This is a genomic window from Paraburkholderia diazotrophica (genome assembly GCF_900108945.1).
Lineage (GTDB): Bacteria > Pseudomonadota > Gammaproteobacteria > Burkholderiales > Burkholderiaceae > Paraburkholderia > Paraburkholderia diazotrophica.
Window position 1 is genome coordinate 57,672 of the sequence record NZ_FNYE01000021.1, and the last position, 57,671, is coordinate 115,342.

The following is a 57,671-nucleotide window of genomic DNA, read 5'->3' on the forward strand; positions in this document are numbered from 1 at the left end:
CGAGAACGCCGACATCGTCAGCGTGAACACGGCGAAGGCGACGGTCATCCAGAGCGCCGCCGACTCGGGCAGCATGCTCAACGCAATCAGCGACACGCACGTGAGCGCGAACGAGCCGATCAGAAAGCGGCGGCGCGACAACGCGATCGTCAGCCAGATGCCGAGCAGCGCGCCGAGCACGAGAAAGCCGTTGAGCAGGAAATCCGCGCCCGAGCCGTTGTCGAGATGAATCGCCTTGAGGATGGACGGCAGGAACGTGTAGATCGCGAAGTACGGGATCACGAGGCACACGAAAAACGCGCAGTTGAAAACCGTGCGGCGAATCAGGTCGGCCTTGAACAGCCGCGCGAAGCCGCCGCTCGCATGTGCATGATCGTCGTGCGCGCCGTCGAGCGTCACGTTCGGGCCGAAGTATTTCAGCACGACGGCCTGCGCCTCCGCGATACGCCCCTTGCCATGCAGCCAGCGCGGCGATTCCGGCGTGCCGATGCGCGCGACGAGCACGGCCAGCGCCGGCACGCCCGCCGAGGCCAGCAGCCAGCGCCACGCATCGGGCGACGCATCCGCGTAGTACATGGCGAGCACGTTCGCGACCACGTAACCGATCGTCCAGATCACGCTGAACGAGCCGAGCAGCGTGCCGCGATGCTTGCGCGGCGAAAACTCCGCGAGGATCGCGTGACCGACGGCGAAATCGCCGCCCATGCCGAAGCCGATCAGCACACGCAACGCGCACAGCATCGCCGGCGACGTGACGTAGAACTGCGCAAACGCGGCGAGCGTGATGATCAGAAAGCTCAACAGGAAGATGCGCTGCCGGCCCATGCGGTCCGACAGCCAGCCGAACACGAGACTGCCGACGAAGATGCCCATCAGCGCGGAACTGCCGATCATGCCTTGCCAGAACGCGTCGAGCGGCATCTGCCTGTTGAGCATCGCGAGCGCATAGCCGATCGTGCCGAGCGCGTAGCCTTCCGTGAAGTGCGCGCCGAACGTCAGCCCCGCGATCTTGACGTGGAACGCGTTGAGCGGCACGTCGTCGAGCGGGATCGCATCGCCGGCCGCATGTGGATGGTGGGAATGCTCGCGCGCCGCAGCGCGCGAAGAATCGGAAGCGAGGCCGGTCGGCCGCGCAAGCAGGTCCTGGTCGGTCAAGATGATGTCTCCTTTGTTATCGCTTGATCGCGTAATCTTGTATTCGCGCGTCCCGCAGTTCGCGCCGGGACGCGTACCCCCTGGCTCTCCGCCGCGCGTGGCGGACACAGCTTCGACGGCTAGCGCGCGAGGCCGCCCATCATCATGTACTTCAGCTCGACGTACTCATCCATGCCGTACTTCGAGCCTTCGCGGCCGAGCCCCGATTGCTTGACGCCGCCGAATGGCGCGACTTCCGTCGAGATGATCCCTTCGTTGATGCCGACCATGCCGCTTTCCAGCGCCTCGGCGACGCGCCACGCGCGCCCGAGATCGCGCGTATAGAAGTACGCGGAGAGACCGAACGGCGTATCGTTCGCGGCCTCGATCACTTCGTCTTCCGTCTCGAAGCGGAAGCACGCGGCGACGGGGCCGAAGGTCTCTTCTTCTGCAATCCGCATCGATTGCGTTGCATCGACGAGCACGGTCGGCTCGTAGAACGTGCCGCCCAGCGCGTGACGCTTGCCGCCCGTCAGCGCCTTCGCGCCATGCTCGAGCGCGTCGGCGACGTGCGCTTCGACTTTCGCGAGCGCGGCCTCGTTGATCAGCGGACCTTGCTCGACGTCGCCCTTCAGCGCATCGCCGACGCACATCTTCTTCACGGCTTCCGTCAGCGCTTGCGTGAACGCGTCGTAGATGCCGTCCTGCACGTAGAAGCGGTTGACGCACACGCAGGTCTGCCCGGTGTTGCGGAACTTCGACGCGATTGCGCCTTGCACGGCGGCATCGATGTCGGCATCGTCGAACACGATGAACGGCGCGTTGCCGCCCAGTTCCAGCGACAGCTTCTTCAACGTATCCGCCGACTGCTTCGCGAGCAGCTTGCCGACGCGCGTCGAGCCCGTGAACGATAGCTTGCGCACGACGGGCGACGCCGTCAGCACGCCGCCGATCGCGACGGCATCGCCCGACACGATGTTGAACACACCCGCCGGAATGCCCGCGCGCGCGGCGAGCACGGCGAGCGCGAACGCCGACAGCGGCGTTTCTTCCGAAGGCTTCAACACCATCGTGCAACCGGCCGCGATCGCGGGGCCCGCCTTGCGCGTGATCATCGCGAGCGGAAAATTCCACGGCGTGATCGCAGCGACCACGCCGACGGGCTCGCGCGTCACGATGATCTTCGCGTCGGGCTTCGGGCTCGGAATCACGTCGCCGTAACTGCGCTTCGCTTCTTCCGCGAACCATTCGAAGAAGCTCGCCGCATAGCCGACTTCGCCCTTCGCCTCGGCGAGCGGCTTGCCCTGCTCGCGCGTCAAAAGCTCGGCGAGCGCGTCGCGATGCTCGAGCATCAGCTCGCCCCAGCGCTTCACGCGCGCGCCGCGTTCCTTCGCGGTCAGCGCGCGCCAGGCGGGGAAAGCGCGCCCGGCGGCATCGATCGCGTGCGCCGTTTCATGCGCGCCGCCCTTCGCGACGTTCGCGATTACCTCGCCCGTCGCCGGATTGCGCACCGCGTATGTGTTCGCGCTTTCGTACCACTCGCCGTCGATGTAGTGGCCCGTGCGGAGAAATTCGCTCATGCTGCTTTCCCCACTGCTTGACTCAGGTCCGAGACCGTATCGGCGAATACGCCTTGCGCGGGACGCGCTTCGCGCGCGATGCGCCTGCCGGCCGTGTAGTCGTTGATCAGATCACAAGGCGTGTAGTTGCGCTCCAGCTCGTGCAGCTCTTCGGCATCGAGCTTCGTGCTCAACGCGGCGAGCGCGCCGTCGAACTGCGCCGGCGAATCAGCGCCGACCAGCATGCTCGCGATGCCTTCGCGCTGGAGCACCCAGGCCTGCGCAATCTGCGCCGCCGATACGCCGCGCTTCGCCGCGACGCGCGCAGCGGACGCCGCGATCTCGCGCGATGCCGTGTCGCCATACATTTGCGCGGTGAAGAAGTCGGTCTGATTGCGCGTCGATTGCAGATCGCTCGTCAAAAGACCGCGCGCGAGCGGGCTGAACACCGAGACGCCGACGCCCTGATCCTGGCAGTACGGAATCATCTCGCGCTCTTCCTCGCGATACGCGAGGTTCAGTTGCAGCTGCATGTTGATCGGCTTGTGCCAGCCGTTGCGCTCGCAGACCTGCATGATCTTCGCGAACTGCCACGTGTACATCGTCGATACGCCGATGTAGCGCGCCTTGCCCGCGCGCACGATGTCGTTCAGCGCGGCCATCGTTTCTTCGACGGGCGTGTTCACGTCGAAGAAATGCAGCATGTAGATGTCGACGTAGTCCATGCCCAGACGCGTGAGCGATCCGTCGATGCCATCCATGATGTGCTTGCGCGAGTGGCCGCCGGCGTTCTGATACGCGCCCATGTCGTAGCCAACCTTGGTCGTCACGACTATTTCCTCGCGGCGCGCGAGGCGCTTCAGAATGCGGCCAACTACTTCTTCGCCGACGCCCGTCGAATAGAAGTCCGCGAGGTCGATAAAGTTGACGCCGGCTTCGAGCGCGTGACGCACGATCGGCTCGCTTTGCGCTTCATCGAAAATCCACGGCTTCCATTGCGGCGTGCCCATGTTCATCGTGCCGAGGCACAGACGCGAAACCTTCAGGCCCGACTGGCCCAGGCGTATGTATTCCATTGCGTTGTCTCCCTTGTGCCGTCGGCCGGCTTAGCGCTGCTTCGGCGTGTAGAACGGGTTCGACACGTCGCGCGCGGCGGCGAATACTTCTTCCTTGTGCGGCAGTCCCTTCATCGCGGCGACGATCGCATTCCTGCACGCGCGGTAGTTGTTTTCGAAGACGGCGTCGAGATCGTCGGTCTTCGGGTTGACCCAGTTCGCCGATACGACGACCCAGTCGTTCTCCGCTTCGGGCGGCAGCGTGCCGTTCTCCAGCGATTCGGCCACCGCCTTCGCGATGCCCGCCTGCGATGCGCCCCACGTCGCGTTGCCATGGAAGTCGCCGTCGATCTGCGCCTTGTTGACGTACAGCGTCAGCGGCTTGGTCGGCACGCCCGGACGCGCGATCACGACGAACGGTGCGTGGCCCGCGGACGGCGTCGACAGCGCCGTCGCGAATGCCTGGCCGGCGGGACCATTGCGCGGGCCGACGAGCACGTTGATGTGCGCGAGGTTCACGCCCGGACCTTCGAATCCTTCGCCGATAAACAGTTGCTTTTCAGTGGTAGCGCTCATGGTTCCCGTTCCGTCAGATTTGAGTGGATGCGCGGATTGTGCTGTCCGGAACGCGCGACGATGAATCGATGTTTTTTGATCCGGGGTATGAGGCGGACTCAACTCCGGGTTTCCACTGAGCGAGCGTTATCGGCGACGGAAAGGGTTGAGGTGAGCGTTTTCGGGAGATGCGAAAAGCGGTGGCCAATGTGGCCTGGCGCGAAGCCGACGCGCGATCGACGGGCACTGTTCGCGTCAACGAATCCGAAAGAAGAAGCGTGCGGCCGCGTTTTCGATGGCACGCGCAAACGCTTGTCGCACAAGGCTTTTCGGAGAGTCGAGCGGACTGGCTGAAGAATGTGCGTGGCCGCTTCGACGGGTCGTTCGCACGCCGCTCGAATGCCAGCCCCGCGAGCCTCGACGCACATCACGTCGGGCAAAGGTGAGGAATTTCGGGACGTCCGCAACGGTGCGCGCGGCACCGATGCATTCGCTCACTGCACGTCCGGCTCAGACAACGAACGATGCCGCTTCGGGACAGGAAGGAATGAGAGGAAAGACATCGACGCGCCTATGTGAGCGCGTCATGCATCAGCAAATAACCAGGCACAACTCATTCGCCGATCAGAAACTTTTCGCGATTCTTACCCGCAAGCCAGGCTGGCGCGCGGCCACGGCCGCTCCAGGTCTCGCCCGTCTTCGGATTGCGATACTTCGGCGGCAACGCAGCCTTGTGCGGCGCGCGTGCCTTTGTCGAGAACCCGAGTTCTTCGGCGGTGATGCCGTACTCGGCGATCTTCTGCTTGATCTCGGCGATCGTCTGCGTGACTTCCTGCTCGCGCGCCTGTTCCATCTCCTTCTGGAGCTTTTCGAGTTGCGCGGTCAACTGTTTGTATGTGGCCATCTGGCAAGGTCTCCATGCATGTCCGTACGGCAACTGTGACCGCATCGGACGTAAAAAGTGCCGGGTAGGAGTGTAGTGCCGTCAGAAAGGCATCGGTAGTGCGCGTTGTCAAAACATGACGAATTTAGTCGTCGATCGCATCGTACAGACGACGCTCGAACTCGACGACCATATCGAACGGTTCGACGGAACGTCGCTGTATCAGCATCTGGCCGATCATGTTCTCGACAGGATCGGCGAACCAGCTGGTGCCGAATGCGCCTGGCCATCCGAACGATCCCGTCGACCGATAGCCGAGCGGCAACTGCTGCGCCGGATCGTCGACGATGGAAAGGCCGAGGCCGAAGCCCTGCCCCGACCACTGCACGTGTCCGATCGACGGCATCCGGCGCTGGTCGCGCGCGAGAAAATTCGTGCGCATCAGATCGACGGAGCGATGCGACAGCAGACGCACGTCGCCGACGCGGCCGCGTCCGAGCAGCAGGCGTGCGAACTGCAGATAGTCTTCCGCCGTCGACACGAGCCCGCCGCCGCCGCTCTGAAAGCGGCGCGGGTTGGCCCAGCGGCTCGCTTGCGGCCGGTCTTCGACGACGCGCCGGCGCGAGTCGGGGTCGATCGCATAGGCGGTGGCGAGACGCGAAAGCTGCGCGTCGGGCACGCAGAACACTGTGTCGCGCATGCCGAGCGGCTCGAAGATGCGCGTGCGGAAGAAGTCGCCGAGCGACAGGCCGCTGATCCGGTGGATCAGCACGCCAAGCACATCCGTTGCGATGCCGTAGTGCCAGCGCGAACCGGGATGAAACATCAGCGGCAGCGTCGCGATGCGCGCGAGCCATGCATCCGGCCTGTGGCCCGAATCGAATCCATTGAACACGGAAGCGTAGGCATCGGCGAGCGGCCCCGTCGACGTGAAGTGATACGCGAAACCCGCGCGATGCGTAAGCAGATCGAGCACCGTGATCGGTGCGCGCGCCGGTTCCGTTTGATCGAGCGCGCCGCCGGGATCGCGCAGCACGCACGGCGCCGACAGTTCCGGCAGCCACTGCGCGACGGGCGCATCGAGCGTAAGGCGGTCTTCTTCGACGAGCATCATGATCGCGGCGCTCGTCACCGGCTTCGTCATCGACGCGATGCGAAACAGCGTATCGCGCTGCATCGGCAGGCGCTCGGCTTCGTCGCGCCAGCCGCGCGCGTCGAAGAGCCCCGTCTCGCCGTTTCGCCACGCCAGCGTGACGACGCCGGCCACTTCGCCGCGATCGACATAGCCTTGCATTGCATCGGTCAACCGGGCAAGACGCGCGGCCGAGAATCCTGCTCTGTGCATCGACAGTCCTCGTGGACAGTTGGCAAGGCGCGCATCGCGCGCGATAACGCGAATGGCGCAGCGCGCTCAGCGCTTGTGACGAATTTCGAGTGCGTGCAGTGCGTCGCTGAGCTTTTGAACACGTCTGACCTGCGACGGCACCAGCGGCGCCAGCGACACCGAATCGATCCGGCTGCGCCAGTATGACAGCGGAATGCCGTCGGCAGCCGAGATGCGCGATATCACGTGTTCGAGGTGTTCGATATCCTTTTCGATCTGTTCGTGATTCATTGCCTTCCCCGTGGTCCCTCGCAAGGCGTTATTGGCCAGCACGAAATATGCCGTGGAAATCTCGTGCGATCTGGTCTCTATGTCGTCGTGCTGCTGCACGCTTTCCGAAAACCGGATGAGCCGCGTGTCTGGTGTTTGGCGCCCGTTAGCGCCGCAGAACTTTGCTGCGTTCTTTACCAGGCAATTTATACGAGGAGATCGTTGCGTTCAGTTGGGCGCCGCACGGAAGTGTCTCGCGCGGCGTGCCGGTGCAACGGTTCGGAGGTGTGCTACGAGGAGATGACGGGCTGCGCGCGCAGCCCAGCGCCGCGGATGAATCCGGCTACGGTTCTGGAAAGTGGACAGGAAAAACGCGCCGCTCACTTGCCTCGGCACGCGTACAACAGGCTGCGTACGCCGTTGTTGGTCGTGGTGCGCATCGTATCGAACGCGCCGCCGCACATCGCCTGCGCCTGCTGCTCGCAGTTGTCCGAGCCGGCCGGGCACTGGACGAGCGTAGTCGGCCGGCCGTCCGGTGAGAACAGCGGCGGCGCGCTGCTGCACGCGGCGAGCGCACCCGTCATCGCCAGCGCGGCGGCAAGCGACGCGCCGCGGACCCAATGCGCCGGGCGCGCCGCGGATGTTTGACTGCGTTTCATGGAAGACCCCGTTGGCTACTTGTTTTTCGACGAACGCGATTGTGCCATGGCCGCCTTGCGTTGCGTCGTCAGGCTACTGCGGCTGTGCATCGGGCTTTATGTCGGGCTGTGCAAGCGTCTTGTAGGGCATCGCCCCATGCGCGCCCGTCGCGATGCGCACGAAAACCTGTTCGACGTCGGGGATCGCTTCCAGTTGCTGTTGCAACGCATGCCTGTCGAACGATGCGGGCGCGCAACCTTCCGCATAGACGAAGCGGCGCTGCACCGTGATCCACAGGCTCGTGCCGTCGAACGCATGCGGATTCGTCAAGCGCGCGTGAATGGAATCGGCGATCTCCGGGTCGTACATGTACGAGTTCGGCTTCGTGCACTTATGCGCGAGCCAGCACGTCGTGCCGCGTTCCGCGCGATAGTGCGCGTCGTCCTCCATCTGCGCGCGCGTCATCATCGGACCCAGCGGGACGGGGCAATCGGCGATTGCATGCGAGAGCGCGAAGAACGGATCGTTGTACCAGTTGCGCCGTTCCGTCGATGCCGCAGCGGAGGCAGCCGGACCGGCCGTCGGCGCCTGCTGCGCATGCAGCACACTGCAAGTCGCGCTCGCGATGAACAGCATGATGCCCGCACTGATGCCTGCGCCCCGGCGTGTCATGGCCTTGTCTCCTTGTCGCGCTTTCCGTGTCGAATGACGATCGTACTGCGCAGCGCCGCTCGCGGCGAGCCTCACACGTCGATGCCGTAAGCCGCGATCTTCTTGTAAAGCGTCGCGCGCCCCATGCCGATGCGCGTGGCCGCTTCCGTCACGCGTCCGTTGCAGGCGCGCAGCGCATCGCAGATAAAGCGCTTTTCGAACGCGGCCATTGCATCGGCCCACTGCTGCGGCGGCGCATCGTTCGACGCTGCCGTCGCGGCCGTTGCTTCTGCCGATACCGATGCGGGCGGCTCGAACGCGGCCTTTCCACGCAGCGGCCCGATGAATGGCGCGAGCGCGCGCGCGTCGATGCGTTCGCTGTCCGACAGCATCACCGCACGTTCCAGCGTATTGCGCAACTCGCGCACGTTGCCGGGCCAGTCATACGCGCAGAGAAGGCGCAACGCGTCGTCCTGCAATTCGAAGTGACCGCCGCGCACCTGCGTCGACAGATCTTCGAGGATCGTATAGGCGAGCGCTTCGATATCCGTTTGCCGCTCGCGCAACGGCGGCGCGTGGATGGTCAGCACGTTGAGGCGGTAGAAAAGATCTGGGCGGAAACGGCCCTCGGCGACGAGCGCGGGCAGATCGGCCGATGTCGCCGCGATGATCCGCACGTCCGCGCGCACGATGCGGTTCGAGCCGAGCGGCTCGAACTCGCGGTCCTGCAACACGCGCAAGAGCTTGCCTTGCAGCGGCAACGGCATATCGCCGATTTCGTCCAGAAAGAGCGTGCCGCCGTCGGCCAGCTCGAACTTGCCGACGCGGCCCTTGCGATCCGCGCCCGTATAGGCGCCCGCCGCCGCACCGAAGAATTCGACTTCGAGCAGCGCGTCGGGAATGGCCGCGACGTTGACGGTGACGAGCGGCTTCGTGGCGCGCGCGGACGCGCCGTGTATCGCATGCGCGAGCAGCTCCTTGCCGGTGCCCGTTTCGCCGAGCAGCAGTACAGGCGAATCGACTTGCGACGCGCGCCGCGCCTGGCGCTTCACTTCGAGGCTCGCCGCGCTCGTGCCGACGAAGCTTGCGAACGTGTACTTCGCGCGCCGCGCTTGGGCAAGCGACTGGCGCGTCGCGATCAGCTCCTGCTGCACGCGCGAGTAGTGCGAGAAAAGCGGCGTCAGCGCTTTCATTTCGTCGAAAAGCGCGAAGCCGACGGCGCCGACCGTCTTGCCCACGTCGTCCTTCAACGGCAGGCGCGTGACGACGAGCGGCTCGCGATCCGTTTCGAGAATGTCGAGCAGGATGGGCTTGCCCGTCATCACGACTTCGCGCATCAGGCTGTTCGGTATCACCGCTTCGCAGTCGCGGCCGATCGCCTGCTGCGGATCGGAAAAGCCGAAGCGCGCCGCGTAGCGCTTGTTGATCCACACGACGCGCGCGTCGGCATCGACGATGAACGTGCCTTCGCTGAAGTTTTCGAATGTGCGGAAAAGCGAGTCCATCGCGCGGCGCAGGACGTCGCTGTAGGTCGCGGGCAAGCCCGACCAGTCGTTCATCATGTTGACGCTGTCTCCGTGTAGTCTTTTTTGTAATTGTCTCAATTTGTGGACGGATTATCTCACGATTGAGACCTGCAAGAACCCCGCTGGATAGGGTATGCTTCGCCGCGTCGAATCCGACGGACGGAAATTTCGTCTCGAATTTGAGACGCTTCTGTTATTCGTTCGAATCGCCGTGCTGCAAATGCGCCCGGTGGTGCGCCTGTCGATAACCCGTCATGCCGTCGAGCCACGTCTGGCGGGCATGGCACGGAACCTGCGTCGACGGGCGCCGGCCGTCGCACCGACCTTCGCGCGCGTCCACGTAGAACAACCAAGCTTTGGAGACTCAATTGGCTTTTGTCATCGTCCTCGCCGCCCTGGCGTTTCTGATGTTTGCCGCTTATCGCGGCTATAGCGTGATTCTCGTCGCGCCCATCGCCGCGCTCGGCGCAGTGCTATTCGTCGATCCCGCTGCCGTCGCGCCCGTGTTCACGGGCATCTTCATGGAGAAGATGGTCGTCTTCGTGAAGCTGTACTTCCCCGTGTTCCTGCTCGGCGCCGTGTTCGGCAAGGTGATCGAACTGTCGGGATTCGCCGCGTCGATCGTGCATTCGGCAATCCGCTATATCGGCCGCTCGCGCGCGAATGCGGTGATCGTCGCGGTCTGCGCGCTGCTGACTTACGGCGGCGTGTCGCTCTTCGTCGTCGTGTTCGCGGTGTATCCGTTCGCGGCCGAACTGTATCGCCAGAGCAATATTCCGAAACGCCTGATGCCGGGCGCGATCGCACTGGGCGCGTTCTCGTTCACGATGGATTCGCTGCCGGGCACGCCGCAGATCCAGAACATCATTCCGTCGACGTTCTTCAAGACGACCGCGTGGGCCGCGCCGGCGCTCGGCATCGCGGGGTCGCTGTTCATCATCGTCGTCGGACTGACGTTCCTCGAATGGCGCCGCCGCTCGGCGATGGCGAAGGGCGAAGGCTACGGCACGTCGCTCGTCAACGAGCCGGAGCGCGTCGAAACCGACCGTCTGCCGAATCCGCTGCTGGCGATTGCCCCGCTGATTCTCGTCGGCGTCGCGAACTTTGGGCTCACGCGCATGATTCCCGACTGGTACGGCGCGAGCTACACCGTTGCACCCGAAGTGCTGCCGGGCAACCACGGCGCGGCCGTGACGGCGACGATCAAGTCGGTCGTCGCGATCTGGTCGGTGGAAGGCGCGCTGCTGCTCGGCATTCTGCTCGTCGTCATCACCGCGTTTGGCCGCGTGCAGGAACGTTTCGCATCGGGCACGAAAGCGGCTGTCGGCGGCGCGTTGCTGGCTTCGCTGAACACCGCATCGGAGTACGGCTTCGGCGGCGTGGTCGCGGCGCTGCCCGGCTTCCTCGTGGTCAGCGATGCGCTCAAGAGTATTCCGAATCCGCTCGTGAATGCGGCTGTGTCGGTGAGCTCGCTGGCGGGCATCACGGGATCGGCGTCGGGCGGCATGAGCATCGCGCTCGCGGCGATGTCGGATCTGTTCATCAAGGGCGCGGAGGCCGCGCATATTCCGATGGAAGTGCTGCATCGCGTGGTCGCGATGGCGAGCGGCGGCATGGACACGCTGCCGCACAACGGCGCCGTGATTACGCTGCTGGCTGTCACGGGGCTGACGCATCGCGAGTCGTACCGCGACATCTTCGCCGTCACGGTGATCAAGACACTCGCTGTGTTCTTCGTGATCGCGCTTTACTACGCGACGGGGCTGGTTTAGGGATTGACGGCGTAGGGCGCGTGGCTCGCGCGCCCTTCCCGTTGCAATCGAGGCGACCCATTGGGTCGCCTTTTGTTTTTTTGCGGCCGATAACGACACTGCGCTCAACACCGCGAGCGATCGGGCGATCAGGCGCTTCCGGGGCGCTGCCGCTCGCGGCGCGTCCTCGCATTCGTCACACTGCCGCGTTCGCGCGAAGGCGAAAAAGTCGCTGCCGCTAATGACGCATCGACTCCGGCAACGACAACAGCAACGCGGTCACGTCCATGTCTTCGTCGAGCTCGGGCCAGAAAAGCTGCTGCTTGTCGAGCGAAATGGCGAAGTGCTCGCGCTCCGTGTCGGTGGCCGCGGCGAGTGTCGGAAACCAGTTGAGGGGAAATTCGACGGCACGGCCGTCGGCCAGGTCGAGAAACAGGTGTGCACTGTCGAAATGCACATCGACGGCATCAGCGCGCATGATCGTCTCCGGCAAGATCCAATCAAACGATAGTCGGGCGATGCGCGCGCTTCAAGCGCATTGCGCGGGGCCCGAACAGAATTTCGCCGGCGCCCGCGCGCTCACATTTCGGGCCGCGCGAGATCGCCTTCGACGATATGCTCGCCGTACACCTGAGCCGCCGCGAGCGCTTCCTCTTTGGTTGGAAAAGGGCCGAGATCGGGTGCGCCGTCGAACGGAAACAGCAGACGTCCGTCCGTCTTGCGCACGACGCGCAGCACGCCGAAAAAGCGCCGGTAGCCGGCAAGCTTCGAGCCCGCGCTGACTTCGAAATCGCTCTCGCTCTTGCCGGGGACACTGGGAATGAAACCGCTCATGATGACTTCTTGAATGCGTGAACTGTCGTGCAGAAAGCGCTATTTTCGCATGGTCATCGTGAGTGATTCATGTCGGCGTGCACGCGCGTTCATCGATGAGTCGGCGTGTCGCCCGGACGTTCGTTGATATATGGCGCGACGTCGCGCTCCTCCAGCGCGTCGCCGAGCTTCATGCGCAGGAAGCTGCTCGTCGTGTAGCGCGTCACGCCCGAATAGAACGTGTTGACGAGCTTCGTCACCATCGCCGAATAGCTGGGGATCAGCTCGGGATTGATCGAGAAGTTGTCGTAGTTGATGATCGCCTGCGGCTTGATCCGCACGCCCGACAAGCGCGACTCGACCTCCTGCCGGATCGCGTCCACCTGTTCCGCCGACGTCACCTGCAAGCCCTCGAAGTTCACGAAGAACATATTCTTCTCGGCGTCGTAATTGAAGCGCTCTTCGAGCGGCAGGCATAAGAGCATCGTGCGCAAGCCCATCGGCCCGGCGCGAAAGATACGCTCGTCCATCAGACGCGGCGGCCGCTCGATGATCGGCGTAAAGCCCATCTGCGCAACGATGTCGTTCTGCACGTCGATGCCGGGCGCGACTTCCGTCAGTTCGAGACCGTGCGGCGTCAGCGCGAACACGCAGCGCTCGGTGATGTACAGCACCGGCTGTCCGCGCTTTGCCGCATATTCGCCGCTGAACGTGCGGTGCTCGACTTCGTCGACGAACTTCTGGCTCGCGCCCTCGCGATTGATCCGCAGGCGGCCGTCTGCAATCGTCACATCGAGATTGCCCGCGTTGAACGTGCCGACGAACACGACGCGCTTCGCGCTCTGGCTGATGTTGATGAAGCCGCCCGCGCCCGCGAGCTTCGGCCCGAACTTGCTGACGTTCAGATTGCCCTGGCGATCGGCCTGCGCGAGCCCTAGAAAGGCGACATCGAGACCGCCGCCATCATAGAAGTCGAACTGATACGGCTGATCGATGATTGCCTGCGTATTCGTCGCCGCGCCGAAATTCAGCCCGCCCGCCGGAATGCCGCCGATCACGCCGGGCTCCGTCGTCATCGTGAAGAGGTCAATCACGCCTTCCTCGTTCGCGACGTTCGCGATCCCTTCCGGCATGCCGATGCCCAGGTTCACGACGCTGTTCGCCATCAGTTCCATCGCGGCGCGCCGCGCGATGACCTTGCGCTCGGTGAGTTCCATCGCGGGCACTGAATTGGCGGGCACGCGCAGCTCGCTGGCGAACGCGGGCGAATAAGGTTCGGCAAACGTCTGCCAGTGATGCTCGGGCCGCGCGACCACGACGCAATCGACCATGATTCCCGGAATCTTCACCTGACGCGGATTGAGCGTGTTCGTATCGGCGAGCCGCTCGACCTGCACGATCACGATGCCGCCCGAATTGCGCGCCGCCATCGCAATTGCGAGCGCTTCGAGCGTGAGCGCCTCGCGCTCCATCGTGACGTTGCCGCTCGCGTCGGCCGTCGTGCCGCGAATGATCGCGACGTCGATCGGGAAGGTCTTGTAGAACAGATGCTCGTTGCCGCCGATGTGGATCAGCTCGACCAGGTCTTCCGTCGTCCGCGTGTTCAGCTTGCCGCCGCCATGACGCGGATCGACGAACGTGCCGAGGCCGATCGTCGACAGATGCCCCGGCTTGCCCGCGGCGATATCGCGGAACAGATGCGAAATGACGCCTTGCGGCAGGTTGTACGCCTCGATGCGCCCGTCGATGGCAAGCTGCTGCAGCTTCGGCACCAGTCCCCAATGCCCGCCGATCACGCGGCGCACGAGCCCTTCGTGCGCGAGATGGTTCAGCCCTTTCGCCTTGCCGTCGCCCTGGCCCGCCGCGTACACGAGCGTCAGATCGAGATGCGCGTTCGACGCGTCCGGCGTGCCCAATGCACCTGGCCCGCCCGACGTCGCCGCGTTCGCGTCGAAGAAGCGTTCTTCCAGCGCGATCGCCACTTCCTCCGCAAAGCCGACGCCGACGAAACCGCCCGTCGCGACGGTATCGCCGGGCCGGATCAGTTCGACGGCGGCGCGTGCGCTGACCACCTTGTCGCGCGCGACGTTGCGCTCGGTAACGGGAAACGGGTACTGGAATACGGCGCGCATGGGGTCTCCTTGCCGGGTCTTCTTCCGTACGACGCCGTCGCGGCCGCAGTAATGCGGAGGTTGCGCAATGGCGGCGATCGCGGCGCAACCGCCCGCCGTCGCGGCTTTCGCGGTGCCTGAACACGCAATTTAGCAAGCCGGCGCGGGATCGTCAGCATATATCGCCGACGACGGCGCGGCCCGTCCGGCAGCACGCAGTCATGCACAAACGATTCGCTTCACACCGGATTTTTCACGCGGACGCGAAGGTTAGCTAAGCAGACGTTCTTGATCACGCGTGGTTGCACGTGCAACGACAGGCGATGTTGTGGTTTGACCCGTAAAAACAGGCACAATCCGCGACAGGCTAAACAAAAATCCCGACGCGCCGTAAACAATTAAATCAGCGCCGCCTCGCACGCGCAGCAATAATTACCGCCAAAGCGGCTGGCTCCATGACAGGCATTTTCTTTCCCGAACCGATCTATTCAGCATCCGCCGCGCGTGGGTTCGATCACGCGCGCGGCGCGTGCTGCATCGATTGGCGCGCCGCGCCGGCGGCGATCCCGCGCGGCGTCTCGCGCGCTTTCTTGAAGGCGAGTCCGCAATGACGACGAGCCTTCCGTTGAAATCGCGCCGCAACGCGGCGAAAGTGTCGCGGCAGGATCAGCATTTTCTCGCGCTCGTGCTCGACGCGTGGTCGAGCCGGCGCGCGGTCGGGCCTGTGAGCTTCGCGATCAGCGTTGCGACTGGGATCGGCGCAGGCACGGCGGGCGTCGCGTTGCAAATGGCCTTGCGCTGGCCTGCCGTGCCGCTCGGCGTGCAAGTCGGAATCGGCGCGACTGCGGGCGTGCTCGCGATGATCGCGACGCGTCAGCGCTTCGCCGCGCAAAAGGCGCGGCAGGCGGCAGCAATGGCGCTCGCCAGTTCGTTCCTCGACGCGAGCCGCGATTGCGTCAAGCTGCTCGATCTGCAAGGGCACATGCTGCGCATCAACGATTACGGCGCCACGCTGATGGAAGCGTCCTCGCCCCGCGAGCTACAAGGCGCCGACTGGCTCGGCTTCTGGAAAGGCGACGACCACGACGCGGCGATGGCCGCATTCAAAAGCGCGCTCGGCGGCACGGCCGCGTCGTTTCGCGGCAGTTGCACGACGACGGCGGGCCAGCCGAAGTGGTGGGACTCGCAGCTCATTCCCGTCAAGGACCACGGCGGCAAGGTGATCGCCGTGGTGTGCGCGTCGCTCGACATCTCGAACCAGACGCGGCTGCTTGCGGAACTGCGCACGAAAAGCGAACTGATGTCGGAGATGGAAGCGCACGTGCAACTCGTGTTCTTCTCGTACAGCGCGAATTTCGAGTACTTCCATTACATCACGGCAGGCTCGTCGAACGTGTTCGGCATCGATCGCGAGGAGTTGCTGCGCAACCCGAACGGCTGGCTCGACCTCGTGGTGCCCGAAGACCGGGTGGCGCTGCAGGCGGAAATGCGCCGCGTGATGGCCGAATCGACGGAAGGACGCGCGCAGTACCGGATCAGAAAAGCCGACGGCACGGTGCACTGGCTTCGCAGCACCGGCTACCCGGTCCTCGACGACAACGGCAACGTGCTGCGGATCGTCGGCATCACGGAAGACGTGACGGCCGAACAGGAACGCATCGCCGAACTGGACCGGCTCGCGTACACGGATTCGCTGACGGGCCTCGCGAACCGCGCCGCGCTGCTGCGCGAAATCGAAAGCCGGTGCGCGGCGCGCAAGCCGTTTGGCCTGATGTTCGTCGACCTCGACCGCTTCAAGGTGCTCAACGATACGCTCGGCCATCTTGCCGCCGATCATCTGCTGCGCGACGTCGGCGGCGTCATCCGCCGTTCGCTGCCCGACGATGCGTATGTCGCGCGGCTGGGCGGCGACGAGTTCGCGGTGCTGATCGGCAGCGTCGTCGACAAGGCGGGGCTCGAAGCGCTCGCGCAGGCGCTGCTCGGCAGTCTTTCGGCGAATCGTCTGCAAGGCGGCGGAGCGGGCGCGTTCATCACGGCGTCGATCGGCATTTCGGTCTACCCGGAGCACGGCAGCGGCCATGATGCGCTGTTGTCCAGCGCGGATGTCGCGATGTACACCGCGAAGCAAACGGGCCGCAACGGCTACCAGTTCGCGGGCGAGGAAGCCGCGCGTACGATCGGCGATTTCGAACTCGAACGCGACGTGCCCGAGGCGCTCGCAACGAACCAGTTCTTCCTGCATTTTCAGACCATTCACGAGCCGCACTCGCTCGCAGTGCACAGCGCGGAAGCGCTGATCCGCTGGCAGCATCCCGCGCGCGGTCTGATTTCACCGAGCGATTTCATTCCGCTGCTCGAAGAGACCGGATTCGTGTCGGACGTCGGCGTGTGGGTGCTCGACCACGCGTTGCGCCAGCTCGCCGCGTGGCGTCAGGCGGGCGCGATGAATCTGGGCATCTCGGTGAATGTGTCGGCGCGGCAACTGGGCAACGAGCAGATCGTGCGCGACGTCGACCGCGCGCTCAAGCAGCACGGCATTCCGCCCGGCAAGCTCGAAATCGAGCTGACCGAAACGGCGCTGATGAAGAATCCGCAGCAGGCGCAAAAGTCGATCGTCGAACTGAAGCGGCTGGGCGTGCGTATCGCGATCGACGACTTCGGCACGGGCTATTCGAGCCTGATGTATCTCGCCGACTTCGCGCCGCACACGGTGAAGATCGACCGGCATTTCACGTCGAAGATCGAGCACGACCCGACGACGCAGACGATCGTCGAAGGCATCATCGGGCTTGCGCACAAGCTCGGTATCAAGGTGATCGCGGAAGGCGTCGAAAACGCCGCGCAGCTCGCCATCCTGCGCCGCGTGAATTGCGACTACGTGCAGGGCTTTCTGCTCAGCGAACCGCAGGCGCCCGAAGGCCTGATGACGCAGCGCGCCTGACGGCGTGATGACCGACGGCGCGCCGCGCTTTCCCGTCCGTCATCGTCAGAACCGGTGCCGCAAGCCCGCGCCGATCAGCACCTGATTGTGATTCGACGAAGGATCGGCCGTATTGATGACGGCCGGTGCGCCCGACGACGCGTGCTGATAAATCGCTTCCAGATAGGTGTCCGTGCGCTTCGAGAACTGATAGTCCGCCTGCACGCCGCCGTTGTGCCAGTGCGCGCCCGAGCCCTTCGTATACGTGTACGAGCCGGCGAGGGAAATGGTCGGCGTCAGCTGATAGATGCCGTTGACTTCGTAATTGGAAAAGCCGATGGACGGTGCCGACTCGCCCGTATCGATCACGACGACGCCGGCGTACGTCGAGCGCGACCAGGCCGCGGCCATCGTGAAATCGCCGATCGCGTAACTCACGCCGACGCCATACGTGTTCTGCGTCTGCACGCCGGCGTCGAACACGTCCGTCGCGCTGGGCAGCACGACGGGAGTGAATGCGCCCGCCGACGTGTTGCCACGCCCGTTCGCATGCAGATACGCGGCGCCCGCATTGAGCGCGCCGTTCTGGTAGCTTGCGCCGAAGCTGTACGCGCGGTTGTTTGCGAACTGCCCGGCGGCATTCGAGAACGCGTACATGCCGCCCAACGTGAGGCCGCCGAACGACGGGCTCGCGTACTTGACCGAGTTCGCGGCGAGGTACGAGTTGTTGGCGTTGTCGTTGTCGAACGGATGGGCGAACGCGGTGCCGCCCGTGCCGCCCGTCAGCGTGAACGGCGCGAAGTAGTCATGGATCAGGTCGTATTGGTGGCCGAACGTCACCGTGCCGAACTTCTCGTTGCCGAGGCCGACGTAGTACGGGTGATCGTTGAACATCTCGCCCGTCGTCACCGAATAGCCGCGCTCGAGCCGGAAGATCGCGCGGTTGCCGCCGCCCAGATCCTCGATGCCCTGCAAGCCCCAGTAGCTGCCGTCGACGAGGCCCGAAGTCGATTTCCACTGCGAATGGCCGCCGACGTTGTTGATATAGGCGAGCCCCGTGTCCAGTTCACCGTACAGCGTGACGCTGCTCTGTGCGTGCGCGCCTGTGCTGAGCGAGAGTAGTACGGCGGCCGCAGCTGCCGTTATGGCTGTCTTGTTGATCTTGTTCGCGGACATGCTCGGCTTCCCAAGGTTGAGTCGATTCGGATTCGAAGGCGACTTTTTATAGGAACGACAGCCATATGCACAAGTGGCGCGCATCAGTTGTGTTGCAGAGCAACACCCGACGCGCCGTAATATAACTTACAAAACGCGTACAGAAAGCCAATTATCGAGTTCGCGTGAAACACAAGCAAAGCGAAAAACATTTCGCCGGGCACCGCCTGTCCGAACGCCTGTCGATGCAATCCGGCGAGGCTTCGGCGCGCGGGCTTTTCCCGAAAGCGTACGCTCAATGCGCGTTCAAAAGCGTTGTTTCCGTGCGACGGCCGAGGCTTGCCGGATTGCGAAGGCTGCGCTAACACCGCGTTGCACGCTTACCCGACTCGAATACCAGGAATACCTCAAGCCCCGAGGGTCGATGCCGTTAAACCGTGGAGATTCAATCGGATGCGCAGGCATCCGGCAGTCCAGGGCAAAGAACTTAATGCGCAACAATCAGCCGGTTACCCAGAACGAGTACGACTACCCCTCGTCGCAGATGCTCGTGTCCGCGACCGACCTCAAAGGCAAGATCCAGTACTGCAATCCCGCCTTCATCGCCGTGTCGGGCTATTCGCGCGAAGAGCTGGTCGGCAAGCCGCACAACCTGATCCGCCATCCCGACATGCCCGCCGAAGCCTTCGCTGACATGTGGACGACGATCCGCGCGGGCCATCCGTGGTCGGCGCTCGTCAAGAACCGGCGCAAGAACGGCGATCATTATTGGGTGCGCGCGAGCGTCACGCCCGTCGTCGAAAACGGCACGCCCGTCGGCTATCTGAGCGTGCGCGTGAAGCCGGGCCGCGAGGAGGTGCGCAACGCCCAGGCGCTGTACGCGAAGATGCGCGCGGGAGAAGCGCGCGGCTACCGGCTGCAGCGAGGCGTGGTCGTGCGCACGGGTCTCGCCGGCCGGCTGCAGGCGCTGATGCGTCTGCCCGTGGCGACGCGCGCGACGATCGGCTATACAGTCGCCCCCGTCGCGCTGCTCGCGGCAGGCGTTGCGGCGTGGGGCGGGCTGCCGCCGCTGCCGTTCTGGATCGCGTTCGGCGTGACGGCTGCGACGAGCGCCGCTGCCGCGTATCTGCTATCGCGCCACCTGGCCCAGCCCGTCGACGCGATGTCGTCGTTCGCGACGCGCATGGCTGCCGGCGATCTGACCCAGGACCTGACGATCGCCCGCCACGACGACCTCGGCGACGTGCTGCAGGCGCTCAATCAGCTGAAGGCCAATCTCGCGGCGATCGTGTTCGACGTGCGTTCGCAGATCGGCGGAATGCTCGACGCCGCGCACGAGATTTCGACGGGCAACGTCGACCTCGCGCGCCGCACGGAAATGCAGGCGGCGTCGCTGGAAGAAACGGCCGCGACGATGGAGCAGCTGACCACGACCGTTCAGGCGAACGCCGACACGACCGTGCGCGCGCTCGATCTCGCGCGCGACGCGCAGGCCGCGGCTGCGCTCGGCGGGCAGGTTGCGCAGCAGGTCGAGCAGACGATGGCGGGCATCACGGAAGCGTCGAAACGCATCGCCGACATCACGGGCGTGATCGACGGCATCGCGTTCCAGACCAGTATGCGCAAATATACGTCAAGTTATTGATTGAAAAGATCTTTTTCTGTAGGCGTTTTTTCAGCTAGCCACCCGGCCAGCCAAAATCGCGACGATGCGAGACGGCGCGATTGTCCGCGAAGCCAGCACGAAGCAGCGCGCAGCGGTACGAGACGGCGCGAAGCAGCGCAATAATAACGGCTCGTTTCGATGTCAATCGTGGAGGCCTATGGACGCCCGCTCGCAGCAGCAAATCAACCGGCACTGGTCGCTGGTCGACCCGCTCTCGGTACGTCAGGCGGCGGCGCTCGTCGCTGGCGTCGATCCGGACTATGTCGCGCCGGATGACAGCGCGATTGTTGACCCGGAAACCAGCGCGCCTGGCAGCGCCGCCCTTGCGAGCAGCTACCGGACCGTGCTGGCCGCAATCAGGCAGGCCGTCATGGCTCAAACGCTACCGGCTCGTATCCGGCACTCGGCATGGGAGCGTGGCTGGAGCGAGGAGCCGGAAGAGGACGAGAAGATCGCCCGTCACGTCACGATCCGTAACGGCGGCTGGGATGACCTCGACGCGGACGGTGAAGTAAAGCGGCGCGACATGATCTGGCGCGTCGCGCCGGACTGGAACCTCACCACGCTCACGCGTGCCGATCTGACGGCGTGGCTCAGGTCACGCGGGCATACGGACGGCTTCTTCTTTCCCGGCGACACGACGCAGGCCGGCGCGACTCCCGGCTATCTCGATCCGCAGCACCCGCGTTATTCGCCCAAGCTGGTCGCCGCGGTGCGCGCATGGGAAGCAGTCACGCAATCGGACGGACGCAGCCCCAAGCGCGCGCTCGAAGCCTGGCTGCGTGAACACGCCAGCGAGTACGGGCTGACCGACGACGCGATCGAACAGATTTCGAAAATCTGCAACTGGCGACCGGGCGGCGGCGCGCCGAAAACGTCCGGCGACTGAAACCTGCCCACCCCTCGAAGCCCCGCCGTACGGACCTCGAAGCTTTCAGTACGCGAGAACCTGTCCACCCCTTCGGCGCTAACCTACCCACCCCTTCCCGTCAAACGGGTGGCCAGGTTTTTTGAACCCGCCCACCTATTCAACGCCGCCATGCGTGACCGAATATGTGTTCACCGACGCTAGTCGGATCGAACGCCAACCCTCGGGAGCGCACGCAATGAAGACGACTCAATCTCAGCCTCAACCGTTGCAGCCGCAACGTCTGCTTCGCCGTCGCGAGGTCGAAGCGCTGGCTTCGCTGAACCGGACCGCGCTGTATGCGGCCATCAAGCGCGGCGATTTTCCGGCGCCGAAAAGGTTGCCCGGCAGCAATGCCGTTCGGTGGATTGCAGCCGATGTCGAGCAGTGGATTTCGAATCTTGAAAGCAGCCCGTCCGACGCGATGACGGCCGCCGGCGAGCCGGCCTAATGGGGGGCCGCCATGTCCTCCGCAAAAGAAAAGGCCCGCCGCGTTCGCGCCGCGGGCCGTAACGCGTCCGTTGGCAGACGCGGTCAAGGATGCCGTTGCGAGCATAGGCTGCGTGGCGCGCCGTCGCAAGTGCGGAGGCCGTCATGAACGCCCCGTATCAACTGATGCCGCCGCTGTCGCCCGTCGAGATGGCGGAACTGCGCGCGAGCATCGAGGCCCACGGCGTACAAGTGCCGATCATCGTCGACGAGCACGGCAATACCATTGACGGCCACCATCGCCAGAAGCTCGCCGCCGAACTCGGCATCGAATACCCGCGCGAGGTGCGCGAGGGCCTGAGCGACGACGAGAAGCGGATGCTGGCGCTGACGCTCAACACGAAGCGCCGCATGCTGACGCCCGAGCAGATTCGCGAGGTAATCGGGAAAGCCCTGCACATCGCGCCGGAACGTTCTGATCGGCACGTTGCCGCCGATCTGCGCGTCGATCACAAGACGGTCGCAAGCGTGCGCCGTGAGCAGGAGGACGTGGGGAAGCTTCCCCACATCGAAAAACGCATCGATACACAAGGCCGGCGACAACCCGCGACGAAGCCGACCGCCGTATCGACGCCCGCGCGCAAGCCCTCGAAACCCAAAGCGCCGCCGCCCGTTGTAGAGCGCGTGGTGCCGCCGCCCGAACTGCGCGAGCCGCTGGCCGAATTCGATGCCGTGGTAAAGGCCGAACTCGACAAGCTCGAACGTGTGACCTACGGCAAGCCCGCCGCCTACGCGCTGCGCAGGGTATGCAACCGGCTGCGCGCGGCAGTTTCCGAATTGCTGCGCGCGGCGAAGGCGGGCGTATGAGCGCCGCCGCTCTGCTCGACCGGCTCGATGGTGTGGTCCGCTATGGCGAAGGCCGCTGGCGCGCGCGCTGCCCGGTGTGCGACTCGCGCCGTGATGCGCTCGCGATTACCGAAACCGACGATGGCGTGGTGCTGCTGCACTGCTTTCGCAATCAGTGCGCAGCCGTCGATATTGCGGGTGCAGTCGGTCTTGACGCATCGGCATTGTTCCCGCCGCGTATCGAAGGCGTCCATGCGACGAAGCCCGTCAAGCGCCGCTTCAAGGCCGCGCAGGTGCTCAGTGCCGTGAATCTTGAACTGATCGAAGTGCTGATCATCGTCGGCGCGATCCTTCGGCGCGGCTCGGTCACGTCGACAGAGTACGAGCGCCTGAAGATCTCGGTGCGTCGCGTGAGCCTCGCGGAGGGCGCGACCCATGAACGATGACAGGGTGCCGAACTACGCAACGCTGCGACTCCACCACCTCGCGCATCGACGGTTGCGCCAGTACCCGTTTGAAGATCATCGACGCGGCGTGATTTACGGCGTGCTGATCGATCACATGGACATCGAGCGCACGTGCTGGCCCGGTGCTGAACTACTCGGACGCGAGGCGTATTGCAGCAAGCCGACCGTGCTCAAGATTCTCAGGGAATTCGAAAGGGATGGGCTCGTTTTTTTTATCGATCCGGTCGTTCGAGGTGGCAGGAAAGGGCGTCGAATCCGTGTCAATTTCGAGTGTCTCGCGCAACGCGTAGCGGTAAAGCATGACTTAACCGCTGGAAAAACACTAGCGGTAAAGCCTGTCTTAACCGCTAACGGAAATTTAGCGGTAAAAAAAGCGGCTTTTCGTGGTCGCGTAGCGGTAAAGCCATGAGTTATCCCGAAGTGTAAACATGAAGTAGGAGGGCTCCGGCGTTCGTGGTCCGCAAGGGCCGATGAAAAAGCGACGTTCGACGGAAAGCCGCTTACCCGTCGAACGATGCAGTTCAAACCACGCTCGCGAACCGCATGCGTTTGAACAACACCACATCCGCGCGCGAAGCATTATCGAAACAGGAGGCAGGCATGAAGGACGAGAAAGAAGTCACGTTCAGCGAAGCATCTGGACTGGTCGGCCGTTTTTTTCACGTGATGCACGGCCGTCGTATCCGGTATCAGGGCCGTGTCGTCGCGCAGATCGATGCGACGCGCTACCTGTGCCAGTTCTACGAGTTTCTGCTCGGTCAGCCGAATACGCTTCACGTGTTCAACCTCGACGATATGGTCTGGAAGGACGGTGAAGGGGCGGCGTCGTTCCAGTTCTACGACGACGCCGAGCACTGGCGCAACTGGTTCGAACATTGCCGGGAGCGCGATGCCTCGGCCACCGCAGGAGAGCCGTCATGACCAGCCATCTCGACCAGTTCAGTGACGCCGAGCGCTATGCGCTGGACGCTATCGCGAACCTGCACGACGCCATACGTGAAGCGACAGGCACACACACGAGCTTCTGTGCGCACGGTATCGAGGACATGCTCGATTGCGCGCGCGTATTCATCGATGCGATGGACACGATCTATGCCGACGGGCGGCTGCTCGCGGAACTCGGACGCCGGCAGACGAACCGGCTCAGCGTCGTCTCGCCCGCATGTGTCCCCGGTGGCGTCAGCGAAGCCGAACTGCTGGCCTTCTACGGCGACCCCGCGAATCTGGCGGCCGCAGGTGTCGTGGCGCTACGCGAATGCAGTGCAAACCTCAGAGGCTGGCTGCGCGCGTGCAACGAGATGCTCGATGCGCGCGAACGTCCGCTCAACTAGGCTTGCCTCGCTAGCCGCTGCGCGATAGTTTGCAGGACGAGGCAACCACTCGCGGAGCGGCGTCATGAACGACAACGTTGCACACGTGGCATTCGTGCGCATCACGCACGACATTCTGGCCGGCCTGATGGTTCCGGTCGCGCCGCCTCTCGATCGAGAAGCCATCCACGACCGTATCCCGCACGGCCCGCTAACGACCGTCGAGCAACGGCGGCAATACGAACGCGAACGCAAGGCGCGTTATCGCGCATCGCACGGAAGGACTAGCGCTTGACGCCGGTCGTGTCGGCGTCGAGACTCATAGCAACGCGAGGGGAGCTAGCATGGAAAAGAGCTTTGAATTGCTAATCAAGTCGGCCAGTTCCGGCGAGTTCTCCGGCTGGGCGTCGACCTACGAGCCCGACCTCGTGAACGACCAGATCATGCCCGGCGCGTTCGATGAGACGCTCGGCCGCTGGCGCGGCAAGGGCATGTGGCCCGCGCTGCTGTGGCATCACCACATGGACGAGCCGGTCGGCGCGATCACGGATCTGACGGCGACCGACAAGGGGCTGCATCTGCGCGGCAAGCTCGCGTCGCTCGGACGTGGCCCGCAGGCGCGCGAACTGATGACGATGGGCACGCTGCGCGGCCTGTCGATCGGATTCCAGGCGAAGCGTGAGGAAATGGACGCGGCGAGCGGCCTGAACAGAATCTACACGGTCGACCTGTACGAGGTAAGTCTGTGCTCGGTGCCCGCCAACACCAGCGCGATGGTCACGAGCCTCGCGAAAGGACTGACGAGCGAGCGCATCGCGGAGCAGCGCCTAAGGGATTTAGGCGTGAGCCGCCGCGAAGCGCTCGCGTTTCTAGCCGCACTCAAGGGTCTGGAGGTGGCGCCGAGGGAATCGGCAGCGGCCACGGCGGACGTGCTGGCGCTGATCGCGCAACCCGTCAGGCTGCGACGCTGACACGCGCGGTCATAACCGACATTGAGGTCAATCATGGCCGAATTACTGGAGCAGATTCAGGAAGCGCTGGAGAAGCGCGATGGAGAGGTTCAGAAGGTCATCACGAAGGCGCTCGCCGATATCGCCGCGCTGCAGGCGAAGAGCGAGCAGCACGGCGTCAACCTGATCGACCTGGCACAGAAGGTCGCGGGCCGGCTCGAAGGCGGCAGCGGTGGCGGTGCCGGCGGCGGCAGCGAGACCCTGGGCGATCTGGTGACGAAGAGCGACATGCTCACGCGCTGGAAGTCGGGCGATGCCCGGGTCGTGCGCGCCGAGGTGCCGTTCAACCTGCACTCGAAGGCCGCGATCCTGAGCAACGTGGGCGACGCAACCGCGGGCTTTCCCGTGATGCCCGACTTTCAGGTCGCGCCGTCGCTCGCGGTGCCGCGCTTCTGGCGCGCGCTGTACAGCCGCCCGACGTCATCCAACGCGATCGAGACCGTGACCGCGACGCCGGGTGGTGCGACGGGCGCCGATGCGGTCAGCGAAGGTGCGCTCAAGCCCGAGGCGTCGCTCTCGTATGGTCCCGCGACGGTGCCGGTCGTCACGGTCGCCTACTGGGCGTTGTGCTCGCGGCAGCTGATGGAGGACAGCGCGGCGTTCGGGATGTATCTGAACGGGGAAATGCGCAACGGCCTCGACGCGAAGATCGATGCCGAGGTGATCAACGGCTCGGGCGTCGCGCCGCACATGGAGGGGCTCGTGAGCGCGTCTACGCCGTGGGTGCCGGCCGCCGGTTCGATCGGCTTCGACCAGCTGATCAGCGCGGTCGTCACGCTGCGCGCGAACGGCGCGAGCAAGGTCGTGATTGGCACGAGCATCGCGGACTATCTGGCGACGATGCTGGTGAAGACCTCGACCGGCGAGTACGTGATCTCGCCCGGGGCGAACCTGCTCGCGATGATCGGCGCGGTGATCGTGCCGTGCTCGGCGGTACCGGCGGGCAACTTCACGGCGGTAGGCACGCCCGAAGGTGCGTACATCGCCCTGCGAAACGACATCGTGGTCGAGGTCTCGCGCGAAGACATGGACAACTTCCGCAAGAACCTCGTCACGACACTCGTCGAGGCCCGCATGGCACTGGTCGTGCAGCGTCCGAACCTGTGCCTGTACGGGCCGCTGACGCCGCCGGTCGTTCCACTGGCCGTAGCGAAGAAGTCGTAAAGGCTTGCGTGCCGTCCCGCCTCCCTCGTTGATCGGTCGTGCGGGCGATGACGGCGCACCCACGGGGCGCGCGGGACCCGGCAAGACTCCCGCGCAAGCGCATGTCCATGATCGTTGTTCACGGCCCGTTCACACACCCGTGCGGGCCGTTTTTTCCGACCGGTGAGGAAACCGCAATGGAAACGACCTCAACTTCTTACGTGACCTTCGAAGCGGCCGGTCTGCCGTGCGTCATGTTTGTCACGCTTGCCGAGGTATGGCTCGCGTGTGTCGAGGTCTCGCGCGATCACGCGCTCTATCGATGCCGGCGCGAAGTCGAGGTCGCGGTACCCGATACGCTCGCGGGTCTGAGCGTCACGCCTGAACGCGTGTGTATTGCGGACATGGGCGTCGCGAAGCTGCCGCCCGTCCTCGAGGCGGGCGCGAGCCTGCCCGCGTCGATCCTGCTGGCGTGCCCCGGCGGGATCATGTACACGGGCGTTCCGTTCGGAACGTCGTCCAGGGGGAAGTGGTGGATCGGCTTCCACATGCCGGGCGATAGCTCGCAGGACGAGGTACGCGCGGAGCTTGAACAGTTCGCGGTGCTGGTGGCCGCGCTCGCGCACGCGCCGATCACGGGCGGACCCGAACCGTATCACGAGATTCCCTAGAAGTCGTCCCTGGGTACGGCCGCGACACGCAGCGCGGTATCCTTCTGGCGCTTCGACATGCCCGCATCAGTCGCGGCGTATTCGCGGGTCAACTTCGTATCGTTAGCGATACGAGGTTCAATATCGGTCCGCGCGCCTTGCGCGGGTTTGATTTGCGCGAGCAGTTCGCCACAGCGGCGCGTCGCGCGCGCCTGTATGCGTCACGCTTTCGGCAGTGCACTCGTTGTACCGCCGATGGCCCGCCAGCCGACGCATATTTGCGCTCGCTGACGGCTGAATTTTCAGCCCATCCCCCTTAGCGTGAAACGCGCTCGCGGTCCGTTTGACCCCCGGCGAATTGAAAAGCGGTCAATGAGACAAACGAGATCGCGGGGTGTTTGACGAAGGGCCTTTTGACTTTTCACCCGCCCCTCCGGTCGGCCGCTGCCGTTTTGAACCCAGGGTTTACCGGTGGTGACGGCGGCGCACGCACGATGAAAGACTGTCGCCGTATCCCGCCCGGTCTGGTGACTCCTAACCCAGCCGGTCGCGGCCGATTCAGGGCATGGTCTGGAAGGTTCGTCTCGACGTATCTCGGACCTTGGGTGTCGTGTGTGCGGGCAGCGGGATATACCACGCACGACGCTCCACTTCCTTTCGCGCATCCGCACGAGAGGCAACTGTCACGCACGCGCTCACTCTCGACGCGCGTCGTGAGCTTTTGTTGTGGAGACAAGCATGCATATCCCTGACACTTCCCTTTCCCCTGTACGCGAGCGTGAGCAGGCCGAAGCCGTCGCGCAAGACGAGCGTCAGTACGCGCGCGCGTTCGCACAGGGCCAGCAGGCGGCGCTAACGCTGCTGCATCCGCACGAGGCGCGAGCCATCGCCGGTATCAGCACGCAGTACATCATCGATGACGACTGGTATCCGGTGCCCGCGTATGGCTGGGGCTTGGACCTGTACATGGCGGCACACGGTCTGGACGATCCGTGCGACGCGAGCCGCGATGACATCGAGAGCTTCGCCGAGAAGCTGCTCGGCACCGCGTACCCGGACGCCGTCGCGGTCTGCGGGTTCATCGGCGGCGTAGCCGACGTGGTTGACCGTCTGTAGTCAAGAACCGGCAGCGGGGCCGCAAATCGGGCGCTGGCTGGCTTCGGACGGCTTCGGATATGCGCTGGCATCGGCGAGCGGCCGCGAAGCCGCCGGCGAGTCGTTTCGCGATGCGGTGCGACGCGCCAGAACGCGCGTGGTGACGTTCGCGGCGCCGGTCGATGCGGATGCAACGGTCGAGCGGCGCGGACCGATCTGGCGCCGTTCTGGCGCGCTCTGCGCGTGTCCGGCCGTCAGCACGTACACGAGCGCGACCAGTTCGCAGATCACGTCGTCCAGAAACGACAAACCCGCCACGTCGGGCGGGTTCGTTCGGACTGCGGACCGCCACGACGGGCGGTTCATACGTTCAGGCTGCGACGTTCACATTGAGCGGCGTCACGTTGCTATCGACGGCTCGCCCGTGCAGGTAGTTCGTCCATTGCCCCAGCAGGCGCGCGCGGCGCACATACATCGAATCGCGCTGATATGCCGCCGCCGTCTGTCCCTTCGGACGGTGCGCAAGCTGGCGCTCGCCAAGGCGGGGATCGTAGCCGTTGGCGTCGACCCATCCGCGAAAGCACGCGCGGCATCCGTGTGGCACGGGCGTGCGTCCCGGCGTGTCCGACGCCACGCCGGTCTCGCGGAAGAAGTCCTGCAACGGCACATCGGGCATCGCGTTCGTGCCGAAGGTATTCGGGAACACGTACGTCTTGTGCAGCCCGGTATCGCGCATCGCACGCAGCAGCGCGACGACCTCGGGCACGAGCGGGACGTCGTGCTCGATACGGCCTTTCATCCGTTCGCCGGGTATCAGCCAGCGGCCAGCGTCGAGATCGAATTCGTCCCACGTCGCCTCTCGCACCTCGTTCGGACGTACCGCCGTATGCAGCAGCACGAACGCGCAGGCGCGCACGGTATCGGTCGGCTCGATGCCCGACAGGTGGTCCCGCACGAACGCGGGCGCGGCTTCGTGCGGCAGCGCCGGCTGGTGCTTCGACTTGTGCGCGCCGCCCTTGCGGCCTGGCATCAGTTTGCGCGCGCTCGGTACCGGATTGCTGACGACGTGCTCGGGCCATTGTGCAACGGCGTGGTCCATTGTCTGCGACGCGCGCTGCAATACGTCCGCGGCGACCTTCGGATATTCGACCCACGCCACCGCCAGCGCCTCGGCAAAGTCGCGCGGCTTGAGCGTATCGATGCCGCGCCCGAGCAGCGGCGCGAGATGGCGCCTGATGCTGCTGATCCACGCCCGCGCGTTCGCGTCGTCGGGATGCTTCCAGCCGGACTTCAGCTGCTTGTGCTTCGCTTCGGCGGCTTGCCCGAAGGTCGGGACCGTCGCGTCGCGCGCCGCCGCCGCCTTCTCGCGCTTGCGTTCCTCGATCGGGTCGCGCCCCGCGTCGACCAGTTTGCGCATCGCCTGCGCGAGTTCGCGCGCCTCGGCCAGGCTGACAGTCGCAAGCGTACCTAGCCCCATCGTGCGCCGTGCGACGTTACCCTTTTTGTTTTTATGCACTGGCGACATGTAGCGGTACATCCACTTCGCGCCGTTCGCGGTGCCTTCGGCGATCAGACCGGGCGTCAGCGAATCGGTGACCTGCTCGGCGGGTTTCAGCGCCTTCACGGCGGCCGTTGTAAGTTTTGGCATTTCAGTTTTCTCTCGGTTTTCGGCTAGCCACGCAGCTAGCCATCAGATCGATGCTTGGCGCGGTACGAAAATCTCGTCTCTCGGAACAAAACGTACTGTAGAGCATTGATTATACTGCGTTTTAACGCACAAATACGAACCGATCCGATTCTATTCGGAACGCATGTCGCATTTCAGACCAACATCCTCGCGCTCAACGCCGCCGTCGAGGCCGCGCGCGCAGGCGAGGCGGGCCGTTCGTTCGCGGTCGTCGCAAGCGAGGTGCGCATGCTCGCGCAGCGTTGCGCGGCGTCATCGAAGGAAATCAAGCAGGTCATCGATACGACGGTGAGCGAAGTCTCGCAAGGCACCGAACTGGTCGCGCGCACGACGGCGCAGATGGCCGTGATCGACGAGGCCGTGGCGCGCGTGTCGTCGCTGATCGTCGAAGTGGCGAATGCGAGCAGCGAACAGGCTGACGGCATCAGCCAGATCAACCAGGCCGTCTCGCATCTGGACAGCGCGACGCAGCAGAACGCCGCGTTGGTCGAGCAGGCCGCCGCGACGGCGCAGCGTCTCGCAGAACAGGCCGATGTGCTCGACGAAGCGGTGCGGCTCTTCACGGTTGCGGGCGCGCCCACGTCGCGTGCCCCGCGCAAGGCGTCCACTCACGCGTCCGCGCCGCCGCGCGGCCCGGCGACAACCGCTCACACGATTCGCGCCGAATCCGAAGACGATGCTTTGGTCTGATGGATCATCGTTACTCCCATCTCGACAGCGCGCAATTGTCCGATGAAGATACGACGGTCAGCGCCCAGGATTGCATGCGGGCCGGCTGACCCGAGTAACAACGGCGTTTATGTAGCCCGCCCCTTTGTGGACGGGCTATTTTTTATCCGCTCGCCTATGTTTGATGTCCGCCCGTGCGTCTCGCTCAATCGGCAGCGAGCAACTCGAGCTGCTGAGGCGCTTTCGACATCGGGCGTTCGAGCGTCAGCAGCGCTTCCTTCCGGTGCAGGCCGCCCGCATAGCCGGTCAGATCGCCTGCGCTCGAAATCACGCGATGGCACGGCACGACGATCGAGATCGGGTTGCGCCCGTTCGCGGCGCCGACCGCGCGCGATGCCGACAGCGGCAAGCCGAGCCGCCGCGCGATGCTGCCGTAGCTGGCCGTCTCGCCGTATGGAATCGTCACGAGCTGTTCCCACACATCGCGCTGGAACGCGCTGCCCAGCATGCGCAGCCGCAGCGTGAACTGCTGCCGCTCGCCCGCAAAGTATTCGCCGAGCTGCTCGCGCGCCTGATGCAGCACGCGCGAAGGCGCGAGCGTCGTGAGCGCCGCGTCGGCGGCCGGAAAATACTTCTGGCCGACGAAGAACACACCCGTCAGCGAATCGTCTTCCGCGCGCAGCAGAATATCGCCGAGCGGACTCGGCATCGACATGCATTGCTTCATGAGACCCTCCTGCAAGATCACCAAGCGGCGCTCGAAGCGAGGCATCGATCGGGGACGCAGTTCCACGATTCGCCGCGACGCAGCGTTGCGTGCTGCGCTCAGATGCCACCCAAGCCGCCTTCCATCAGTACCGACTTTAGCGCAGCACGCCGCGACGCCGCCTCCTGAAACTTGCGCTAATACACTCAAGCGTCACTGCCATGACAGTGCGCGCAAGCGCACCGCAAACAGATGCGGAGAACGCGTCTGACGCGCGAGTCGAACGCGCCGCGCGCACGCGCGCCGCCCGGGCGAAAATCGCCGCATCCTGCCGGAAGCCGCGCCAGCCTTGTCTCTGCCCGCAGCGCCTGGTCCCTCTGATGCGTCGCGCACGACTCACCCGCATAATCGCGGGAGTGTGAGCGCCACGCGACAGACGGCGCGCGGCGCTACCCCTTACAATGCCTGTTCAGCAACGTCGTTCAATCACGCAAGAGGGAATTTTCGATGCGCACCACCGGGTCTTCCGGGGCAATGGCCCTGCTCACCGAGCACGACGACGCAACGGGTCGCGAACTACGCTCGCTGCGCCTCGAATCGACAGAAGACGGTAAAGGCATTCTTCTGATCGAGGTCGATGAACGCAAGCCGGGCATCCACCGCGAGGTGCGTTATGAAATCACGCCGGCGGAACTGATCGCGGCCATCCGTGCGCATGGCGCCGAACTGCCGGGCGAGCAGCACAATCACCGGCAATAATTCTCAGCAGTCAACCGTCGCTTCACAAAGAGCGCGCGGCGTCCGTATCACGAGCGCCGCGCCTCTTGTTTTTCCCGCAGTCGCCCTCACGTTGAACGCTCCGCCGAACGTCGGATGACGCTCGACGGGCGCGCCGGACGCTTCCTCTGGAAGCTCGCGGCGGCACGAGTTTTCCTCTTTCCCGCAGTATCCTCGGCGCAGACCGCACCTCTCTTGCACGCGGTGAAAATGCGTCCATAATCGTTGAGTCCAAACCCACGTCGTATTCCGGTCCGAACGGCCGCGAAAGTAAGCCGATGCTACATGATCTCGTCGAGCAGTACGGGCCTGCCATCGTATTCGCCAATGTGCTCGCCGCGTCGATCGGGCTGCCCGTGCCCGCGATGCCTTCTCTCGTGCTGTTCGGCGCGATGGCCGCCATGCATCCTGGCTCGATCGGCGTGCAGGTGGTGCCCGTGCTCGTGCTCGCCGTGTTCGCCACGCTGATCGGCGACAGCGCCTGGTTCGCGGCCGGCCGCATCTACGGTGGCAACACGCTGAAAACGCTGTGCAAGCTGTCGCTATCGCGCGATACCTGCGTGAAGAAGACGGAGCGTTTCTTCGGCCGCTGGGGCGTTCGCGTGCTCGCCGTCGCCAAGTTCGTGCCGGGGCTGTCGATCGTCTCCATTCCGATGGCGGGCGCAATGGGCACGCCGTACCGCATGTTCCTCGCGTACGACAGCATCGGCGCGACGCTGTGGTCGGGCCTTGGCCTCGTGCTCGGCGTCGTGTTCGCGCAGCAGATCGACATGCTGTTCGCCGGTGCAAGCCGCCTCGGCAAGATGACGGCCGTCGTCGTCGCGGTGCTGCTGGCCATTTATTGCGCGTATCGCTGGTATCGGCGCCGTCAGCTGATCAGGAAGCTCGCGACCGCGCGCATGGATGTCGACGAACTGTACAAGCTGATGCTCGACAAGCGTTCGCCCGTGCTGTTCGATATCCGCTCGCAGGAAAAGCGCAAGCTCGATCCGTTCGTGATCCCCGGCTCGGTGTTCGCCGACGAACGCCAGCTGAACGAAATCGTCACGAAGTATCCGCACGACCAGAAGCTCGTGATCTATTGCTCGTGCCCGAACGAAGTGTCGGCGGCATGGATGGCGAAGCAGTTGACGGAGGCCGGCTTCAGCGATGTCCTGCCGTTGCGCGGCGGCCTCGATGCATGGCGCGACGCGGGCCGGCAGCTCGAGCCGCTCGCGGAAGAACCGGAGCCGACGGTCGCCGTCGGCATCACGCCGAAAACAGTCTGAACGACAACGACATCGGCTGCGACCCGACCTGGCGCGCGGCCTTGAAAGGAGCGAAACCGATGGGTGTCACGCGAGAGGGCGAAGACTCGCAGCATGTCGTGATCAATGACGCACCGTTCTCGATGCTTTCGACGCGGCGTCATCAGATGTTCCCCGAACTCCAGCCGGACGAAATCAAGCGCCTGTGCAAGTTCGGCGAACGGCGCCACTTCGAACCGGGCGAGATGCTGTTTCGCACGGGCGAGCGGGGGCCGGGCATGTTCGTGTTGCTGTCGGGCGCGGTCAAGCTGTATCAGCGCGACGGCCTCGGGCGCGAGCACCTGATCAACGTGCATCACAAGGGCTCGTTTCTCGCCGAAGTCGGCCAGTTGTCGGGCAAGCCGGCGCTCGTCGACGGCATGGCGCTCGAAGCCGGCGAAGGCCTGCTGATCGCGCCGGAGCGGCTGCGCGCGCTGATCGTCGCGGAAGCCGAACTGGGCGAGCGCATCATGCGCGCGCTGATCCTGCGCCGCGTCGGGCTGATCGAGAAAGGCGCGGGCGGGCCGATCATCGTCGGCAAGAGCAACGACCGGCGGCTCGTGTCGCTGCAAGGCTTCCTGTCGCGCAACGGTCATCCGCATACTGTGCTCGACGAGCGCGACGAAGACGGGCTGCGCATCATCGAGCAGTTCGCGGCGGGCCCCAACGACATGCCGCTCGTGATCTGCCCGGACGGCTCCGTGCTGCGCCATCCGAGCGACCCCGAGCTGGCGACGTGCCTCGGCCTGATCCCCGATCTCGATTCGGAATTCGTGTACGACGTGGCCATCGTCGGCGCGGGCCCGGCCGGGCTGGCGACAGCCGTGTATGCGGCGTCGGAGGGGCTCTCGGTGATCGTGCTCGACGGCCGCGCGCCCGGCGGGCAGGCTGGCGCGAGCTCGCGCATCGAGAACTATCTCGGCTTTCCGACGGGCATCTCCGGCCAGGCGCTCGCGGGCCGCGCGTTCGTGCAGGCGCAGAAGTTCGGCGCGCACGTCGCCATTCCCGTCAGGGTCAAGTCGCTGCATTGCGACGAGCGTCCGTACCGGCTCGAACTCGCGTGCCAGGGCAGCATCCGCGCGCACTCGATCGTCATCGCGAGCGGCGCGGTGTACCGGCGCCCGGAGATCGAAGGCATCGATCACTTCGACGGACGCGGCATCTACTACTGGGCCTCGCCCGTCGAAGCGAAGCTCTGCAAGCACGAAGAGATCGTGCTCGTCGGCGGCGGCAACTCGGCGGGCCAGGGCATCGTGTATCTGGCTTCGCACGCGAAGCACATTCACGTGCTGATCCGGCGCAGCGGCTTCGAAGCGACGATGTCGCGCTATCTGATCGATCGGATCGCGTCGCTGCCCAATGTCACCGTCTATCCGGGCACGGAGATCGGCTGGCTCGAAGGCAACGAGGCCGGGCTCGCGCAGGTCGGTTTGAAGCGTCCATGCGCGGACGGCCGCGACCGTTTCGATTCGCGGCATCTGTTCCTCTTTACCGGCGCCGATCCGAACACGGACTGGCTGCGCACCTGCGGTGTCGAACTGGACGCGAAGGGCTTCGTGATCACGGGCGCGAATTCGGCGTGCGATCTGACCACGTCCGTCGAAGGCGTCTATGCGATCGGCGATGTGCGCGCGGGATCGACGAAGCGCGTCGCGGCTGCCGTCGGCGAAGGCGCGCAGGTCGTCGCGCAAATCCATCAGATGCTCGCGGAGCGCGCGGGCGAAACGGTCGTCGCGCTCGGCGCCTGATTCTTCCTCACTCCTCTGTCCTGCACCGGCTGGCGCGTCTTACCGCGCGGGCCGGTCGCGCCTTTCGCGGCGGGCATCGTGCCCGCCCCGCTTACCGGTCGTTACATTCGCGACCGTCTGCTTGCACCTGTGATTCTTTCTGCTTCGTAATATTAAGTTAGCGCCCCGTCAGAAACGCGCGGTCACTTCGGGCGCCGTCGACGGGGTTTTGCGAGCGTTGCATGCGACGCGAGTGGGGGCTCTGCATGGGGCTGGAGTAAGCGCTAAAGCACTAATTCCAGCCGACAGCTAAAGCGCCAACTCGGGTCGACCGCTCTGCGTGGGACCAGAGTAAGTGCTCTGCATGGGGCTGGAGTAAGCGCTGAAGCACTAACTCCAGCCGACAGCTAAAGCGCCAACTCTGGTCGACCGCTCTGCGTGGGACCAGAGTAAGGCGCTAAAGCGCCAACTCTGGTCGACAAAGGAGGACAGTATGAGCAAACGTGCGATCGTATTGGCAGCCGTCGGTCTCGCGGCGGCGTGCGCATCGACGGCGGCTGTGGCACATGTCGGTGTCGGCGTCTATCTGGGCCCGCCCGTCTACGGGCCGCCGCCCGTCTACTACGCGCCCCCGCCACCCGTGTACTACGCGCCGCCACCGCCCGTCTATTACGGCGGCTATCGAGGCGACTACTGGCGCGGCCCGCGCTGGTACGGGCATGATCACTGGCGTCATCGCGGCTGGGAAAGGCATCACGGTTACGGACGCTGGTGACGTCGGCGGGCGGGCAGACGGGCTGAAGATGCAACCCGCCCGTACGTTTTCACCGATCACGCTACAGTAGCGGAAGTCCGGTATGGCGCGAGTCCATGCCGCCGCTCGGCCCGTCACGACATTAAAGTGTGATCGCTCTCCCTCTTTCCGCCGCCCGCACGCTGCATCTGACCGCCCAAGGTCTGCTCACGCCGCCGCGCCGCAAGGCGACCAAAGCCGATGTGCTCGACGCGATCCGGCAGATGGCGCAACTGCAGATCGACACGATTCACGTCGTCGCGCGCAGTCCGTACCTGGTGCTATTCAGCCGGCTCGGGCCGTATCAGCCGCAATGGCTCGACGAACATCTGGCGGAAGGCCGGCTCTTCGAATACTGGTCGCACGAGGCGTGTTTTCTGCCCATCGAGGACTACGGCCTGATGCGTCATCGGATGCTCGATCCGTCCGACATGGGCTGGAAATACGCCGCCGACTGGCACGCGCAGTACCGCACGGACATCGACAGACTGCTCGCGCAGATTCGCGCGACGGGGCCGGTGCGCTCGGCGGATTTCGCGCGCGAAGCGGGCAAAGGCAATGGCTGGTGGGACTGGAAGCCGGAGAAGCGGCATCTCGAAGTGCTGTTCGCGATCGGCGAGCTGATGGTCGCCGAGCGACGCAATTTCCAGCGCGTCTACGATGTGACAGAGCGCGTGCTGCCGCACTGGAACGATGCGCGCGATCTGCAATCCGCCGATGCCGTCGCACAAGAACTGCTGCGGCGCAGTTGCCGCGCGCTCGGCGTCGTGCGCGCGGACTGGGTCGCCGACTATTACCGGATGCCGCGCCGCCCCTACGTCGACGCGCTCAACCGGCTGGCCGACGAGGGCGAACTGACGCCCGCGCGCGTCGACGGCTGGAAACAGGACACGTTCGTGCATCGCGACCTCGCGCCGCTCATCGACGATGCGTCGAACGGCAAGCTGGCATCGACGGTCACAACGATGCTCTCGCCGTTCGATCCCGTCGTCTGGGACCGCAAGCGCGTCGCCGCGCTGTTCGATTTCGACTACGTGATCGAATGCTACGTGCCCGCTGCAAAGCGCAAGTACGGCTACTACGTGCTGCCCGTCCTGAATCGCGGCAAGCTGATTGGGCGTGTCGATGCGAAGGCGCATCGCGCGAGCGGCGTATTCGAAGTGAAGTCGCTGCACCTGGAGCCGGGCGTGCGCGTAAGCGGCCGGCTCACGTCGGACTTGCGGCGCGCGCTGCAACGTTGCGCCGACTGGCACGGCACGCCGCAACTGCAGATCACGTCGGCGCCTGACGGCCTCGCTCAAGCGCTCGCCGCCACCGACGACGACTGAGCGCGCGCCTTCACAGGGCTCAGTGCAATGCGGCCCACGCGAGCGACAACGAAAACATCCCGAGCACGACGGAAGCGGCGCGCTGCAGCTTCACGGGATCGAGCCACCTGAGCTTGCCGCTGCCGAGCGCCGCGCCGAACGCAATCCACGCGAGCGCGATCGGCAAGAGCAGGCAGGCGAACAACGCCATCGCGAACGCATAGTCCGCGAGGCTTTCGAAAGCGATCGGCGGAAAGATCGTGCCCGCGAACAGCAAGGCCTTCGGATTGAGCAGCGTCGCGACGAAGAGCGCGCGCGGTCCATTCGCCGGCGCCATCGAATCAGGCAACGCGACGGCCGCGCGCCACATGTCGATCGCGAGATACGCGATGTAAAGACCGCTCGCGATGCGCAACACCGAAGGCAGCCACGGCAGCGTATGCGATGCGCGGGCGAGAAAGCAGCCCCATGTGGAAATCGACACGAAATAGCCGGCCAGTTCCGCGCCGATCAGCGGCAACGAGCGGCGCGCGCCCTGGCGCAAGCCGGCGGCTGCAAGCAGCGTATTCGTGGGGCCAGGCGTGATCAGCACGACGACGATGCCGAGCGCGAGCATCACTGCGTCGCGAAGGGAAACCAGCGAGGAAAGCATCAGGAGAAGATAGGCGGTTCGAAACGAGCGCCCTTTGTATCACAGGCGCACGACGATGCCGAAATCCTGTGACCACATGTTGCAGGCGAAGCATGCGGCGCCAGTGACGCGCCACATGCATGCCGTGGAAGCCAGGCCGTCAGCGGTCGAGCTTGACCCGCAATTCGCGTGCCGTTTCGAGCAGACCTTCGTAGCCGGAACGCGCATGTTCCGGCAGATCCGGATCGCCAACCAGCGCGCCCAGCGTTTCGATCAGGCTGTAGAGAATGCCGCGCGCCGCGCTCACGGCAATGTTGCCCGACGACACCATTTGATCCACATGTGTCACGGCTGCATCGAGGTGTTCGAGGTCCGGCTGTTCGCCAGTCTTCTGCTTGTCCGGATCATCGCGCGTCATGATGAATCGTCGCTCCTGTTCTGACATCGTGAAGGAATCGGTACTGTTGTTATATACCCATCGCGCACAGCCGTCCATTCGCACAGACGGCATGCATCGGCGCGTATATGTTCGACTGACGGCGGTCAACGCCGGTTCACTCCACGTCCCCGATGAAGCCTCACGCGGCGCGGGCACGCCGCACGAAGAACCGCCGCGTCACGCCGAACGCAACGAGATTGCCTGCCACGACCAGCACGAGCCCGATGACGGCAAGCGCCGACCATCGATAACCTTCGAACACCGTCGATACCGCAAGCGCGACGAACGGAAACAGCACCGTGCAATACGCGGCGCGCTCGGGCCCGATGCGGCCGACGAGCATCAGATACGCAGTGAAGCCGATCACCGAGCCCGGCACGGCAAGATAGATGAGCGCGCCGAGATAACGCGCGTCCGCTTCGAGCGCCAAAGGCAAGCCGGCGGCGAGGCTGCCGAGCGTCAGCACGCCCGCGCCGATCAGCATCGCCCAACTGTTCGTGACGATGGGATGCAGGCCCATCGACTGCATGCGGCTCGACAGCAGATTGCCCGCCGAGAAGCACATCGTCCCCGCGAACGCGACGGCAAGACCGAGCCATGCCGCGTGATCGCCGAGGTGCCCCGCCATCTGTTGCAGCGACAGGCACACGATGCCCGCAAGCCCGAGCACCGCGCCGACGATCGCCGTCGGCTGCAACGGACGGCCCATGAAAAGCCGCCCGTTGAGCGAGTTCAGCAGCGGCGCCGTCGAAAACACGACAGCAACGAGACCGCTGGGCACGACGCTTTCCGCGTAGTAGAAGCACAGGAAGTTCACGCAAAAGAGCGCGAGCCCCTGTGCCGCCAGAAAGCGCCACGCGGCGCGCGGCGGCCACACAGGACGGCGCATCAACTTGAGCAGCGCGAATAGCACGATTGCCGCGAGCCAGAAACGGCAGGCAATCGACACGGGCGCCGGCACGACGCCAAGCTGCCACTTGATCGCGATCCAGGTAGTGCCCCAGATCAGCACGGTCACGACATAAAGGAAGAGATTCATCGCCAGTGGGTCAAACAATACGGTCTACGGTCCGCCCGACTATGGGCCAGCGAGGGTCCGTTCGATTGTCCAGAATTGCGCACTTTCGAGCGGCCAGCGAAGGCGCAACGCACGAGGCCCTATACTTGTCGAACGACGCCTCATCCGTTTCAGCCCCTCATTCACGTGAACATTTCACCCATCACCACGACCGACCCCGCCGATCCGCCGTTCGGCCTGCATTCGGTCTGCCAGACGCTCAGCGAGTCGAATGCAACGCTCGAGCGTTTCGCATGGCTCGGCGACAAGCTGGCCATCGCGATCTGGACGCGTGAGACCAAAGAGGCCGAGACGGTCTACGATCAGCCCGGCCATCACACGCTTTCGTGCTATCTGAACGGCGGCTATCGCACCGAGCGCCAAAAGCTGCCGGGGCGCTACGGCGCGCCGAGCCGCTTGTGCGCGTTGCCCGGCGATCACGAATCGCGCTGGTGGGTGCGCGGCCACATGCACTTCATGCATCTGTATTTCCTGCCCGAGCACTTCACGCAGCGCGCGATCCGCGAACTCGACCGCGAGCCGCGCGAACTGACGCTGGCCGATCGCACATACTTCGAGGACGAGCGCATTTCGAGCCTGTGCCAGTCGCTCGCAAACGACGCCTGGGACGACGCCGACGGCCGCTTGCGTGCAAACGAAACGTCGCACGAAGTGTTGAGCCTGCTGTTGCGCTCGCAGGGTGTGAACCGCACGGACGCTGTGCTCAAAGGCGGTCTTGCCGTCGCGACGCGTCGCCGTCTGCGCGATTACATCGATACGAATCTGACGCAACCGCTCACGCTCGGCGAGCTGGCCGCGGTTGCGAACCTCTCCGAATTTCATCTCGCGCGGATGTTCCGCACGTCGTTCGGTCTGCCGCCGCACGCGTGGATCGCGCGGCAAAGACTTGAACGCGCGCGTACGCTGCTGCGCTCGACGGCGATGCCGCTCGCCGAGATCGCGACGCAATGCGGCTACGCGAACGCGAGCCACTTCAGCCACCGGTTCCGTCAAGGCACCGGCGTGTCGCCCGCCGTCTATCGACAGGCTCTGCGCGCAGGCTGAAGCTTCGCGCCTCTTTCGGGCGTACCCTTTTTCCCCTGGCTTTTTCTTCGGTGAACGCGTTGAGCGCGATGTCTTCTGACGCGCGCTCATCCTCGTCGAGGCTGCTCGCTGACTTGATGGACCTCGCCTGTCCATTTGAGACAAAATAGTCTATAGTCGACACGAGCCCGCGCTGTGCACGCCACATTTGCCGCGCCCCATGCCACTGCTTTCATTCGAGGACAGAACTCATGCAAATCAGGGAATTCGGAGTCGAACGCTGGATGGATCTCTACGAGAACCATTGCGAGCTGAATCTGGCGGAAACGTGTGTGGAATCACTGACGGTCGGCGAACTGCTGAAGATCGCGGGCAAGGAAGACGCACTGCTCGGCGAGATTTTGCCGATGAAGCTGACGTATGGCGCGATCGACGGCACCGAGCGGCTGCGCAGCAATGTCGCGTCCCTGTATGAGAAGCAGCGTGTGCCGAACGTGCTGATCACGCATGGCGCAATCAGCGCGAACGCACTGGTCTACGAAACGCTCGTCGAACCCGGCGATCATGTGATCTCGGTGTTGCCCACGTATCAGCAGCACTATTCGATTCCCGAGAGCTACGGCGCGAAAGTCGACGTTCTGCGTTTGCGCGAGGAAAACGCGTTCCTGCCCGATCTCGACGAACTGAAGCGCATGGTAACGCCGACGACGCGCATCATCGCAATCAACAATCCGAACAACCCGACGGGTTCGTTGATGGACCGCGCGTTCCTCGAACAGATCGCGCAGATCGCGCGTTCATGTGGCGCCTATATGCTCTGTGACGAGGTGTATCGCGGCACCGATCAGGACGGCAACGGCTTCACAGCGTCGATCGCGGATGTCTACGAAAAAGGCATCAGCACTGGCAGCATGTCGAAGACGTGGTCACTCGCGGGCTTGCGCATGGGCTGGATTGCCGCGCCTGTCGAGATCATCGAGCGAGTGCGGATTCATCGCGACTACAACACGATCAGCGTCGGCATGCTCAACGATCTGCTCGCGTCGATCGCGCTCGAAAACCGCGCGGCGATTCTCGAACGCAATCACGGCATCCTGCGCTCGAATCTCGCGCTGCTCGACGCGTGGATCGCGAAAGAGCCGCTGGTGTCCTGGGTCAAGCCGAAGTCGGGCACGACGGCGCTGATGCGCGTCGATATCGATATGCCGTCGCGCGATTTCTGCGTCGTGCTGCTCGAAAAGACGGGCGTGATGTTCACGCCGGGCAGCGCGCTCGATGTGGAAGGTTATGTGCGCATCGGCTATGCGAACAATCGCGATGTGCTGGTTGCGGGGCTTGCGAAGGTGTCCGAGTTTTTGCGGGATGTCGCGCGTTGAGATCTTTGATCGTTAGTTCGCCTCGCCTTTCGCTGGCATCGGCGCAGGCGCCTACTGGTGCAGGCATCGCTGCATAGCCCGCCAGGCTCGCAAGTCCAGTGGATTGAATATTGCAATTGAGCCCGCCCCAAAATGCGGGCTTTTTTGTTTGTTAGACAGACTTTTAGCAAGCTGCAATCGAAAGAGTTCTATTTGTCGCAAAGCGTTGCGCTCGTGCGCGCAATGACAAACCTTGACAGAACTGATGTGGGTATTCGACTAGGGTTACGGGTTTGATTTATCTGTAATCCATAAGAATATGAACGACAGGTCGTACCGGCTGATCTACAGCCGGATTCGCGGGATGCTCGTGGCCGTCGAGGAAACCGCAACCGCCACGGGAAAATCGGGCGAGACGCGCGCTACAGGCTGCGTATCGGACGGACTGGTGACGAGCTTGCAGCTTCGCAGTCTGGTCGCGCTGCTGATGACCGTCGCGCCACTGCTTGCGTTCGGGCAGATCGTGCCGGGCGGCGCGCACGCGCCTGGCGTCATCACGACGCAGAACGGTATCCCGCAGGTGAACATCAACAAACCCTCGGGCTCGGGCGTGTCGATGAACACCTACAACCAGTTCGACGTGTCGAACCGGGGCGCGATACTGAACAACTCGCCGACGATCGCGAACACGCAGCTTGCCGGCTATATCAATGGCAATCCGAATTACGGGCCGAGCGATTCGGCTCGGGTGATCGTCAACCAGGTCAACAGCAGCGCGGCCAGCCAGATAAACGGCTACGTCGAGGTAGCGGGCCAGAAGGCGGACGTGATTATCGCGAATCCGTCGGGCCTGTCCATTAACGGCGGCGGCTTCATCAACACGTCACGCGCGACCCTCACGACGGGCACGCCGAACTTCGCGTCGGACGGTTCCGTGTCGGGGTTCGGCGTGGCCCACGGCAACATCACCGTGCAGGGTGCGGGGTTCAATGCGTCGAACGTCGATCAGGTTGACCTGCTCGCGAGAGCCGTACAGGTCAACGCCGCGATCTACGCGAAGAACCTGAACGTCATCACGGGCGCGAACAACGTCGACTATGCGTCGCTGAACGCCACACCTATCGCGGGCAACGGTCCCGCGCCTGGTGTGTCCATCGACGTGAGCAACCTGGGCGGCATGTATGCAAACCGGATCTGGCTGGTGGGCACGGAGAACGGTGTCGGTGTCTCGAACAGCGGCGTGCTCGCAGCACAGGCGGGCGACCTGATCCTGACGACACAGGGCAAGCTCGTGCTCGCGGGACAGACGAACGCAAGCGGCAACATCACGGCGAGCGCGCGCGATGGCATCGACAACAGCGGCACGACCTACGCGCAGCAGAACGTCAGCGCGAACGCGTCGGGCGCGCTCATCAACAGCGGCACACTCGCCGCACAGCAGAACACGACTGTCAGCGCGGGCAGCATCGCATCGACGGGCACGCTCGGCGCCGGCGTGAACAGCGACGGCACGATTGCGAACGGAGGCGACCTGTCCGTTTTCGCGAGCGGCACAGTCACGGCAACCGGCCGCAACGAAGGCGGCGGCAACACGACGATACAGGGCGCGTCAGTCAGTCTCGCGAGCAGCAACACGTCGGCGAACGGCGCGCTTGCATTGACCGCGAGCGGCGGCGACCTGAACCTCGCTGGCGCGACGACGACGGCAGGCGACACGCTCAACGCGAACGCAGCAGGCACCCTGACGAACGACGCGGGTAACCTGTCAAGCGGCGCGGCGATGCAGGTATCGGCGGCGAGTGTCTCGAATGCGGGCGGCCAGATCGTTTCGGGCTCGACGCTCGGGCTCACTACGGCGGGCGCACTCGGCAATGGTCAGGGCGTGATCCAGTCGGCAGCGGGCACGATCGTGAACGCGGGCTCGCTCGACAATACCGGCGGCCGCATCGTATCGCTCAACAGCGACGGGATGACGCTCACGACGACGGGCGCGCTCGTTAATGGCGCGGGCGGTACGATCGGCACGAACGGCGCACTGAACCTGAACGCGGGCACGCTTGCAAACCAGGGGCAAGTGAGCGCAGCGGGCAATGCGACCATACGCGCGCAATCCATCGACAATCACGCGGGCAGCATGATGGCGGGCGGCGCGCTCAATGCTTCGTCGAACGGTGCGCTGAACAACGTGGGCGGCGTGATATCCGGTTCCGCGACAGCCGTCTCGGGCTCGTCGATTGACAACACAACCGGCGACATCGAGGGCAACACTCTCGCCGTCGCAACACCCGGCGACCTCGTCAATCGCGGCGGCCATATCACGCAGTACGGGACGGTGAGCCAGACCGTGAGCGCGGGCGGCTCGCTCGACAATACGGGCGGCACGATCGCATCGAACGCGAACAGCATGAGCCTGTCGGCACAGACAATCATCAACGACAACGGTACGGTTCAGCATGCGGGCTCGGGCTCGCTCGCGATCAACGCAACGGGCGCGATGTCCAACGTCGCGGGCAAGGTGCAGACGAATGGCGCGCTCGTCGTCAGCGCCGCGAGCCTTGACAACACCAGCGGCACGCTCACCGCGCAACAGGTCGCACAGGTCAATGCGGCCTCCGGCATCGTGAACCGCGGCGGCACGATGTACGGCGGCAATGGCCTGACCGTCACCACTCAGGGCGACATCGACAGCACAAACGGCTCGATGCAGACGGCGGGCGATCTGTCCGTTTCGGGCCATATGGTTTCGAACGTCATGGGTACGATGAGCGCCAACGGCGCACACAGTGCGCTCGATGTATCGGCGGCGAGCCTCGACAACTCGGCAGGCAAGCTGACCAACGCGGGCGACGGCGCGACAACCGTATCGTCGCTGTCGTCCGTGTTCAACAATGGCGGCACACTCGGCGGCAACGGCGATGTAACGCTCTCAGGCAGTGATCTTGAGAACGTGGACGGTATGGTCATCGCAGGCGGCGCGGCCAACCTGAACACGTTGCGCGTCAACAATGTAAACGGCCTGGTCTATGGCGGCACGGCGCTGAACCTGAACCAGCCGAATGCGGTCGTGAACAACAACAACGGCGCGATCCTCGGCGGACAGGATGTGTCGGTCAAGGTGGGGACGCTGCTGAACCCTGGCGGCTCGATCCGCGCGAACCGCGATGTCAAGGTGAGCGGCGCGATATCGGGCGATGGCGAGATCATCGCGGGACGCAACCTGTCGCTGGCCGTCAACGGCGACTACACGAACGACGCGGCGAACAACCTGCACGCGGACGGCGACATGAGCGTGAGCGCCACGGGCACGCTCTCCAACACGGGGACGCTCGCCGCCAACGGCGCGCTCACGGCAACGGCCGCGAACGTCGTCAACACGGCAACGGGCGACATCAATTCGTCGAACACGACCGTCAACGCAGCGGGCATCTTGCAGAACGACGGACGTATCGAAGGCGATACCGTCACGACGAACAGCGCGAGCCTTGCCAATACGGGCGCGGTCATCGGCAACGATGTCACGGTCAACGCAAACGACGTGCAGAACACGGGCGCCGCGGCGGTGATCGCCGGCGCGAACAGCGTGCGCATCTACGCGCAGAACGCCGTCACGAACACGAACGGCGCACTGATCTACAGCGCGGGCAATCTGGAAATCGGCAAGGACGGCACGCGCGACAGGTCGGGCATGCTCGCGAACCACGCGGGCACGCTCACGAACAGCGCGGCGACCATCGAGGCGGACGGCGATATCGACATCGCCGCGAACACGGTCAACAACCAGCGCACGGGCGTGCAGACGCAGGCGGGCACGCCGCAGGATGCAGGCTCGACCACGCTGACGATCTGGACAGCGGGCCTGCCCGCCGACGACATGGGGGTCTACTACAGCCTGCTTCATCCCGAGTGGCGATGGAGCGACGGCGCATTGGGCTATGGCGTCGTGGGCCACCTGCTGCACCCGATTACTGTCACCGTGCCGAAAGACCAGGTCACGAACCTCGATACGACCGCACAGTCCTTCTCGCTGACCACACCCATCACCGACACCTACGGCGACCCGATCGTCTTCGCCGGTCAACCGCAGACGCCGCCGCAGACGCGCACCATCACGAACAACCCGAAGCAGTGGTACAACAGCCTCACCGACAACGGCGACGGCACGTATTCGATTGTTTTCTGGCCGGACTTCGACCCGAACAGGAACATCAGGCCGGATCAGGTTCAGACGCGCAACGGCCTGAACAACGACGGCACGCACGACTACGCCGAAATCTCGCGCACGTCCAGCACGACGACCACGACCGACCAGCTCGTGAGCGCGGGCAACGCGGCGACGATCCAGGCGCAAGGCGCAATCCGCATCAACGCGGACAACGGCAGCATCAACAACCAGTCATCGACGATGGCGGCGGGCGGCGACCTGGTACGGCGCGCCAATGGCGGCAGCGTCAACGATACGGGCACGGTGCTCCAGCAGACGGTCGAGCAGGACACGAGTTCGATCTTCTACTGGCACCAGAAAACGGGCGGCAGCAGTTACACCACCGCACCGATATCGGATGGCATCACGCAGTCGACGATTACCGTCGATGCGCTCCCTGCCATTGCCACGTCGAACCAGAACGTCCAGACCGACGCGCAGACCATCACGATCAACTCGGTGAACCGCCAGGGGCAGACGGCTACCGGGTCCGGTGTCACGGGCGGCAGCGCGGATGGCACGCAGACGGCCAGCGTTTCGGGACCGACGGCGGGCAGCGCTCAGGTCAGCAATGCGGCGGGCCAGTCGTCACGTCCGCAGACAGTCGGTGGCGCGACGGGCGGCATACCGAACCTGAAACTGCCGGTGAGCGGCCTGTACAGCTACAACACCGCGCCCGGTGCGACGTACCTCATTGCGACCGATCCGCGTTTCACGCAGTACGCGAATTTCATTTCGAGCGACTACATGCTCGGACAGCTTGGCCTCAATCCGATGGAAGTCGAGAAGCGCCTCGGCGACGGGCTCTACGAGGAAACGCTGATCCGCAATCAGGTCACGCAACTGACGGGCCGCACGTTCCTCGCGGGCTACACCGACAACCTTGACGAATACACGGCGCTGATGAACAGCGGCGTCGCGTATGCGAAGGCGTTCGGGTTGCAGCCCGGCATTGCGCTGACGCCCGCGCAGATGTCGCAACTGACGACCGATATGGTGTGGCTCGTCTCCCAGGACGTGACGCTGCCGGACGGTTCGCATCAGACGGTTCTCGTGCCACAGGTGTATCTCGCGCAGCCGGGCACGGTCGACCTCACCCACAGCGGCGCGCTGGTCGCAGGCAACGCGGTGAACCTGAACGCGAGCGGTGACGTGAACAACAGCGGTCACGTGTCGAGCAATCTCGCGACGACCGTGATCGGCAACAACATCACGAACAGCGGCATCATCGGCAGCGCGGGCACGACGGCCGTTGCAGCCATCCAGGACGTGCGCAACACGAGCGGCCGCATCGGCGGCGGCGATGTCATCGTGCAGGCCGGTCGCGATGTCATCAACGAAACGCAGACAACCCAGGCATCGAAAACGTACAGCGCGGGCAAGCTGACGGGCAGCGTGACGAGTACGGGCGTCGATGCGATCGGCACGATTTCGGCGACGAACAGCGCGACTGTCATCGCGGGCCGCGATGTGAACCTGAACGGCGCACGGGTCCAGGCGGGCGGCGAAGCGGCCATTGCTGCGGGCCGCGATATCAATGCCGGCACGACGACGCTCACCGCCACCAACGATCTCACCAGCCACGACGATCAGTTCGGCTATCACGACTCTGTAAAACAGAACCTGGGCAGCGCCATTGTCGCGGGCGGCAGTGTGACGACCGTATCGGGGCGCGACACGACGCTCACGGATGCGACGGTTCGCTCGGGCGGCGACACGGCGATGATCGCGGGCGGCAGCCTGACCGTGACGGCGGCGAAGGACAAGCATACGCACAGCGAGAAGTCGCTTGCCGACAGCAAGAGCCAGTACACGAGTTCGAGCTACGACGAAGCGGTACAGGGTTCGACTGTCAGCGCGGGGGGCAACATCACGCTTGCAGCCGGTCAGAACCGTAGCGGCAATCTTGCCGTGCTCGGTTCGAGCGTTGCGACGGATGCGAATGGCGGCAGCGTCAAGCTCGTCGCGACGGGCGACGTGACGATTGGCAGTGTCAGCGAGACACACGATGCACAACGCTGGTCGCATGACGAGCATTCGGGCTTCCTGTCGAAAGACACGACAAGGGATGCGGCCAGTTCGCATCAGGTGATCGCGACTGGTTCGACGATATCGGGCGATACGGTCACGGGCGCGGCGGGTCATGACATGACCATCAGCGGGTCGACGGTCGCGGCGACGCATGATGTCACGCTCGCGGCGGGCAACAACCTGTCCGTCAACACGTCGCAGGATACGAGCCAGAGCAGCACACTCCACGAGGCCACGCATTCAGGCCTGGGTGGTACAGGTGGCGCGGCCATCGCGTATGGACACAGCGACCAGAAGGACACGACGCACGACAGCTCGGTGACGAACAATGCGAGTCTGATCGGCAGCACGTACGGCAGTGTTCATCTGTCGGCGGGCAACGACCTGCACGTGACGGGGAGCGACCTGATTGCAGCGCTGAACGTGACGGGCACGGGCGCAAATGTCACTATCGACGCCGCTACGGGCACGACGCACCACGACGAGACGCACGAAGTCAGCAAGAGCGGCTTTACGCTCGGTCTTGCGGGCGGACTGGTTGACCAGATCCAGGGCGCAATAGACCAGGCGCACGCGTCGGGCAACAGTCAGGACTCGCGCGCATCCGCCCTTCACGCGATTGCGTCGGTAGGCGATGCGGCAGCAACTGGCGAATCGCTCGCGGGCGGCAAGCCCGATGTGAAGGTCGAACTCAGCTTTGGCAGCAGCCACAGCAAGAACACATTCACGGAAGACCGCTCGACGCAGACGGGCTCGACCGTAACGGCCGGGGGCACAGCCGCGTTCGCCGCAACAGGCAACGGCACGCCGGGAAGCGGCAACGTGACGATCGCCGGTTCAGACGTGAACGCGAACGACGTGCTGCTTGCCGCGAAGAACAACGTCAATCTCGTCAACACGACGAACACGGACACGACGCACAGCACGAACCAGTCGAGCAGTTCGAGCGTGGGTGTGTCGTATGGCACACAGGGATGGGGTGTCGATGCGTCGATGTCGAAGGCGCACGGCGATGCGAACAGCGACGCCGCGATGCAAAACAACACGCACGTCAACGGCGCGAACAGCGTGACCATTACGTCGGGTGGCGATACGAACGTCATCGGCGCGAACGTGAACGGCAAGCAGGTATCCGTCGATGTGGGCGGCAATCTGAACGTCGCGAGCGTGCAGGACACGATCGTCAGCAACGCGCATCAGGAAAGCTCGGGCGGCGGCGTGAGCATCAGTCAGGGCGGCGGCGGCGCGAACTACAGTTCACTGCACGGCGACGCGCACGGCAACTATGCGGGCGTGAACGAACAGGCCGGAATTCACGCAGGTTCGGGCGGATTCGATGTCAACGTCAAGGGGAATACGGATCTCAAGGGCGCCGTGATCGCGAGTGACGCAGATGCGTCGAAGAACTCGCTGACGACGGGCACACTGACCTGGTCAGACGTGCAGAACCATTCGGACTACAGCGCGTCGAGCAGCGGATTCAGCGCGGGCGCGTCGGTTGGCGCGCCGGCGAAGGGAACGGGCTTGTCGTCGGTCGGCAATGCAGGCGGCGTCACGCCGATGTTGAGCCAGAACGACAGCGGCAGCAGCAGCGCGACGACCGCAAGCGGCATCAGCGCGGGCACGATCAACGTCACGGATGCCGCGCATCAGACGCAGGACGTGGCGAGCCTCAACCGCGACACGTCGAACACTGATGGCACGGTCGCGAAACTGCCGGACGTGAACAATCTGCTGGACAAACAGGCCGACATGATGGGTGCGACCAGCGCAGCGGGTTCGGCCGTCGCGACGCAGATCGGCGCGATTGCAAACGCGAAGCACGACGTAGCGCAAAAGGCCGCGGACCAGGCGAAGGCATCGGGCGATACCGAACTCGCGGCACAGTACCAGGCCGAGGCCGACAAGTGGGACGAAGGCGGCACGTATCGCCTTGCGTTGCACACAGCGGGCGGCGCGCTGATCGCGGGCCTGGGCGGTGGGAGCGCCGTCGGCGGCGCGGTCGGCGCGGGCCTTTCGGCCGCGCTCGCGGGCAAGCTGAACTCACTGGCAGACACGTTCGGCACAGGGGGTGAAGCCGATCCGGGGCTGACGGCGGGCAACGTCGCGGCGAACATCATTGCGGGCGGGATCGGCGGTCTTGTCGGCGGCAACTCGGGCGCGTTCGCGGCGGCGAATGCGGACCTGTATAACCGGAGCAACGGCAACGGCGAAGGCCAAGGTAGCAAGGGAAGCGAGTTCCTCAAAGCTGCTGGAAACGGCGCAGCGGGAGCGTGGAACGGTCTGGTTGGAGTTGCCGAGACTCTAGCCAATCTTCCGAATGGGGGGCCGCTCGCATCGCCTGGTGATCCTGGTTATATCTCGCTGGACGCGGCCCGTTTGACTTATACGCCGGGAGATCAGATCGGCTCGAATGTCGAACTTTTAACAGCTCTGCTCGCCACGAAGAAAATCGGTAAAGGAAGTGTCGCGGAAGCCGACGCAATGACCGTCTCCGAAGCGCGGGCTTTCGAGCAATCTCTCATAGGCCTGCCGCCAGGTGAGCGCGTCGCTCAGGTAAAGCAGACTGCTCAAACAGTAGCAACCGATAACGGTTGGTCGAAGGATTCCCAACTAAGTCGCGTCAACGGGCGCGATGTCTATCGCGCAGACGACGGTACGCTCTATGCCGTCGACTCGCAGCATGGGCGCTTTGAAGTAGTTAATGGCAAAACAGGGGCGCACATGGGTGAAGTGAGTATGATCGATTTGACACCGACCAAACCGGCCGACACATCAGGCCGCCACGATTTGAGGGTGAAATGACGAACTGGAAAAAACTGGTTGACCGCTCAGAGTCGGAATTGCAACGCGGTACTTTGTTGCGCTTTCCTGCCGGGCACCCCTTCGAAGGCAATGTAGTGATGATGGTCTGCGAATCACCGGACAAATCTGGCTTGGGGCTTATTACGATCACCGGGTACAAAGCTGGCATTAACTGTTACGTCGGTTTTCCCAAGGAAGCAGGAACGGCAACTTTGTCGGTCGAATGGATCGTTAATAACTGGCGTCTCTGGGTTTGGCCGGACGGTGATGTCGATCACGCTGAATATCGGAATGCTTTGGAAGCAGACGAAATAATCTAAGTGCAGGCTGCGGCCCAACAGCCGCTTGCCGCACCACAGGCAGAATCAGGGACCAACTCAACAATGAAAATCAGTAAGAGGCTGGCGGCTTTGCCGCTCACAGCCCTGGTAACACTCGCCTCCGCGCAACGCGCGCCGACGCCAGCAGACGAAGCCGCAGCCGCTCGCGCGAACGGCGAACAGAACCAGCAGTTACAGCAGCAGCGCGACGCACAGCAGCGCACGCAAACGGTCAACGCTCCAGCCGTGCGCTCCACCGCACCCAAGGCCGAAGGCTTTCCCGTACTGCCGACTGAATCGCCGTGTTTCCGTATCGACACGTTCGCGCTCGAAGTACCGTCAACGTTACCCGATGCGATCCGCAAGCGCGGCGTGTCCGCACTCCCGCTCGATCCGTTGGCATTCGCGCGTGATTGGCTCGACCACTACAAGGGCCAATGCATCGGCAAGGCCGGACTCAACACGCTCACAAAAGGTTTGCAGCAAACAATCCTGAGTCACGGCTACGTGACAACGCGCGTCCTGCTGCCTGAACAGGACGTATCGAGGGGCACGCTGAAAATTGCACTCGTACCTGGCGTCGTGCGGCATCTGCGCTTTGCCGATCCAGACACGCGCGGTACGTGGAAGTCGGCGTTTCCCGCACACGACGGCGACCTGCTAAACCTGCGCGACCTCGAACAGGGCTTGGAGCAGATGAAGCGCGTAGCGTCGCAGGACGTGGACATGAAGATCGAGCCCACCGAAGCACCAGGCGAAAGTGACGTCGTGATTACGGTGAAGCGTTCCAAGCCCTGGAGCGTCGTCGCATCGGTCGACAACTCGGGCACGAAAGCAACCGGCAAGTGGCAAGGCAATATCAGTGTCGGCCTCGACAACCCGCTCGGGCTGAACGACGTGCTCGCACTCGGCGCAAACCAGGACCTGTCATTCGGCAACAAGACGCTTGGCTCGCACGGCTTCAATGGCTCGTACTCCGTGCCTTGGGGCTACTGGACGGCGACGCTCTCGGGTAACACGAACACCTACTATCAACCACTGGCAGGCGTGAACCAGACGTTCGTGTCGAGCGGCAACGCACAGACTGCCGCTCTCCGACTCGCGCGCGTCCTCTCGCGCAGCCAGAACGACGTATTCGGTATGGAGCTGCAACTGTCGAAGCGCTTCGGCGAGAGCTTCATCGACGGCACGACCATACCGATCCAGCACCGCAACAACACATTCATCGAGGCAGGCGTGACCGACCGCCATTACTTCGGCGCGTCGCAATTCGACGGCACGCTTGCGTATCGACAGGGCATTCGCGACCTCGGCGCAACGGGCGACCCTGACCCAACCCTGTATTTCGCCACCGACGACAGCAAGCCGCGCCCGACCTACCTGTACAAAATGGTCGTGCTCGATGCGAACCTGTCAGTGCCGTTCTCCATCGCGTCACAAAACTTTCGCTACGTGACGACCCTTCACGGCCAGTACACGAACGACACGCTGTTCTTCATCGATGACCTGACGATCGGCAGCCGCTACACGGTACGCGGTTTCGACGGCGAAACGATGCTCGCGGCAGAAAAAGGCTTTTACTGGCGCAACGAACTGCAATGGCCGATCGGACAGACAGGACAGGCGCTCTACGCCGGAATCGACTACGGACGCGTGTTCGGTCCGAACACAGCGATACTGGCGGGAACGCAACTCGCGGGCGCGGTCATCGGCATTCGCGGCCGCGTGCCGGCGAAGTATGCGGGGCTCTCTTTTGACCTGTTCGCGGGCACGCCGATCTACAAACCGGCCGGCTTCCCAACCGCGCGCGTGACGATCGGCCTCCAGATGATCGCGCAGTTCTAGAAACCAGAGAACCAACCGACCGCCCTCTGCCGCCTGCGCAATAGCACTACCCCAACGCCCGCACCAACACCCGCGCAACATGCACCGCCTCCACACCCGCGCCGTCGTGAATCTGATGACGGCAACTCGTCCCGTCGGCGACCATCACCGTGTTCGCGCCGATCTTGCGCACGGCGGGCAGTAACGACAACTCGGCCATCGCCATCGATGCGTCGTAATGCTCCGCCTCATATCCGAAGCTGCCCGCCATTCCGCAGCACGACGATTCGACCGTCGACACCTTCAGATCGGGAATCCATTTCAGCACGGTTTGCACGGGCGAAAACGCATCGAACGCCTTCTGATGACAATGACCATGCACGAGCGCCTGATTCACACCACCGCCTAGCGGCTTCAATTCGAGCTTCAGGCGGCCGGCCTTCTGCTCGCTGACGAGAAACTCCTCGAACAGCATCGCGCGCTTCGACAGACGCTGCGCTTCTTCGCCGAAGCCGTATTGCAGATACTCGTCACGCAATGACAGCAGACACGACGGCTCCAGCCCGACCACGGACACGCCTCGCTCGACGAACGGCCTAAACGCATCGAGCGTTCTGCGCGCCTCGCGCTTCGCTTCGTCGACGAGACCCGCTGCGAGGAACGTGCGCCCGCAGCACAGAGGACGCTCCCCTGCCCGCGTATTGAAGTGCACGGTATAGCCCGCTGCTTCGAGCACCTGTTGCGCGGCGCGCGCGTTCTCCGGTTCGATGCTGTTGTTGAACGTATCGACGAATAGCAGCACTTCTTTCTGTGCTTGCTTCGAAGCATTAGAAGATGCAGCGTTCACATCGGCGTCGCTCAGAAACGGTTTGACGAAGCGCGGCAACGAACGCTGCGGCGCGAAGCCTAACGCGCGCTTGATCGACGGCAAGTTCGCAGCGAATGCGAACACGCCGGGCATGCTGGCCGCCAGCGCCGCATAACGCGGCATGAACGCGATCATCTTCTCGCGCAAGCGTAGACCGTGCTTTTGCACCCATGCAGCGCGCGCCTCGATCTTGAACTTCGCCACGTCGATGCCCGTCGGGCAATCGCGCTTGCAGCCCTTGCACGACACGCACAGATCGAGCGTATCCTTCACGTCCTCGCTCGCGAGCCCTTCCGCCCCAAGCTGTCCCGACAGCGCAAGCCGCAAGGTATTCGCGCGCCCACGCGTCACATGCTGCTCGTCCTTCGTCACGCGATAGCTCGGGCACATCGTGCCCGCATCGAACTTGCGGCAATGCCCGTTGTTGTTGCACATCTCGACGGCTTTTGCGAGGCCGCCCGCCAGATCGCTGCCCGTTCCGGGCGCCGTTTCGACGCCCGTCAGCGGATCCCGCTCGACATTCCACGTCGACCAGTCGAGCGCGGGTGTCAACGCGCGCACCTTGTATCCGGGCGCAAAGCGGAAGTTGTGCGTATCGTCCATCTTCGGCGGACGCACGATCTTGTCGGGATTCATCCGGTTGTCGGGATCGAAAAGCGCCTTGATCTCGCTGAACGCCTGATTGATGCGCGGACCGTATTGCCACGCGACCCATTCGCCGCGGCACAAACCATCGCCATGCTCGCCCGAATACGCGCCCTTGTATTCGCGCACGAGCGCGGCCGCTTCTTCTGCGATGTCACGCATCTTCTTTGCGCCGTCGCGTCGCATGTCGAGAATGGGCCGTACGTGCAACGTGCCGACGCTCGCATGCGCGTACCACGTCCCTTCCGTGCCGTTGCGATGAAACACGTCCGTGAGCCGGCTCGTGTATTCGGCGAGATGTTCGAGCGGCACCGCACAATCTTCGATGAACGATACGGGCTTGCCATCGCCCTTCATGCTCATCATGATGTTGAGGCCCGCCTTGCGCACTTCCCACAGCGCCTTCTGCTCGGCGGCGTCGGGCATCTGCACGACGGAATCGGGCAAGCCGAGATCGGCCATCAGCTCCGTCAGCTGCCTGAGCGACGCAAGCTGCGCATCGCGATCCTCGCCGGCGAACTCGACGAGCAGAATCGCTTCCGGCCTGCCGACCAGCGCTTTTTCGATCACGGGCCGGAACGCAGGATTGCTCATCGCGAGCTCGATCATCGTGCGATCGACCAGTTCGACAGCGACGGGCTTGAGCTCCACGATGTGCTGCGTGAGGTCCATCGCCTGCCAGAACGTCGGGAAGTTCACCACGCCCAGCGTCTTGTATGCGGGCAGTGGCGCGAGCCTCAGCGTCAACTGGCGGCTGAACGCGAGCGTACCCTCCGAGCCGACGAGCAGATGCGCGAGATTTGCAAAGCCATCGTCGGTATAGTCGCGCGGATTCTGGCAATCGAACAGATCGATGTTGTAGCCCGCGACGCGCCGCAACACCTTCGGCACCTGCGCGACGATCTCGTCGCGCTCGCGTAGCGCAATCGCCTTCACGCCTTCGAGAATCTGCTGCAAGCGCGCGCCCTGCGGCGCGTTGCGCAGCGAAGCGAAATGCGCTTCGCTGCCGTCCGCGAGAATCGCGTCGATCGCTTCGACGTTGTGGACCATGTTGCCGTATTCGATCGAGCGCGAGCCACACGAGTTGTTGCCCGCCATCCCGCCGATCGTGCATTGCGCCGCCGTCGACACATCGACGGGAAACCACAGGCCATGCGGCTTCAGCCATGCATTCAGATGATCGAGCACGATGCCGGGCTCGACCGTCACCGTGCGCTTGTCCTTGTCGAAATCGATGACCTGATTGAGCCATTTGCTCGTATCGACGACGAGCGCCTCGCCCACCGTCTGTCCGCACTGGCTCGAACCCGCGCCGCGCGCGAGCAGCGGCACGTGCTCGCTGCGCGCGATGTCCAGCGCGACACGCAGATCGTCCTGATCGCACGGCACGACGACACCGATCGGCGTGATCTGATAGATCGACGCATCCGTCGAATAACGGCCACGGCTTGCGGCATCGAACAGCACATCGCCGCGCAGTTCCTTGCGCAGCCGGTTCGCGAGCGGCGTCCCCATGCGCGCCGACGACGGCACGAGATGGATCGGTTTGACGAGCAGAGTGGAGTTGGCGTTCGACATGTGCTTCGGCCTGTGAGAATGCCTGGAAGGCGAGGCTTATAGGCGATAGGCGAGCCCTGAAGAGCGGGACTATTCGAGCGTGACGCTGACGGGCGCGAGCCCTTCGATGTGTCCGCGCGCGGTGCCCGCCTCCTGTGGGAAGAACATGCCCGTATAAGAACCCGTCGTCACGATCATGTCGGGCGTCACGGCAATGCCGCAATGCTGCGTGCAGTGATTGACGAGCCACGTCAGCAGACGCCGCGGGTCGCCGCACGGATTCGACGGCGCCGCCTTCACGACGTCGCGCCCTTCGAACGAGAACGTAAGCGAAGGCGCAACGAACGGAAAATCGCGCCGGTACTTCGTGAACTCGCCGACAATCAACGCGCCGTGATTCTGCAAGTCCGCGAGTTGCGCGAGCTTGTCGACGTTGGGCCACTGCTCGAAGCGGCTCGCGACGATTTCGATCGTGGCCGCCATCGAGTCGATTGCGTCGAGCACCTCCACTTCATGATACGCGTCCTCGGCCGGTTCGAAACGCCGGTTGAAGCGGAACGCGATTTCCAGTTCGAGGCCGAGCGGCTTGTAGTGAGCGCGCGGCAGACGCGCGCCGTCGGCGTGCAGATCGGTCGATGGCAGCGGCGCGCCTTGAATCGCGCCCTCGGTGGATTTCGCGCCGATTTTCCAGCCGCCGATGCGCGCGCCGCGCGATGCCAGCAGCTCGTGCTGGATCGCGTAAGCGGCGCTTGCGTCGGCGGGAATCAGTTCGGTCGAAAGCGACGCGAGCGTCGTGTGATCGGCGCGCGCGTCGGCGAGTTGTCGGCTCAGCATGTTCATTCAGACGTTAGCAAGGTTCACGCATTGAAGCGCGTGGCAGGTTGTGCGCCCGGCTCGGCGCCGACTGCGAAACGGCTTTCCGGTTGCATGCGGAACGCGAGCACGACGCCGATCGCCATCAGCAACATGCTGCCCACAAAAGGCAGTTCCCAGTTGCCGAACGAATCGATCAGATAGCCCGACAGCACAGGCGAAATGATCGCCGCGAGCGCCGAGCCCGTATTCATCATGCCGCTCGCCGTGCCCGCGTATTCCGGCGCGATGTCCATCGGAATCGCCCACATCGGCCCGATCGTCATCTCGGCAAAGAAGAAGCCCGACGACAGGCACACCATCGACACATACACGTTGTGCGTAAGCATCAACGGCACCAGCGACGCAAGCGTGAGCAGCATGCAGATCGACACCATCCAGCTGCGCGCGCGCTTGAGGCTGCCCGTGCGCTCGAAGAGCTTGTCGGTGACGATGCCGCCGAGCGTATCGCCGATCACGCCCGCGAAGAACACCGCCGAAGCGAACACAGCCGACTTCTTCAGATCGAGGTGATAGCTGTGCAGGAAGTACTGCGGAATCCAGCTCAAGAAAAGCCACAACGTCCAGCCATAGCAGAAGTACACGACGGTCACGGGCGCCATGCGCTTGAAGAGCGCTTTCCACGGCACGTTTGCGGTCTTGGCCTTCGGCGCGGGCAGCACGTCGAGTTCCGCCTGCGTGATGCGGCGATGCTCTTTCGGATGCTCGGTGAACGTCAGCGCCCACACGACGACCCACAGCAAGCTGAAGGCGCCGCAGATATAGAACGATTCGCGCCAGCCCCACGTTGTCATCACGAGCACGATCGCGCCGGGTGCAACGGCATTGCCGATGCGCGCCGCCGAGTGCGTGATGCCTTGCGCGAAGCCGCGTTTTTCTTTCGCGACCCAGCGCGACATCGCAGCCGTCGCGGCAGGAAAGGTCGCGCCTTCGCCGAAGCCGAGCAGCACGCGCGCGCACAGCAGCGAGACCAGGCCGCCCGCGAAGCCCGTCAACAGCGTGGCGAGGGCCCAGATAGCGCCGCACGCGATCAGCGTACGCTTCGCGCCGAAGCGATCGCTAACCCAGCCGCCGATGATCTGGAACACGAGATACGGATACGCGAAGGCCGAGAAGACGAGCCCGGCTTCCGTATGCGAAAGATGAAACTCCTTGCCGAAGCCCGCAGCCGCCGTACTGACGTTGACGCGGTCAAGGTAG

General features: G+C 64.1%; 47 protein-coding genes and 2 pseudogenes (2 of these 49 cut by a window edge). 26 read left to right on the forward strand and 23 right to left on the reverse strand.

The window, feature by feature from the left end; all coding sequences use genetic code 11:
- From BMW76_RS24255 to BMW76_RS24305, 10 genes are all read right to left on the reverse strand, one after another.
- Window positions 1-1,155, reverse strand: the 5' portion of a protein-coding gene (locus BMW76_RS24255) for an MFS transporter (protein WP_090869790.1). 252 nt of this gene lie to the left of the window's left edge; 1,155 of the gene's 1,407 nt are visible here — the first part of the coding sequence; its start codon is at window positions 1,153-1,155; its stop codon lies off the left edge, out of view.
- Window positions 1,156-1,274: 119 nt separating this feature from the next.
- Window positions 1,275-2,714 carry an NAD-dependent succinate-semialdehyde dehydrogenase gene (locus BMW76_RS24260; protein WP_090869792.1) on the reverse strand — a complete coding sequence of 480 codons (1,440 nt, stop codon included), beginning with the start codon at window positions 2,712-2,714 and terminating at the stop codon, window positions 1,275-1,277.
- Window positions 2,711-3,769, reverse strand: a complete 1,059-nt coding sequence (locus BMW76_RS24265) for an aldo/keto reductase (RefSeq protein WP_090869794.1) — start codon at window positions 3,767-3,769, stop codon at window positions 2,711-2,713. The genes BMW76_RS24260 and BMW76_RS24265 overlap by 4 nt, the downstream gene beginning before the upstream one ends.
- A 30-nt stretch (window positions 3,770-3,799) precedes the next feature.
- The gene (gene fae / locus BMW76_RS24270) at window positions 3,800-4,324 is read right to left on the reverse strand and encodes a formaldehyde-activating enzyme (protein WP_090869796.1); all 525 of its coding nucleotides are present in this window, start codon (window positions 4,322-4,324) and stop codon (window positions 3,800-3,802) included.
- A 592-nt stretch (window positions 4,325-4,916) separates the two neighbouring features.
- On the reverse strand, window positions 4,917-5,207 hold the full coding sequence (locus BMW76_RS24280; RefSeq protein WP_090869800.1) for an H-NS histone family protein: 291 nt from the start codon (window positions 5,205-5,207) through the stop codon (window positions 4,917-4,919).
- Window positions 5,208-5,331: 124 nt separating this feature from the next.
- A complete protein-coding gene (locus tag BMW76_RS24285) occupies window positions 5,332-6,531 on the reverse strand; it encodes a serine hydrolase domain-containing protein (RefSeq protein WP_090869802.1) in 1,200 nt (399 codons plus the stop codon).
- A 66-nt stretch (window positions 6,532-6,597) separates the two neighbouring features.
- Complete coding sequence (locus BMW76_RS24290; RefSeq protein ID WP_090869804.1) at window positions 6,598-6,801, reverse strand: hypothetical protein; 204 nt, start codon at window positions 6,799-6,801, stop codon at window positions 6,598-6,600.
- 359 nt (window positions 6,802-7,160) lie between these two features.
- Window positions 7,161-7,439: a hypothetical protein gene (locus tag BMW76_RS24295; protein WP_090869806.1), complete on the reverse strand. Its 279-nt coding sequence runs from the start codon at window positions 7,437-7,439 to the stop codon at window positions 7,161-7,163.
- A gap of 73 nt (window positions 7,440-7,512) precedes the next feature.
- A complete protein-coding gene (locus BMW76_RS24300) occupies window positions 7,513-8,091 on the reverse strand; it encodes a hypothetical protein (protein ID WP_090869808.1) in 579 nt (192 codons plus the stop codon).
- Between the two features lie 71 nt (window positions 8,092-8,162).
- On the reverse strand, window positions 8,163-9,632 hold the full coding sequence (locus BMW76_RS24305) for a sigma-54 interaction domain-containing protein (RefSeq protein ID WP_090869811.1): 1,470 nt from the start codon (window positions 9,630-9,632) through the stop codon (window positions 8,163-8,165).
- A 332-nt stretch (window positions 9,633-9,964) separates the two neighbouring features.
- On the opposite strand from BMW76_RS24305, the gene BMW76_RS24310 reads away from it, so the two are divergent.
- On the forward strand, window positions 9,965-11,368 hold the full coding sequence (locus BMW76_RS24310; RefSeq protein WP_090869813.1) for a GntP family permease: 1,404 nt from the start codon (window positions 9,965-9,967) through the stop codon (window positions 11,366-11,368).
- 217 nt (window positions 11,369-11,585) lie between these two features.
- Here the strand turns inward: BMW76_RS24310 and BMW76_RS24315 are convergent, their stop codons facing one another.
- From BMW76_RS24315 to BMW76_RS24325, 3 genes are all read right to left on the reverse strand, one after another.
- Window positions 11,586-11,825, reverse strand: a complete 240-nt coding sequence (locus tag BMW76_RS24315; RefSeq protein ID WP_090869815.1) for a DUF2442 domain-containing protein — start codon at window positions 11,823-11,825, stop codon at window positions 11,586-11,588.
- Between the two features lie 101 nt (window positions 11,826-11,926).
- A complete protein-coding gene (locus tag BMW76_RS24320) occupies window positions 11,927-12,181 on the reverse strand; it encodes a DUF6723 family protein (RefSeq protein WP_087736484.1) in 255 nt (84 codons plus the stop codon).
- Window positions 12,182-12,270: 89 nt separating this feature from the next.
- Complete coding sequence (locus BMW76_RS24325; RefSeq protein ID WP_090869817.1) at window positions 12,271-14,292, reverse strand: acyl CoA:acetate/3-ketoacid CoA transferase; 2,022 nt, start codon at window positions 14,290-14,292, stop codon at window positions 12,271-12,273.
- 508 nt (window positions 14,293-14,800) lie between these two features.
- Here BMW76_RS24325 and BMW76_RS24330 point away from each other — a divergent pair.
- Complete coding sequence (locus BMW76_RS24330) at window positions 14,801-17,212, forward strand: putative bifunctional diguanylate cyclase/phosphodiesterase (RefSeq protein WP_245763354.1); 2,412 nt, start codon at window positions 14,801-14,803, stop codon at window positions 17,210-17,212.
- Window positions 17,213-17,257: 45 nt separating this feature from the next.
- Here BMW76_RS24330 and BMW76_RS24335 read toward each other — a convergent pair whose 3' ends face one another.
- Entirely contained in the window at window positions 17,258-18,367 is a 1,110-nt protein-coding gene (locus tag BMW76_RS24335) for a porin (protein ID WP_090869822.1), read from the reverse strand.
- A gap of 469 nt (window positions 18,368-18,836) precedes the next feature.
- On the opposite strand from BMW76_RS24335, the pseudogene BMW76_RS24345 reads away from it, so the two are divergent.
- The 13 genes and pseudogenes from BMW76_RS24345 to BMW76_RS24400 all read left to right on the forward strand — a co-directional run.
- Window positions 18,837-19,967, forward strand: a pseudogene (locus tag BMW76_RS24345) (methyl-accepting chemotaxis protein); the annotation flags it as partial.
- 202 nt (window positions 19,968-20,169) lie between these two features.
- Window positions 20,170-20,901 (forward strand): hypothetical protein, encoded by a 732-nt coding sequence (locus BMW76_RS24350; protein ID WP_090869826.1) that lies wholly within the window; start codon window positions 20,170-20,172, stop codon window positions 20,899-20,901.
- 217 nt (window positions 20,902-21,118) lie between these two features.
- Window positions 21,119-21,370 (forward strand): helix-turn-helix transcriptional regulator, encoded by a 252-nt coding sequence (locus tag BMW76_RS24355; RefSeq protein WP_090869828.1) that lies wholly within the window; start codon window positions 21,119-21,121, stop codon window positions 21,368-21,370.
- Between the two features lie 188 nt (window positions 21,371-21,558).
- Window positions 21,559-22,215, forward strand: coding sequence for a ParB N-terminal domain-containing protein (locus BMW76_RS24360; protein WP_245763355.1), 657 nt, complete (start codon window positions 21,559-21,561; stop codon window positions 22,213-22,215).
- Window positions 22,212-22,640 carry a hypothetical protein gene (locus BMW76_RS24365; protein WP_090869833.1) on the forward strand — a complete coding sequence of 143 codons (429 nt, stop codon included), beginning with the start codon at window positions 22,212-22,214 and terminating at the stop codon, window positions 22,638-22,640. The genes BMW76_RS24360 and BMW76_RS24365 overlap by 4 nt, the downstream gene beginning before the upstream one ends.
- Window positions 22,630-23,070, forward strand: coding sequence for a helix-turn-helix domain-containing protein (locus tag BMW76_RS40470; protein WP_143062303.1), 441 nt, complete (start codon window positions 22,630-22,632; stop codon window positions 23,068-23,070). Before BMW76_RS24365 ends, BMW76_RS40470 begins: the two co-directional genes overlap by 11 nt.
- 191 nt (window positions 23,071-23,261) lie before the next feature.
- Window positions 23,262-23,582: a hypothetical protein gene (locus BMW76_RS24370; protein ID WP_143062304.1), complete on the forward strand. Its 321-nt coding sequence runs from the start codon at window positions 23,262-23,264 to the stop codon at window positions 23,580-23,582.
- Window positions 23,579-23,992 carry a hypothetical protein gene (locus BMW76_RS24375; RefSeq protein ID WP_090869837.1) on the forward strand — a complete coding sequence of 138 codons (414 nt, stop codon included), beginning with the start codon at window positions 23,579-23,581 and terminating at the stop codon, window positions 23,990-23,992. Before BMW76_RS24370 ends, BMW76_RS24375 begins: the two co-directional genes overlap by 4 nt.
- 64 nt (window positions 23,993-24,056) lie before the next feature.
- Window positions 24,057-24,266: a hypothetical protein gene (locus BMW76_RS24380; protein ID WP_090869839.1), complete on the forward strand. Its 210-nt coding sequence runs from the start codon at window positions 24,057-24,059 to the stop codon at window positions 24,264-24,266.
- Window positions 24,267-24,315: 49 nt separating this feature from the next.
- Window positions 24,316-24,942, forward strand: coding sequence for an HK97 family phage prohead protease (locus BMW76_RS24385; protein WP_090869842.1), 627 nt, complete (start codon window positions 24,316-24,318; stop codon window positions 24,940-24,942).
- Between the two features lie 33 nt (window positions 24,943-24,975).
- Window positions 24,976-26,145, forward strand: coding sequence for a phage major capsid protein (locus BMW76_RS24390; RefSeq protein ID WP_090869844.1), 1,170 nt, complete (start codon window positions 24,976-24,978; stop codon window positions 26,143-26,145).
- Window positions 26,146-26,321: 176 nt separating this feature from the next.
- The gene (locus BMW76_RS24395; protein WP_090869846.1) at window positions 26,322-26,795 is read left to right on the forward strand and encodes a hypothetical protein; all 474 of its coding nucleotides are present in this window, start codon (window positions 26,322-26,324) and stop codon (window positions 26,793-26,795) included.
- Between the two features lie 717 nt (window positions 26,796-27,512).
- On the forward strand, window positions 27,513-27,890 hold the full coding sequence (locus tag BMW76_RS24400) for a hypothetical protein (RefSeq protein WP_090869849.1): 378 nt from the start codon (window positions 27,513-27,515) through the stop codon (window positions 27,888-27,890).
- Here BMW76_RS24400 and BMW76_RS24405 read toward each other — a convergent pair whose 3' ends face one another.
- Both BMW76_RS24405 and BMW76_RS24410 read right to left on the reverse strand, forming a co-directional pair.
- Complete coding sequence (locus BMW76_RS24405; protein ID WP_090869851.1) at window positions 27,891-28,187, reverse strand: hypothetical protein; 297 nt, start codon at window positions 28,185-28,187, stop codon at window positions 27,891-27,893.
- A 52-nt stretch (window positions 28,188-28,239) separates the two neighbouring features.
- A complete protein-coding gene (locus tag BMW76_RS24410) occupies window positions 28,240-29,517 on the reverse strand; it encodes a tyrosine-type recombinase/integrase (RefSeq protein ID WP_090869853.1) in 1,278 nt (425 codons plus the stop codon).
- Window positions 29,518-29,682: 165 nt separating this feature from the next.
- Here BMW76_RS24410 and BMW76_RS24415 point away from each other — a divergent pair.
- Window positions 29,683-30,246: pseudogene (locus BMW76_RS24415) on the forward strand (methyl-accepting chemotaxis protein); the annotation flags it as partial.
- Between the two features lie 184 nt (window positions 30,247-30,430).
- Here BMW76_RS24415 and BMW76_RS24420 read toward each other — a convergent pair.
- Window positions 30,431-30,952: a methylated-DNA--[protein]-cysteine S-methyltransferase gene (locus tag BMW76_RS24420; RefSeq protein ID WP_090869926.1), complete on the reverse strand. Its 522-nt coding sequence runs from the start codon at window positions 30,950-30,952 to the stop codon at window positions 30,431-30,433.
- Between the two features lie 486 nt (window positions 30,953-31,438).
- Here BMW76_RS24420 and BMW76_RS24425 point away from each other — a divergent pair, with 486 nt between their 5' ends.
- The 5 genes from BMW76_RS24425 (at window position 31,439) to BMW76_RS24445 (ending at window position 36,842) form a co-directional block, all read left to right on the forward strand.
- Window positions 31,439-31,690 carry a hypothetical protein gene (locus tag BMW76_RS24425; protein WP_012403560.1) on the forward strand — a complete coding sequence of 84 codons (252 nt, stop codon included), beginning with the start codon at window positions 31,439-31,441 and terminating at the stop codon, window positions 31,688-31,690.
- 296 nt (window positions 31,691-31,986) lie between these two features.
- Window positions 31,987-32,976 carry a DedA family protein/thiosulfate sulfurtransferase GlpE gene (locus tag BMW76_RS24430; RefSeq protein WP_090869855.1) on the forward strand — a complete coding sequence of 330 codons (990 nt, stop codon included), beginning with the start codon at window positions 31,987-31,989 and terminating at the stop codon, window positions 32,974-32,976.
- A 59-nt stretch (window positions 32,977-33,035) separates the two neighbouring features.
- Entirely contained in the window at window positions 33,036-34,742 is a 1,707-nt protein-coding gene (locus tag BMW76_RS24435; protein WP_090869857.1) for an FAD-dependent oxidoreductase, read from the forward strand.
- A 472-nt stretch (window positions 34,743-35,214) separates the two neighbouring features.
- Window positions 35,215-35,496, forward strand: coding sequence for a hypothetical protein (locus tag BMW76_RS24440; protein ID WP_090869859.1), 282 nt, complete (start codon window positions 35,215-35,217; stop codon window positions 35,494-35,496).
- 128 nt (window positions 35,497-35,624) lie between these two features.
- Window positions 35,625-36,842: a winged helix-turn-helix domain-containing protein gene (locus BMW76_RS24445; RefSeq protein WP_090869860.1), complete on the forward strand. Its 1,218-nt coding sequence runs from the start codon at window positions 35,625-35,627 to the stop codon at window positions 36,840-36,842.
- 19 nt (window positions 36,843-36,861) lie between these two features.
- On the opposite strand, the gene BMW76_RS24450 is transcribed toward BMW76_RS24445, so the two are convergent.
- The 3 genes from BMW76_RS24450 to BMW76_RS24460 form a co-directional block, all read right to left on the reverse strand.
- Window positions 36,862-37,473 (reverse strand): LysE family translocator, encoded by a 612-nt coding sequence (locus BMW76_RS24450; protein ID WP_177200478.1) that lies wholly within the window; start codon window positions 37,471-37,473, stop codon window positions 36,862-36,864.
- Window positions 37,474-37,612: 139 nt separating this feature from the next.
- Complete coding sequence (locus BMW76_RS24455; RefSeq protein WP_090869862.1) at window positions 37,613-37,870, reverse strand: hypothetical protein; 258 nt, start codon at window positions 37,868-37,870, stop codon at window positions 37,613-37,615.
- 160 nt (window positions 37,871-38,030) lie between these two features.
- A complete protein-coding gene (locus BMW76_RS24460) occupies window positions 38,031-38,930 on the reverse strand; it encodes a DMT family transporter (protein ID WP_090869864.1) in 900 nt (299 codons plus the stop codon).
- A gap of 159 nt (window positions 38,931-39,089) precedes the next feature.
- Here BMW76_RS24460 and BMW76_RS24465 point away from each other — a divergent pair, with 159 nt between their 5' ends.
- From BMW76_RS24465 to BMW76_RS24485, 5 genes are all read left to right on the forward strand, one after another.
- Window positions 39,090-40,013, forward strand: coding sequence for a helix-turn-helix domain-containing protein (locus BMW76_RS24465; protein WP_407669020.1), 924 nt, complete (start codon window positions 39,090-39,092; stop codon window positions 40,011-40,013).
- Window positions 40,014-40,243: 230 nt separating this feature from the next.
- Window positions 40,244-41,368, forward strand: coding sequence for an aminotransferase (locus tag BMW76_RS24470; protein ID WP_090869868.1), 1,125 nt, complete (start codon window positions 40,244-40,246; stop codon window positions 41,366-41,368).
- A gap of 298 nt (window positions 41,369-41,666) precedes the next feature.
- Entirely contained in the window at window positions 41,667-50,384 is an 8,718-nt protein-coding gene (locus BMW76_RS24475) for a two-partner secretion domain-containing protein (RefSeq protein WP_090869870.1), read from the forward strand.
- Window positions 50,381-50,704: an Imm45 family immunity protein gene (imm45, locus tag BMW76_RS24480; protein WP_090869872.1), complete on the forward strand. Its 324-nt coding sequence runs from the start codon at window positions 50,381-50,383 to the stop codon at window positions 50,702-50,704. Before BMW76_RS24475 ends, imm45 begins: the two co-directional genes overlap by 4 nt.
- 63 nt (window positions 50,705-50,767) lie before the next feature.
- Complete coding sequence (locus tag BMW76_RS24485) at window positions 50,768-52,549, forward strand: ShlB/FhaC/HecB family hemolysin secretion/activation protein (protein WP_090869874.1); 1,782 nt, start codon at window positions 50,768-50,770, stop codon at window positions 52,547-52,549.
- A 46-nt stretch (window positions 52,550-52,595) separates the two neighbouring features.
- Here the strand turns inward: BMW76_RS24485 and BMW76_RS24490 are convergent, their stop codons facing one another.
- The 3 genes from BMW76_RS24490 to BMW76_RS24500 form a co-directional block, all read right to left on the reverse strand.
- The gene (locus BMW76_RS24490; RefSeq protein WP_090869876.1) at window positions 52,596-55,619 is read right to left on the reverse strand and encodes an FAD-binding and (Fe-S)-binding domain-containing protein; all 3,024 of its coding nucleotides are present in this window, start codon (window positions 55,617-55,619) and stop codon (window positions 52,596-52,598) included.
- A gap of 69 nt (window positions 55,620-55,688) precedes the next feature.
- On the reverse strand, window positions 55,689-56,438 hold the full coding sequence (locus BMW76_RS24495; RefSeq protein WP_090869879.1) for a 2-keto-4-pentenoate hydratase: 750 nt from the start codon (window positions 56,436-56,438) through the stop codon (window positions 55,689-55,691).
- Window positions 56,439-56,455: 17 nt separating this feature from the next.
- Window positions 56,456-57,671, reverse strand: partial view of an MFS transporter gene (locus BMW76_RS24500; protein WP_090869881.1) — the 3' portion only. Its footprint extends 71 nt past the window's final position; only the last 1,216 of its 1,287 coding nucleotides appear in the window; its start codon lies beyond the right edge, outside the window — the gene reads right to left on this strand; it ends in the stop codon at window positions 56,456-56,458.

Coding starts and splice junctions, on each gene's coding strand:
- BMW76_RS24260 (WP_090869792.1), bottom strand. CDS start 2,714: ATGAGCGAATTTCTCCGCACGGGCCACTACATCGACGGCGAGTGGTAC.
- BMW76_RS24265 (WP_090869794.1), bottom strand. CDS start 3,769: ATGGAATACATACGCCTGGGCCAGTCGGGCCTGAAGGTTTCGCGTCTG.
- fae (WP_090869796.1), bottom strand. CDS start 4,324: ATGAGCGCTACCACTGAAAAGCAACTGTTTATCGGCGAAGGATTCGAA.
- BMW76_RS24280 (WP_090869800.1), bottom strand. CDS start 5,207: ATGGCCACATACAAACAGTTGACCGCGCAACTCGAAAAGCTCCAGAAG.
- BMW76_RS24285 (WP_090869802.1), bottom strand. CDS start 6,531: ATGCACAGAGCAGGATTCTCGGCCGCGCGTCTTGCCCGGTTGACCGAT.
- BMW76_RS24290 (WP_090869804.1), bottom strand. CDS start 6,801: ATGAATCACGAACAGATCGAAAAGGATATCGAACACCTCGAACACGTG.
- BMW76_RS24295 (WP_090869806.1), bottom strand. CDS start 7,439: ATGAAACGCAGTCAAACATCCGCGGCGCGCCCGGCGCATTGGGTCCGC.
- BMW76_RS24300 (WP_090869808.1), bottom strand. CDS start 8,091: ATGACACGCCGGGGCGCAGGCATCAGTGCGGGCATCATGCTGTTCATC.
- BMW76_RS24305 (WP_090869811.1), bottom strand. CDS start 9,632: ATGATGAACGACTGGTCGGGCTTGCCCGCGACCTACAGCGACGTCCTG.
- BMW76_RS24315 (WP_090869815.1), bottom strand. CDS start 11,825: ATGCGCGCTGATGCCGTCGATGTGCATTTCGACAGTGCACACCTGTTT.
- BMW76_RS24320 (WP_087736484.1), bottom strand. CDS start 12,181: ATGAGCGGTTTCATTCCCAGTGTCCCCGGCAAGAGCGAGAGCGATTTC.
- BMW76_RS24325 (WP_090869817.1), bottom strand. CDS start 14,292: ATGCGCGCCGTATTCCAGTACCCGTTTCCCGTTACCGAGCGCAACGTC.
- BMW76_RS24335 (WP_090869822.1), bottom strand. CDS start 18,367: ATGTCCGCGAACAAGATCAACAAGACAGCCATAACGGCAGCTGCGGCC.
- BMW76_RS24350 (WP_090869826.1), top strand. CDS start 20,170: ATGGACGCCCGCTCGCAGCAGCAAATCAACCGGCACTGGTCGCTGGTC.
- BMW76_RS24355 (WP_090869828.1), top strand. CDS start 21,119: ATGAAGACGACTCAATCTCAGCCTCAACCGTTGCAGCCGCAACGTCTG.
- BMW76_RS24360 (WP_245763355.1), top strand. CDS start 21,559: ATGGCGGAACTGCGCGCGAGCATCGAGGCCCACGGCGTACAAGTGCCG.
- BMW76_RS24365 (WP_090869833.1), top strand. CDS start 22,212: ATGAGCGCCGCCGCTCTGCTCGACCGGCTCGATGGTGTGGTCCGCTAT.
- BMW76_RS40470 (WP_143062303.1), top strand. CDS start 22,630: ATGAACGATGACAGGGTGCCGAACTACGCAACGCTGCGACTCCACCAC.
- BMW76_RS24370 (WP_143062304.1), top strand. CDS start 23,262: ATGAAGGACGAGAAAGAAGTCACGTTCAGCGAAGCATCTGGACTGGTC.
- BMW76_RS24375 (WP_090869837.1), top strand. CDS start 23,579: ATGACCAGCCATCTCGACCAGTTCAGTGACGCCGAGCGCTATGCGCTG.
- BMW76_RS24380 (WP_090869839.1), top strand. CDS start 24,057: ATGAACGACAACGTTGCACACGTGGCATTCGTGCGCATCACGCACGAC.
- BMW76_RS24385 (WP_090869842.1), top strand. CDS start 24,316: ATGGAAAAGAGCTTTGAATTGCTAATCAAGTCGGCCAGTTCCGGCGAG.
- BMW76_RS24390 (WP_090869844.1), top strand. CDS start 24,976: ATGGCCGAATTACTGGAGCAGATTCAGGAAGCGCTGGAGAAGCGCGAT.
- BMW76_RS24395 (WP_090869846.1), top strand. CDS start 26,322: ATGGAAACGACCTCAACTTCTTACGTGACCTTCGAAGCGGCCGGTCTG.
- BMW76_RS24400 (WP_090869849.1), top strand. CDS start 27,513: ATGCATATCCCTGACACTTCCCTTTCCCCTGTACGCGAGCGTGAGCAG.
- BMW76_RS24410 (WP_090869853.1), bottom strand. CDS start 29,517: ATGCCAAAACTTACAACGGCCGCCGTGAAGGCGCTGAAACCCGCCGAG.
- BMW76_RS24420 (WP_090869926.1), bottom strand. CDS start 30,952: ATGAAGCAATGCATGTCGATGCCGAGTCCGCTCGGCGATATTCTGCTG.
- BMW76_RS24425 (WP_012403560.1), top strand. CDS start 31,439: ATGCGCACCACCGGGTCTTCCGGGGCAATGGCCCTGCTCACCGAGCAC.
- BMW76_RS24430 (WP_090869855.1), top strand. CDS start 31,987: ATGCTACATGATCTCGTCGAGCAGTACGGGCCTGCCATCGTATTCGCC.
- BMW76_RS24435 (WP_090869857.1), top strand. CDS start 33,036: ATGGGTGTCACGCGAGAGGGCGAAGACTCGCAGCATGTCGTGATCAAT.
- BMW76_RS24440 (WP_090869859.1), top strand. CDS start 35,215: ATGAGCAAACGTGCGATCGTATTGGCAGCCGTCGGTCTCGCGGCGGCG.
- BMW76_RS24450 (WP_177200478.1), bottom strand. CDS start 37,473: ATGCTTTCCTCGCTGGTTTCCCTTCGCGACGCAGTGATGCTCGCGCTC.
- BMW76_RS24455 (WP_090869862.1), bottom strand. CDS start 37,870: ATGACGCGCGATGATCCGGACAAGCAGAAGACTGGCGAACAGCCGGAC.
- BMW76_RS24460 (WP_090869864.1), bottom strand. CDS start 38,930: ATGAATCTCTTCCTTTATGTCGTGACCGTGCTGATCTGGGGCACTACC.
- BMW76_RS24470 (WP_090869868.1), top strand. CDS start 40,244: ATGCAAATCAGGGAATTCGGAGTCGAACGCTGGATGGATCTCTACGAG.
- BMW76_RS24475 (WP_090869870.1), top strand. CDS start 41,667: ATGAACGACAGGTCGTACCGGCTGATCTACAGCCGGATTCGCGGGATG.
- imm45 (WP_090869872.1), top strand. CDS start 50,381: ATGACGAACTGGAAAAAACTGGTTGACCGCTCAGAGTCGGAATTGCAA.
- BMW76_RS24485 (WP_090869874.1), top strand. CDS start 50,768: ATGAAAATCAGTAAGAGGCTGGCGGCTTTGCCGCTCACAGCCCTGGTA.
- BMW76_RS24490 (WP_090869876.1), bottom strand. CDS start 55,619: ATGTCGAACGCCAACTCCACTCTGCTCGTCAAACCGATCCATCTCGTG.
- BMW76_RS24495 (WP_090869879.1), bottom strand. CDS start 56,438: ATGAACATGCTGAGCCGACAACTCGCCGACGCGCGCGCCGATCACACG.